Source organism: Pseudoflavonifractor intestinihominis (assembly GCF_040096055.1).
GTDB classification, from domain to species: Bacteria; Bacillota; Clostridia; order Oscillospirales; family Oscillospiraceae; genus Pseudoflavonifractor; species Pseudoflavonifractor intestinihominis.
In genome coordinates this window covers 57,672-113,296 of the sequence record NZ_JBBMFK010000005.1, presented here as the reverse complement: position 1 = coordinate 113,296, position 55,625 = coordinate 57,672, and the positions used below count along the sequence as shown (strand labels likewise).

Genomic DNA, 55,625 nt, shown 5'->3' with positions numbered 1-55,625 from the left:
TCATATCTATTCATTGAAACTGATTGGTCTTCCGAAATCGTGTCTTGCTGGCTCTAATCTCTCTGTCAAGAAAACCTTAACGATGTCAGTCTTTGGACCTGAAAAGGAGGATATCACAGATGAAAAAGCGTTTTCCCCCCATTATATCCATGCTTCTTGTGCTTGTATCCCTGCTGGCGCTGCTGTCCGGCTACGGGCAGGCCTTGTGATGAGTGCGGCAAGGATTTTTTCGGCACCGCCTACTACGGCTTCTCCGGGACAGAGACCTACTGTGAGGACTGTGCCAAGGATTACTGGATGCCCCTTCCCTACCAGAACTACAAAAAATACCGCAAAAGAGGCCGCTCCATGGCAGCAACGCCATGTAAAGCCCCTATTGAAGCCACAAACCGGCCCGGTACCCTGATTTCAGGGCACCGGGCCGGTTTTGCTGTCTGTACTCAGATCCGCTTCCACTCCACGCCATTGGGGGTGTCCTTGATCTCCACGCCCATGGCCTTGAGCTGATCCCGGATGGCGTCGGCCTGGGCCCAGTTCTTCTCCTTCTTGGCCTGGGCGCGCTGGGCGATGAGGGCCTCGATCTCCTCGGCGCCCTCCGCGGGGGCGGCCTCCTTCTCCTTCAGGGCGGCGGCCCGGCCCAGCAGGTCCAGACCCAGCACCTTGTCAAAGTCGGCGATGATGGCCCGCTTGGTGGCGTCGTTCACGTCGGCCTTGAGGGCGTCGTACACGGCGGTGACGCCCAGAGAGGTGTTCAGGTCGTTGCCCACAGCCTCGATGAAGGCGGCTCTGGCGGCGTCCACGGCGGCCTGGTCCACGTCGCCCTCCTCGCCCAGGGCGGCCACGCGGCTCACCAGCTTGTCGTAGGCGGCCTTGGCGTTGTCCAGGTTTTCCCAGGTGAACACCAGGCCCTTGCGGTAGTGGGACTGAAGGCAGAACAGCCGGTAGACCAGGGGGTCGTAGCCCTTCTCCTCCAGCAGGGAGACGGTGAGGAACTCGCCCTTGGACTTGCTCATCTTGCCGGTGCTGGTGTTCAGGTGGTGGACGTGCATCCAGTATTTGCACCAGGGGTGGCCCAGGTAGGCCTCGGACTGGGCGATCTCGTTGGTGTGGTGGGGGAAGGCGTTGTCAATGCCGCCGCAGTGGATGTCCAGGTACTCCCCCAGGTACTTCATGGAGATGCAGGAGCACTCGATGTGCCAGCCGGGGTAGCCCACGCCCCAGGGGGAGTCCCACTTGAGGGCCTGGTCCTCGAACTTGCTCTTGGTAAACCACAGGACGAAATCGGCCTTGTTGCGCTTGTTCTGGTCCTCCTCCACGCTGTCCCGGACGCCCACAGCCAGGTTCTCCTCGTCGTGGTCGTTGAACACGTAGTAGCGCTTGAGCTTGGAGGTATCGAAGTACACGTTGCCCCCGGCCAGGTAGGCGTAGCCGGTGTCCAGCAGCTTGGTGATGACCTTGATATAGCTGTCGATCATGCCGGTGGCGGGCTGGACCACGTCGGGGTACTTGATGTTCAACTTCTTGCAGTCGGCGAAGAAGGCGTCGGTGTAGAACTTGGCGATCTCCATGACGGTCTTGTGCTCCCGCTGGGCGCCCTTGACCATCTTGTCCTCGCCGGTGTCGGCGTCGGAGGCCAGGTGGCCCACGTCGGTGATGTTCATGACCCGCTTCACGTCGTAGCCGTCATAGCGGAGGAACTTCTCCAGCACATCCTCCATGATATAGGAGCGCAGATTGCCGATGTGGGCGAAGTGGTACACCGTGGGGCCGCAGGTGTACATGGACACCTTGCCGGGCACGTGGGGGACGAACTCCTCCTTGGTGTGGGAGAGGGAATTGTAGAGCTTCATATTCTGATATCTCCTTGTTTTTATAGATTAAAGGTTTCCGTTTTTGGCCTGCTGGTCGATGAACTGCTCCAGCCACTCCAGCCGGGAGGACAGGGCCTGGAGCTCCTTCTGCACCGGGTCGGTGACGTGGATCTGGTCCACCTTGGAGGCGTAGTCCACCCGCTCGCCGGCAATGCGCACCACCCGGGCGGGCACGCCCACGGCGGTGGCGTCGGGTGGGATCTCGGTGAGCACCACGGCGTTGGCCGCGATGCGGGAGTTGTCCCCCACCTTGAAGGGGCCCAGCACCTTGGCCCCGGCCGACACCATCACATTGTTGCCCAGGGTGGGGTGGCGCTTGCCGTGGTCCTTGCCGGTGCCGCCCAGGGTGACGCCGTGGTAGATGAGGCAGTCGTCCCCGATCTCGGCGGTCTCGCCGATGACGATGCCCATGCCGTGGTCAATGACCAGCCTGCGGCCGATCTTGGCTCCGGGGTGGATCTCGATGCCGGTCCAGCACCGGCTCCACTGGGACACGCACCGGGCCAGGAAGAAGAGCCTGTGCCGGTAGAACCAGTGGGCGATGCGGTGGTAGATGACGGCGTGCACGCCGGGGTAGAGCAGAAAGATCTCCAGGCGGCTGCGGGCCGCCGGGTCACGGGCCTGATAGGCCCGCAGGGTCTCGCCAAGTCTGGTCATGGAATGCCTCCTGTCCGTCCGCCTGCGGGGCGGGTGATAAAAGAAAAACGCCTCCTGTGCCAAAAGGCACAAGAGGCGATCAAAAACCGCGGTTCCACTCTCGTTTCTCACTCAAAGGCCGGTGACGGGGCCAGCCGGAGGGCATCTGCATCCCTCTCGCTCCCGGACGCACTTCGCGCGGGGTTCCCGCGGGACCGCTCTCAGCCGGTGACGGTCCCTCTCTGGCCGGTAAGGCCTGCGCTACTCTTTCCGTTCCTCGCGATATTCATTTGGGCGGATACTCCGCCGGTACAGTTCATTATACTATCACGGGGCCTTCGGTGTGTCAAGGGCGGCGTGTCCCCTTAAATCAGGATGTATTTGAGCACAAAGAGGGCGGCCAGCACGTACATGGCGGGGCTGATCCGGCGGCGGTCCTTCCGGCCGACGGCAGCGTGGATGACCATATAGGAGATGACGCCCAGGGCGATGCCCTCGGAGATGGAGTACAGGAAGGGGATGGCCAGGAAACAGAGGAATGCGGGGATGGCGTCGGCCAGGTCGGTGAAGTCCACCTTGAGGAGGGAGCCCACCATCATGAAGCCCACCACGATGAGGGCGGGGGCGGTGGCGAAGGAGGGCACCGCCAGGAACAGGGGGGACAGGAACAGGGCCACCCCGAACAGTCCGCCGGTGACCAGGGCGGTCAGGCCGGTGCGGCCGCCCTCGGCCACGCCCGCGGCGCTCTCGGCGAAGGTGGTGACGGTGGAGGTGCCCAGCACAGCGCCGGCAGTGGTGCCGATGGCGTCGGCCAGCAGGGCGCCCCGCAGCCGGGGCAGGCGGCCGTTCTCGTCCAGCATGTCCGCCTTGGAGGCGATGCCGATGAGGCCGCCCATGGTGTCGAACACGTCCACAAAGAGCAGGGCGAACACCACCACCGCAAACTCAGGGGTCAGCAGGGCGCTGAAGTCCATCTGTCCCAGGGTGGGCATGACGCTGGGCACGGCGATGCCGCCGGAGAAGTCGGGCAGTACGCTGCCCAGCACCGACGGGTCGTACAGCCCGGTGAGCTGGCACAGGATGCCCAGCACCCAGGTGGCCAGGATCCCCCACAGGATATTGCCCTTCACGCCCCGGACCACCAGGATGCCGGTGATGAGCACCCCCACCATGGCCAGCACCACGGTGATGCCCACGGTGGAGAACTCCGCCCGGTTATCGGCGAAGCTGTACATCTATCTCCACCAGGGTGGAGCTGTCCACCACCAGCTTGCAGTTCTGCATGCCGATAAAGGCGATAAACAGCCCGATGCCCGCCGATACGGCGTGCTTAAGGGCCATGAGGATGGCGTTGAACACCGCCTCCCGCACCCGGGTCAAGGAGAGGACAATGAAGATCACGCCCTCCACGAATACGGCGGCCAGGGCCATCTGCCAGCTGTACCCCATCTTGAGCACCACGGTGTAGGCGAAGTAGGCGTTAAGGCCCATGCCCGCCGACAGGGCGAAGGGGTAGTTGGACAGAAAGGCCATGCAGATGGTGGCCACCATGGAGGCCAGACAGGTGGCGGTGAATACCGCGCCCTTGTCCATGCCCGCGTCCCCCAGGATCAGGGGATTGACGGCCAGAATGTAGGCCATGGTCACAAAGGTGGTCAGGCCTGCCACCACCTCGGTCTTTACGTTGGTATTCTGTTCCCGGAGATGGAATATCCGCTCCAAAGCGCCTCCCTGTGTCTGCTGCATCTCCCTCTTCTCCTCTCTGCTTTCAAACGGTTCTTTTGTCAACCGGCGGCCCGTGGGCCGCAATTGATATTAGTATAACAGCTTGGAAATGGTTGTCAAGCCATCCATTCCGCCCCGTTTTTTTGCCCTTCAGATCTCCTCCGCCCCGTTGTCAACCTGGAGTTGACAGATTTCCAGCTTGTATCGCTTGAGGAACCCCCCTCTTTTTGGTACACTGAAATCGGAAAGAAGGCCGCCGCCCCTGGCATGGGGGACGGCGGACGCGATATTGGAGGAGGTTCGCTATGGAACTGAACGAACGGATCGCCGCGGCCCGGCGGGCGGCAGGTATGTCCCAGGAGCAGCTGGGGGAGGCCCTCGGGGTGTCCCGCCAAGCGGTGAGCAAGTGGGAGAGCGGCCAGACCAAACCCGACCTGGACACTGTGAGCAAAATGTGCGAAATCTTTCACCTGTCCGCCGACTATCTGCTGCTGGGCAAGGAGGAGAATAAACCCGACGGCTCCGCACCACAGGCCCAATCCCAGCCTCAGGCGCCGGCGGGCGGCTACTCCCTGATCCTGCTGGACACCAACCCCAGCCCCTGGGAGACCCGCCGTATCCTGCGCAACAGCGGCATGTCGGAGGAGGACGTGGACCGGATGGTACCCCTTCTGCCCGTGGCGCTGGCCTCCGGCCTGACGCTGGAGGAGGCCTACCGCCGGGCCAAGGACTTTGAGACCTGCGGCCTGGTGAAGGTCATCCGGGACGAGAGCGCCCAGAGCCAGGAGGCCATGCTCCGTGCGGACCCTATCGAGGCCCCGGAGGAGAAGCGGGGCGGACTGGGGTTCGGCGGCACGGTGCTGGCCGTCATGCTGGGTGTCATTCTGGCCCTGCTGCTCATGATGATTTTCTGAGGACCAACGCCCTCCCCTTTGCCATCATCGTTCTCACAGCCGCCCTCTACTGGCTCAGCCGCCTGGTGCTCACCGGCCTGCCCGGGGCAGAGGGGCGCTTCTTCGCCTGGTACTTCCATGATATCCTGGCCGGGGGCATGATCCTCGCCCTGGTGAACCTGCTGCTGTCCGCCGGACGGCTGCCGCCTCTCACCAGAGTACTGCCCGCCGCCGCCTTTCTGCTCTTGTGCGGCCTGTTCTGGGAGTACGTCTCTCCCCTTCTGATTTCCGGTTCCGTGTCCGACCCCCTGGACCTGCTGGCCTATCTGGCGGGCGGACTGGCCGTTTTGCCTCTTCTCCGCCTGACCAAGGCGCAGCGCCGCCCCTGACTCCGTCCTGTTGCAGAAAGCCCCCGGCCGCTCAGATTGAGCGGCCGGGGGCTTTGGTGCATCACATGTTCTTCCAGTCCATAACGTCCCGGTTCTTGATAAAGTACTCCACGCCGGAGTAGAGGGTGGTAAGGACGATGATGGCCATGACCACCGTATCCACCACCACGTTGGGGAACACGAACATGACGCAGATGCCCACCATGGTGGAGGCGGTCTTGATCTTGCCGGACCAGGCGGCGGCGATCACCCGGCCCCGCTCCACGGCGATGAGCCGCAGGGCGGTGACGGCGAACTCCCGGGCGATGACGATCAGCAGGGCCCAGGCGGGGAAACGGCCGGTCTCCACGAACCACAGCATGGCGGCCATGACCAGCAGCTTGTCGGCCAGGGGGTCCATGAATTTGCCGAAATCGGTGACCTGGTTGTAGTGGCGGGCAATGTACCCGTCCACGAAGTCGGTGATGCTGGCCAGGATAAAGATGGCCAGGGCCACATACTGGCTGTACGGGAAGCCCAGATAGAGCACCACCAGGAACAGCGGGATCATGACCACCCGGCTGAGGGTGAGCTTGTTGGCCGTATTCATCCCTTACGCCTCCTCAATCTCGCCCATCAGGTCGCCGTCCTCGGTGCCGGTGATGCGCACGTTGACAAAGGTGCCGGCGGGCACCAGCCCGGCGGCGGTGAAGAACACCTTGCCGTCCACGTCGGGGGAGTCGGCGTAGGAGCGACCGGCGTAGCAGCCCATGTCCGGGTCAAAGCCCTCACAGAGTACCTCCAGGGTCTCGCCCAGGCGGCTCTCGTTGAAGTCGTCCATCACCTGGGACTGGAGGTCCACCAGCAGCTCCACCCGGCGGGCGGCGGTGTCCGGGTCCACCTGGTCGGGCATGACGGCGGCGGGGGTGCCCTCCTCCGGGGAGAACTGGAAGATGCCCGCCCGCTCGATGCGGGCCTCCCGCAGGAAGTCGCACAGCTCCTCAAACTCGGCCTCTCCCTCGCCGGGCAGGCCGGCGATGAGGGATGTGCGCAGCACCAGGCCGGGGATGCGGTCCCGCAGCTTGTCCAGCAGGGCCAGGATCTCGGCCTTGGTGCCCCGGCGGTTCATGGCCCGGAGCAGCTTGTCGTTGATGTGCTGGAGGGGGATGTCGATGTACTTGAGGATCTTGGGCTCGCTGGCAATGACCTCGATCAGGTCGTCGTCCAGCTCGTCGGGGTACAGGTAGTGCAGCCGCACCCAGTGGAAGGGCAGCTTGCACAGCTCCCTGAGCAGCTCGCCCAGCATCCGCTTCTTGTACAGGTCGGTGCCGTAGCGGGTGATGTCCTGGGCGATGACGATGAGCTCCTTCACACCCCGGTCGGCCAGCCCCTTGGCCTCGGCGAGCAGGGACTCCATGGTCCGGCTGCGGTAGCGGCCCCGGAGGTAGGGGATGATGCAGTAGGAGCAGCGGTTGTCGCAGCCCTCTGCGATCTTCAGGTAGGCGGTGTAGGCGGGGGTGGACACCATCCGGGCGCCGTCCTCGATGGTGTGATCGATGTCGCCGAAGAAGGTGGGCTGGTCCCCCTCCATGACGGACTCCACGGCGGGGACGATGTCGGTGTAGCTGCCGGTACCCAGCACGCCGTCCACCTCGGGCATCTCCTCCATCAGCTCGTCCTTGTACCGCTGGGACAGGCAGCCCGTCACCAGCAGCTTGCCCAGGGTCCCCTTGCTCTTGAGCTGGGAGAGCTCCAGGATGTTGTCAATGGCCTCGCTCTTGGCCGAGTCGATAAATCCGCAGGTATTGAGGACGGCCACGTCGGCCCCCTCGGGGTTGGCCACCACCTCATAGCCCGCGTCCCGGCACAGAGCCATCATCTGCTCGGTATTCACCAGATTCTTGGCGCAGCCAAGGGAAACAAACGCAACTTTATACTGATTCACAGCGTGTAACTCCTTCATCTGAACGTGAAGTACAGGATATCACGAAACGTACAAAATGAAAAGGGGAAAATGCCCCATTTCCGGTTTTCCCTTGAAATTCTCTCTGTTCTCAGATACTCTCGTCCTCGAAGGTCTCACCGTACCGGCTCAGGGCGGCGCGGATGTCCTCCCAGCGGTAGCCCCGGCGGGCCAGGGCGGCGGACAGCTTGCCCAGCGTCTCCTTGTCGGCGGTGCGGCCCATGAGCTTGCGGCGGATAAAGGCGTCCATGGCGTCCGTGGGGTCCTGGACCTCCTCCAGGGCCTGGTCCCAGTACTCCCGGGGCACTCCCCGCCTCCACAGCTCGTCCCGCAGCTTCCGCTCCCCGTAGCCCTTGGCGGCGTAGTGCCGGGCCACGGTGCGGGCGTACTCGGCGTCGTTGAGGTAGCCCAGCTCCTCCAGCCGGTCAGCGGCCTCCTCGGCCAGCTCCTCAGGGATGGGCTCCTTTTCCTTGTCCCGTGGGCGGGCGGTGAGCTTGTCCACCAGCTCCTTCCGGGACATGGGCCGCCCGGACAGGAGCCGCAGGGCCTTTTCCTTCGCTTCGCCCCGGCGGACGGCCTCCTCCAGCCGCCCCCGCAGTTCTTGGGTCAGCTCCATGCCGGAGTACAGCCCGAAGCAGGCCACCTCGTTCTCGGTCACCCGCAGGATGGTCCCGTCCTCTAAGTGGCACAGCCATCGGCCCTGGATACGCTGTGAGGGCAGGAGCTTAGCTATCCGCATCCTCAAAATCCTCAGCGGACACGTCCACGGCCCGGCCGGCGGCGCGGGCGGCGGCCTTGGCCTGGCTGGGCATCAGCTTGTAGGAGTCCCGGCGGATATCGGCCTCCAGCTTGTCGGCCACCTCCGGGTTGTCCCGCAGGAACTGCTTGGCCGCGTCCCGGCCCTGGCCCAGGCGCATGTCGCCCATGGCGAACCAGGAGCCGCTCTTCTGCACCAGGTCCAGCTTGACGCCCAGGTCGATGAGCTCGCCCACCTTGGAGATGCCCTCGCCGTACATGATGTCGAACTCTGCCTCCCGGAAGGGGGGCGCCACCTTGTTCTTCACCACCTTGGCCCGGGTGCGGTTGCCGATGACCTCGGAGCCGCTCTTGAGGGCCTCGGTGCGGCGCACGTCGATGCGCACGGAGGAGTAGAACTTCAGGGCGCGGCCGCCGGTGGTGACCTCCGGGTTGCCGTACACCACGCCCACCTTCTCGCGCAGCTGGTTGATGAAGATGACGATGCAGTTGGTCTTGGCGATGGAGCCGGCCAGCTTGCGCAGGGCCTGGCTCATGAGGCGGGCCAGCAGGCCCACGTGGGAGTCGCCCATGTCGCCCTCGATCTCGGCCCGGGGGGTCAGTGCGGCCACCGAGTCCACCACCACCACGTCGATGGCGCCGGAGCGGACCAGGGCCTCGCAGATCTCCAGGCCCTGCTCGCCGGTGTCGGGCTGAGAGATGAGCATGGAGTCGATATCCACCCCCAGGGCGCGGGCATAGGTGGGGTCCAGGGCGTGCTCGGCGTCGATGAAGGCCACCTCGCCGCCCCGCTTCTGGGCCTCGGCGGCCACATGGAGGGCAAGGGTGGTCTTACCGGAGGACTCCGGCCCGTAGATCTCAATGATGCGGCCCTTGGGCAGGCCGCCGATGCCCAGAGCCAGGTCCAGGGACAGGGAGCCGGTGGGGATGGCCTCCACCACGATGCTGGCGTTGTCCCCCAGGCGCATGATGGAGCCCTTGCCGTAGGCCCGCTCGATCTGGGCCATGGCGGTCTCCAGCGCTTTCTTCTTATCGGCGGCAGGCGCCGCGCTCTCCACAGCGGATTTCTTCTTATCTGCCATGTTGCGTATCATCCTTTCAGCGGGCGGCCCTCCGCCCTGGTGTTGTTATTGATTGGCCGTCCCCTTCACCACGCGCCAGATGCCGCCGGTGTCCTGGAAGGTCTCGATGTCCTCATAGCCGCAGCGGGCCAGGATCTGCTCCACGTCGGAGGCCTGGCCGATGCCCACCTCAAAGAGGAGCACTCCCCCCAGCCGGAGGGCCGTGCGCCACTTCTCCGCAATGTCCCGGTAGAAGTCCAGGCCGTCGTCGCCGCCGTCCAGGGCCAGGTGGGGCTCGTAGTCCCGGACGGAGGTGTCCAGGCCGTCAATGTCCCCGGTGGGGATGTAGGGCGGGTTGCAGGCGATGACATCAAAATCCCACAGCATGGCGGGGGGCGCCTGCCGCGCGTCGGTCTGGACGCAGGTCACCCGGGCGTTGAGGTCGTTGCGCCGGATGTTCTGGCGGCAGATCTTCAGCGCCTCTTCCGACACATCGGCCAGTACCACCCGGCACAGGGGGGCATTGGCGGCCACTGCCAGGCCCACGCAGCCGCTGCCGGCACACAGATCCAGCACTCTGGCCCCCTCCCCCGCGGCACGGGCGGCCAGGATGGCCTGCTCGGCCAGCACCTCGGTGTCCGCCCGGGGGATGAGCACGTCCCGGGAGATGTCCAGGGGCAGGCCGTAGAACTCCCACTCACCGATGAGATAGGCCACCGGCTCCCCCGCCAGGCGGCGGGCCATCAGGTCGGCCACCTTTGCCTCCACCTCGTCGGAGGCGTAGAGGGACATGTCCCGGAAAAACTGCTCCCTGTTCTTGCCCGCCGCGAAGCAGACCAGCTCCCTGGCCTCCAGCTGGGCGGCCTCCACACCGGCCGCCTTCAGCTTCTGCCGGGCGTCCAGATAGAGATTGTTATAGGTCGTCGCCACACACACTCACACACCTGTCTGCTTTTTCTCTCTTTCTTTGCGCCGCTTCGAAGGCCTTCCCCCTCTGGGTGAAGGTGCCCCAGTGCGCCCACTGGGGCGGATGAGGGGACGGCTCAGCGCTTCTTGTCACGCCTCGCCTGTTCGCGACGGGCGGCTTCCCTGCGTCTCGGACTTGAAACAGGCCCGCTTCGCTGCCCTTCGGTTTCGCGCCCTCGCTCCGGTCCATCCGCCCTGCTCACGACGACTCAGCGCTTCTCCCTGTCACGCTTCCCACCCTCCGCGACGGCGCATAAGCCGTACGACTGCGGCAAAACCCATCCGGGGCTGTGCCCCTCCTTGGTCTTTTGCCTCCGCTCCCGTCTTATCCGCCTGCTCCCGGGTGCTCAGCGCTTCCTTTTACCAAGCATCCTTCCCCTTCTCGCTGGGCAGCACCAGGGTCAGGGAACGGATGCCCACCTCGATCATGGAGTCGTCCGGCTCAAAGGTGGTGAAGTTCTGCATCCACAGCCCCGGGGCCCGGACGGCCCGGCAGAGGATATTGTCGTGGGCGCCCACAAAGCGGTTGATCTCATAGGTAATGCCCACCACGATGGGCAGCATCAGCAGGTGCAGGCCCATGCGGGCAAAGGTGTTGGTCACCTCGATGAAGGAGAACACCACGCTGGACACCAGGATCGCCACCACGATGACCACAAAGAGGAAGCTGGTACCGCAGCGGGGATGGTGGCGGGGCTGGGCCCGCACGTTCTCCACCGTCAGGGGCAGTCCCTTCTCGTAGCAGAAGATGGTCTTGTGCTCGGCGCCGTGGTAGGAGAATACCCGGCGGATGTCCTTCATGCGGGAGCAGAGGATCAGGTATCCCACAAAGATGACCACCCGGACCACGCCCTCCAGCAGGTTGCGCAGCCACATGGGCATGCCGCCGGCCAGGGCGGCGCCGGCGCCTACCAGAGCGGTGGGCAGCAGGATGAACAGGCCCACGGAGAAGGCCATGCCCAGGATGACCGCCAGGGTGACAAAGAAGCTGGCGGCCTTCTCGCTGCCCAGGTGCTCTTCCAGCCACAGCTCGAACTTGGAGGGCTCCTCCGGCTCCTCCTCGTCCTCGGGGAAGAAGGAGGCGGAGTACATGAGGGCCTTCACGCCGTTGGCCATGGAGGAGCCGAAGCTGAAAATGCCCCGGATAAAGGGCAGGCCCAGAATGGGGTACTTGTCCTTGATGAGGACCCGGTCGTCCACCTTCTCCTCCAGCCCGCCGTCGGGCTTGCGCACCACGACGGCCTTTTTCTCCGGGCCCATCATCATGATGCCCTCGATGAGCGCCTGCCCGCCGATCATGGTCTTGAAGGGGGTGGCGCAGGATTTCTCTCTGTTTGACATGAGGTCGTGTTTCTCCTTTTGTTGCCTTTTGTATTTTATCAGACCTGCGGCCCGATTGCAAGAAAAATTAGAACTTATGTTCCAATCGGCAGATGGATGGTGACGATACAGCCGCCGCCCTCGGCGTTGCCGATGTCCAGGGTACCGTTGTGGCGGGTGATGATCTCGTCGCACACCGCCAGGCCGATGCCGCTGCCTCTGGCCTTGGAGGAGCCCTTGTAGAACTTGTACTTCACGTGGGGCAGCTCCTCCTCGGGGATGCCGGGGCCGTAGTCCCGGATGGTGATGATGACCTGGTCCTCCTCCCGGTGGATGGCGGTGTCGATGCGCTTGCCGCTGCCGCCGTGCTTGGCGGCGTTGTCGAAGAGGTTGGAGAACACCTGCCGCAGCCGCTCCGGGTCGGCCTCGATGGTGGGGAACTCCTCCTCGGTGTCCTCGTAGTTGAGGATGATGCCCTCCTTGCGGAAGAACTCCTTGTAGGTGTACACCGCGTCCTCCAGCTCGGCCTTGATGTCCACCGGCTCGATGGACAGGGTGAACCGACCGTCCTCAATGCGGGAGAACTCCAGCAGCTCCTCCACCATGTTGGTGAGCCTGCGGGCCTCGGAGACGATGATGCTCATGCCCTTGCGCACGTCCTCGGCGTCCCGCACCTCGCCGTTCTGGATGGTCTCGGCCCAGCCGTTGATGGCGGTAAGGGGGGTGCGCAGCTCGTGGGAGACCGAGGCGATGAACTCGCTCTTGAGCTTCTCCGACTGCTTGATCTTCAGGGACATGTCGTTGATGGTGTCGGTCAGGTCGCCGATCTCGTCGTCGAACTTCTTCTCGATCTGGATGCCGTAGCTGCCGGCGGCGATGCGCTTGGCGGTCTCGGTGATGCTGGCCACCGGCTCCACGATGGAGCGGACAAAGTACAGGTTGGAGAAGTAGACCAGGGCCAGGATCAGGGCGCCGATGAGCAGGGCGATGATGACGATCATGGTCATCTGGCGGTCCACCAGCCGCAGGGACGTGACCATCCGGGCCACGGCCACCACCGACCCGTTGATGACCAGGGGACTGGACACGGCCATGATGTGCTCGCCGGTCTGGGGGTCGTTGCCGGTCCAGGAGACGGTGTCCACGGTCTCAATGGCGCCGGAGATGTCGGGGGTGTCCGGCTTGGTGCCGGCGGTGAGGCCGTACCGGTCGTCGTTGCCGTAGCTGGAGACCTGGACGGTGCCGTTGGCGGCGTCGATGAACTGGACCTGGATGCCGTCCTGGTCGGAGAAGCGGTTGGACACATAGTCCTGGGCGTACTGGAGGTACTCGGTCTCCGTGCGGGCGGTGCTCTGGCTGACGGCGCTCTCCGCCTTGCCCTTGAGCTCGGAGCTCATGCTGGAGTAGTAGTAGCCCGCCAGGGCCACCGAGAAGGCGGTCACTGCCAGCAGGACGATAAGCAGCACCACGCTGATGGAGTTGACCATCCACCGCTTGCGGATGCCTTTGAATTTGTTGGATTTCATGTGTGGCTGTTCCCCCCGGATGTTCTCTCTCAGAAGCCCCATTTATATCCGTAGCCCCACACGGTGGTGATGTAGGTGGGGTTCTGGGGGTTGTCCTCGATCTTGATGCGCAGGCGGCGGATATTCACGTCCACGATCTTCAGTTCGCCGAAGTAGTCCCTGCCCCAGACGGTGTCCAGGATCTCTTCCCGGGAGAGGGCCTGGCCGGGCTTCTCCATGAAGAGCTTGATGATGGAGTACTCCACCGGGGTCAGCTTGACCCGCTGGCCGTTTTTCTCCAGGGTCTGGTTGCGGGTGTTGAGCAGGAAGGGGGGCTGGGAGATCTCCCCGCTGCTCTCCTTTTCGCCGCCGCCGGTGCGGCGGTAGAGGGCGTCGATGCGGGCGGTCAGCTCCGCCGGGGAGAAGGGCTTGGTCACATAGTCGTCGGCGCCGGTCATCAGGCCGGTTACCTTGTCCATCTCCTGGGTGCGGGCGGTGAGCATGATGATGCCGATCTGGCTGTCGCTGGCCCGGATACGGCGGCAGACCTCAAAGCCGTCCATGTCGGGCAGCATGATGTCCAGCAGAGCCACCTTGATGTCCGGGTTGCGGCGCAGCTGGGCCAGGGCCTCCTCGCCGGTCTCGGCCTCGATGGCCTCGTAGCCCGCCCGCTTGAGATTGATGACCACAAAGCTGCGGATGTTGGCTTCATCCTCCAGCACAAGTACCTTTTTCATGTTCTGCCTCCTTTTGTCCGGTGTTACCAGTCCGTTGTGCTCTGCTTGAACAGCTGCTGCACGCCCGCCTCGTCCAGGCCGCAGTCCCAGACGTCGGTCCTGAGCTCGGCGGAGTAGATGGTGTTCTCGTCGGCGGTGAGGGTGAACCGCTCCCCCATGCGGGAGCGGGTATACCGGTTGGGCCCGGTCAGCTTGTAGATGGTGAGGAAGGTCTCCGGCTCCTCCCCCTCCCCGGTCCACAGGGCAAAGGCGGTGGCCTTCTCGCCGATGGTGGAGTACTGGCTGACGGTGATCTTGTTCTCCCACCAGTCGGGAAGGATAAAGTACCAGCCGTCGTCAAAGTTGTGGTAGGTGGTGAACACCGGCGTGCCCGCCCCGTTCATGTCGTACTGGACCCAGGTGTACAGGGTCTCCGCCGTGGTGGCCCCACCGCTGGAGATGAGGGGCACGGGCATGGGGATCTCCAGGAAGTTGTCGTCGTTGATGTCGGTGGGCATGGCGTCGTCCTTGGCGCGGCGGGTGGAGTTGCTCACACCCACGCCGCTGCCCGCCTCGCTGCTCTCCAGGGTGATGTTCTGCAGGGCGCCGTCCCGCCAGGCAAAGATGTCGGTGACCACGCCCTCCCCCTGGTAGGAGGTGATGAACAGCCCCGGGGCGGTGGTGTTGCCCTCGGCGTCCCCCCGGAGGTAGCCGGTCTGGACGCCGTCGGTCACGATGCCCGTGACCCCCTGGGACAGCATAGGGCTGGACCGGAGCACCAGGTCGTTCTCCTCGGCGTCGTAGAACTCCACCCGGCTCTTGCCCTCAATGGTGTCCAGGCGCACCACGGCGATCTCTTTCCGGTTGTCCATGTCCAGGTCCTGGAGCTCAAAGCTGGTGTATCCGGTGCGGAGCATCTCGGTGGCCTGGTAGCGCTCGATGGAGTAGACCGACAGGACATAGGCGTTGCCGCTCACCAGCCAGCTCACCACCAGCTCCTTGCCCTGGCTGCCGCTCAGGTCCTCATAGCTGATGGAGTTGATGGCGGAGCCCTCCCCCTCGATGACGGTGCCCAGCTCGTAGCCGTCGTCGGTGAGGCGGAAGATGTAGATCTTCAGGGGCTTGTCGTCGTTGGCGGCGCTGACCCGGAAAAAGGCCAGGGCCTCCATGACGCCGTCCCCGTCCAGGTCCTGGAGCTGGACGGGCTGGTTGTTGGCGCCCATGATGGGGGCGGCGTACTCGGCGCCGGTACCGGTGGTGACCTCCTCGATCTTCTCCTGGAGGTTCTGGTACTCCTCAGGCAGCTTGGGCAGGGTGAACAGCTCGTCCACCGAGCGGAAGCAGCCGGTGAGGGTGCCCAACAGCAGGGCCGCGGCGACAAACAGCAGGCATGTTTTCTTCATCTCAAAACCCTCCGGGGGCAGAATGTGGCGGTGTTGGGGGCCGGAGGAAGTCCTCCGGCCCGTGCTGCGTATTCAGAGAATATTATATCACATTTCCCTGTTGTTTGGTATGGTAATTTGCAAATTTTATGTCTCCCACGCCCACGGTTGACTTTTCCCCGCCCCGTAGGATACAATGAATCAAAGGAGGCATGCCCTATGACCGATCGAGAACTGGTAGAACTGGCCTTTACCATGCTGGAGCGCTCCTACGTGCCCTACTCCGGCTTTCCCGTGGGCGCGGCGCTGGAGTGTGCCGACGGCACGGTGTTCACCGGCTGCAACGTGGAAAATGCGGCCTACGGCTCCACCATCTGCGCCGAGCGCACCGCCCTTGTGAAGGCGGTGAGCGAGGGCCACCGGGACGACTGGAGGCGCATCGCGGTGGTGGGCAATTCGGCGGACTACTGCTGGCCCTGCGGCTCCTGCCGGCAGATGCTCTATGAGTTTGCCCCCGACCTGACGGTGCTGGTGGCCCGTGGAGACCACGAATTTGTCACCCTGTCCCTGAAGGACCTGCTGCCCTATGGCTTCGGCCCCAAGTCCCTGGACATTGAGAAGTAAAAACAGCGCAGACAGCCCGGCAGACCATCTGGTCCGCCGGGCTGTCTCTGTTTTATTCTGTTTCAGGCCAGCTTTTTCTCCTCTTCCGGCTGATCCGGGGCGGTCTGCTGGGCGGGCGGAGCCAGGGGGAGCACCACGGTCATGCGGGTGCCGATGCCCTCCCGGCTGGTCACCTCGAACCAGCCGCCGTGGCGGTCCACGATCCACTTGGCGATGGCCAGGCCCAGGCCGGTGCCGCCGGTCTGGCGGGCCCGGGACTGGTCGGTGCGGTAGAACCGCTCGAAGATGTGGGGCAGGCTGGCCGCGTCGATGCCCTGGCCCTCGTCCTGGACGGTGAGTCGGGCGGCGCCGTCCCGCTTCTCCACCCCCAGGCGAATCTTGCCGCCGGCAGGGGTATATTTGATGGAGTTGTCCACCAGAATGCGCATGGCCTGCTTGATGAGGCCCACGTCGGCGTTTATGGTCACGCTCTCCTCCCACCGGGCGGAGAACTGGTGGGTCTGATCGATCATCTCGGTCTCCCGCAGCACCTCGGCGGCCACGGCAGTCAGGTCGAAGTTCTCAAACTCCACGTGCATGGACTCGTTGTCCCCCCGGGCCAGGAAGAGCAGCTGCTCCACCAGCTCCTTCATGGAGGCAGCCTCGGCGCTGATGGCGTCGATGGCCTCCTGGCGGGTGGCGGGGTCGTCCTTGCCCCAGCGGTTGAGCATGTTGGCGTACCCCTGGATGACGGCGATGGGGGTGCGCAGCTCATGGCTGGCGTCGGAGACAAAGCGCATCTGGGAGCGGTAGGCCTCGTTGATCCGGTCCAGCATGGCGTTGATGGCCTCGGCCAGGGTCTTCAGCTCCTTCTGCTGGCCGGTCACCGAGATGCGGGTATCCAGGTGGGTGGCGTTGATCTGGTCCAGCTTGCCCGCCAGGGCCTGGAGTTCCTCGGGGGACATGCCGGAGACCGTGTTGAGCCGGGCGGCTGCGGCGGCCAGGTCCTGGATGGGCCGCAGGGTCTTTTTGATGGTCCCGGCGTTTTTGAACAGATTGGAGATCAGACTCAGCAGCTGGAACACCAGCAGCACCCGGGACACCACGGAGAAGAAGGTCATGGGGCTCTGGAGATCCAGGGTGATGGTGTAGGGCTCCTCTCCCGGCATGGCCACAGTGTAGCTGGTGGTGCCGCCGGTGCGGAAGTGAATCAGAAAGAAAAAGTTTATGTCGCCCGGGTTGAAGTACCGCACGCCCTGGGCGGTGTCGTCCGGAGCGGGCAGCCACTCAGGCAGGCGAAAGCCCGCGCCGTCGGCGCTGCCCGCGGTGACAATGTAGTTGCCCGCGTTCATCCACTCGGTGGCCTCCGCCGTGGGCACGCCCCGCTCCTCCACCAGGCCGTTGATGTGGGCGGCCTGCTGTTCCGCCCAGACGAACATGCCCCCGCAGAACAGCAGGGAGATGAGCAGGTTCATGCCCACATAGATGCCCAGCAGGCGGAAGAAGAGCCTGGTGTTGAGCCGCAGGACAATGGAGGACTTTACCTCTCCCGCCGTCCTGTTGACTTGTTTTCGTGCCATACCGCATTCCCCATTCCGCGCAAGCCGTTGCCGTCCCTTACTCGTTCTCCTCCCGGATCACATAGCCCACGCCACGGACGGTGTGGATGAGCTTGATGCCGAAGGCCTCGTCGATCTTGGCCCGGAGGAACCGGATGTACACGTCCACCGCGTTGGTCTCCCCCACGAAGTCAAAGCCCCACACATTGTCCAGCAGGGATTCACGGGAGATGACCTTCTCCTTGTTCTCCAGCAGGTAGCGCAGCAGGTCAAACTCCCGGCGGGTCAGCTCCACCGGGGTGCCCTTGACGGTGACCCCGTGGCGCTCCGGGTCCATGGTCAGGGGTCCGGCGGTGAGCACGGTCCCCTCCTGCCGGGCGGGCCGCTTTCGCAGGGCGGCCCGGATGCGGGCCAGCAGCTCCTCGATCTCAAAGGGCTTGGTGATGTAGTCGTCGGCCCCCGAGTCCAGCCCGGACACCTTGTCCACCACCGCGTCCCGGGCGGTGACCATAATGACGGGCACCTGGCTCTCCCGCCGCAGGCGGCGGAGCACCTCCATGCCCGACATGGACGGGAGCATGATGTCCAGCAGGATCAGGTCAAAGTGACCGCTGAGGGCCTTCTCCAGGCCCTCCCGGCCGTCAAAGGCCTTCTCCACCTCGTAGCCCTCGTAGCGCAGCTCCAGCTCCACCACACGGGCCAGCTTCTCCTCGTCCTCCACCAGCAGAATCCTGTCCGCCATACCCCTTTGCCTCCCAACAGGCGGCCTCTGCGCCGCCCTTACTTCTTTCCGCCGCCGGAGAGCCACCGGTCCAGCTCCTCCAGCTTTTTGTCCACGGCCCCCAGGGCCTTGTCGGCGGCGTCCATGGCCTTGTCGGCCACTTCGGCCTTCTGGGCGGCCTCCGCCGCCTTCTTCACGGCCTTCTCCGCGGCCTGGGCGGCCTTTTCCGCCGCTCTGACCGCCTTCTCGCCGGCGGCCTCGGCCTTTTTGTGCCGCTCCTGACTCTGCGCCTTCTCCTGCCGGTCCGCCTCCCCGGCGCGGGGAGCGGCCTTTTCCTTCTTCCCGTCGGCAAACTCCCGGCGCACCTGGTCCACCATGCCGTCCACCGTGTTGGACACGTTGTCCATCACGCCGTTGACATCGTCCCTGCCCAGGTCCGGCCCGGCAAAGCGGTACCGGCAGCCCAGGAACAATCCGACGATCAGCAGAGGCATGGAGATCCAGAATGCCAGGATGATCAGCAGCGCCAGGATGAGCACCGGCATGGAGGTCATCATCTCCCCCCGGCGCCACACCTCGAACTGGTTCTCCACGGCGTGGCGGAGCAGGTTTTTCCCCGCCTCCCACACCTCGGCGGCACCGTCCCGCCAGTCGCTGCGCTTCTTCCCGCCGCTCTGCCCGCTCTCCGGGCTGAGCACCAGCCGGGCGGCCTCCGCGGCCTTCTCCCCCGGCTTGGTGGTAAAGGTGGCGCCGGCGGTGCGGCTGCGCCCCGTCCGCTCCAGCAGGATGATGGCGTCCAGCAGATTGCCGTCGGTCCGCTCCAGGGCGTCCCGGCACGCCTCATAGGTGGCCCCCGACTTCTCCCGGAGGCGCTCCACCTGTTCCATTGTCACCGCCATGGACGCTCCCCCATTTCCTGTTATCTGGCAACAGTATACCCCCGCAAGGGGGCGGAGACCATTTACCGATCCTTAAAAGTCAATTAAAATGCCGTCTCTCACAGCCGGGCCACGCCGGTGTCCCGGGCGGCCTGGGCCACGGCCTTGGCCACGGCGGGGGTGACTCTGGGGTCAAAGCCCTCGGGCACGATGTGGGTCAGGGACAGGTCGTCCCCCACCAGGTCGGCCAGGGCCCGGGCGGCGGCCAGCTTCATCTCGTCGTTGATGTCCCTGGCCCGCACGTCCAGGGCGCCCCGGAACACGCCGGGGAAGGCCATCATGTTGTTGATCTGGTTGGGGAAGTCGCTCCGGCCAGTGCCCACCACGGCGGCGCCGGCGGCCAGGGCCACGTCGGGCATGATCTCGGGCACCGGGTTGGCCATGGCGAAGAGGATGGGGTCCTTGGCCATGGTGCGCACCATGTCGCCGGTGACCAGGTTGGGGGCGGACACGCCCACGAACAGGTCGGCGCCCACCAGGGCCTCGGCCAGACCGCCCCGGACAGTGGGCTGGCTCATATCGGCCAGCTCGGCCAGATAGGGGTCGTCGGCCAGGTCGGGACGGCCCGGGTACACCACGCCGTGGATGTCGCAGAGGACGGCGTGGCGCAGGCCCATCTTCCACAGCAGCTTGAACACGGCGGTGCCCGCCGCGCCCGCGCCGGAGAACACGGCATGGATGTCCCCAATCTTCTTTCCGGTGAGCTTGAGGGCGTTGGTGAGGGCGGCCGCCACCACGATGGCGGTGCCGTGCTGGTCGTCGTGGAAAATGGGGATGTCGCAGCACTCCTTCAGCCGCTTCTCGATCTCAAAGCACCGGGGGGCCGAGATGTCCTCCAGGTTGACGCCGCCGAAGGAGCCGGCCAGGAGGCGGATGGTGTTGACGATGTCGTCCACATTCTTGCTGCGGATGCACAGGGGGATGGCGTCCACGTTGCCGAAGGCCTTGAGCAGCAGGCACTTGCCCTCCATGACGGGCATGCCGGCCTCGGGGCCGATGTCGCCCAGGCCCAGCACGGCGGTGCCGTCGGTGACCACGGTGACCGTGTTCCACCGGCCGGTGAGCTCAAAGCTCTTCTCCGGGTCCTTGTGGATCTCCAGACAGGGGGCGGCCACGCCGGGGGTGTAGGCCAGGGAGAGGGCCTCCCGGCTGTCCACCGCCACCTTGGGCGTCACGCTCAGCTTGCCTTTCCACTCATAGTGCAGGCGCAGGGACTCTTTTGCATAATCCATAATACATTGGGCCTCTTTTCGCATGATTTTCCGGCGTCGCTCCGCCGTTTTTCCGCTGATCGCGGTTTTCATATTTTGTTATTATACTATGCCCGTCAAAATGGCGCAAGGGCGGCCGTTCCTTTCCACTTTACCTGTACGGAGCGGATGTGGTATAATAGTAGTGTATCGACTTATTTTCCCCCACCTGTTTTCCGGGAGGTGTGCCAACTGTGAACTGGAAAAAGTGCCTGCTCTCTCTGCTGTGCGCCGCCGCCATTGTGCTGGGCATCACCCTGTCCGGCGCCCAGGCGGCTGAGGGCAAGATCACCATTCTGTGCCTCAACGACCAGGTGATCACCCCCATCAGCTCCACCAATATGCCCCTCAAGGTGGGCGGCACCTACTATCTCCCCTATACGGTGTTTGACCCCGCCGTAGTGGACGTGGACCTGGGAGTCAAGTACTCCCTGCGGGACAATGTCCTGACCCTCTATACCAAGCAGGTGCTGCTGAAATACGACCTGAACGCCGGCACCTGTGAGGACCGGGACGGCAACACCGGATACACCCGGGCCGTTGTCCGGGGCAGCATGATCTATGTCTCCATGCCCAGTGTGTGCTCCTATTTCGGCATCCAGTTCTACCAGGAGGCCACCGTCTACGGCCAGGTCATCCGCCTGACCACCTCCAGCGCGGTGCTCTCCGACCGGGCCTTCATGGACTCCGCCCTGTCCACCTCCATTGCCGACGCCTACAAGAAATACTGGCAGGCCCGGGAGAGCCTGGTCCCCTCTCCCTCCCCCTCCCAGTCGGCCTCCCCGTCTCCGTCGGTCCCCGTGGCCTCCCCCTCCCCGTCGCCCACCAGCACCGGCAGTGACGACAGGCGGTATGTGACGGTGGCGCTGGCCTTCCGCCACACCGACGGTACCGGGCTGGCCGATATTCTGGACACCCTGGCCCAAAACAACCTGTCCGCCCTCTTTCTCCTGCCGCCGGACGCCATAGGGGACAACGCCGCCCTCATCCGCCGCATGGTGGGCGCGGGGCACAGCGTGGGGCTGTCGGTGGCCGGGGGCCCTGCCGCCGACGCCGTCCAGCTGCTGTCCGAAGGCAACCGGCTGCTGGAGCTGGCCGCCCACATGAACACCCGCACCGTACTGGTGGAGAACGGGGACGACGACACCATCGAAGCCCTGGAGGCCGACGGCTGGTCGGCCTGGGTGGGCAACGTCTCCCTGCCCGAGTCCTCCTCGGTCTCCTACTGCGCGTCCTCCGTGCTCCGCAGCGTGGACGCCAAGCGCTCCCTGGCCTACATAACTCTGGACGACGACGCCCGCTCGGCCCAGGTGCTGGACATCATCCTGCCCACCCTGCTGGAGGACGGGTATACCTTCCGCCTGGCCGTGGGCCAGGCCCTGGACTGGTGAGGAGGGCTGCTGCATGAGAACGGTTGTGATGAATCACCGTCCCGCCGGGCCGGACGAGGTCCCGGAGGGCCGCCGGGCCAGGCTGCTGCGGCACCTGCTGGGCCGGATGCTGGAGCTGGAGGAGGACGGGCTGCGGGTGCTCGGCCCCTCCGACCCCTTCGCCCTCCGGGCGCCGCTGGTGGCGGTGGACTTCACCGGCCGGGACAACCGTGAGATGGCCCGCCGCCTGGATCAGGAGTATCACATCATGGTGGACTGTACAGACCCGGCTAACCCTCACGGCGGCCTGCTCCGCCTCTGTCCCGCCCCCGGCGTCACCTTTGAGGATGTGGACTATGTCCAGGGCGCGGTGTACCGGCTGCTGCTTGAGCCGCGCTGATTTTCCACCCCGGAGCCAGGCTCCGGGGTGTTTTTTATGTTTTCTTAAGGACCCTGTCCACAATTCCGTGGTACACTGTGGAAAAGGATGTGAGGTTATGGGATATACCGTGTTCCTGGCTGAGGACGACCTGCGCCTGCGTGAGGAGCTCTCGGCACTGCTGGGGCGGTACGGCTACCGCTGCCTGTTCCCGGCGGGATTTGAAGATCTGGCGGAACAGATCCTGTCCAGCGGGGCCCAGCTGGTGCTGCTGGACCTGGGCCTGCCCCGGTACGACGGGTACCACGTCTGCCGGGACCTGCGCGCCCGCAGCGCCCAGCTGCCGATTATGGTGGTCACCAGCCGCTCCGACGAGCTGGACGAGCTGATGAGCATGAACCTGGGTGCCGACGACTTTATCACCAAACCCTTCAACCCCCAGATCCTCCTGGCCCGGATGGCCCGGTTGCTCCAGCGGGCCTATCCCTCCGGCGGCGGGGCGTCGGTGCTGTCGGCGGGAGGTGTGTCCCTGGACCTGGGCAGCGGCACGGTGCGCTTTGGGGAGAAGGAAGCCCGCCTCACCCGCAACGAGGTGCTGCTCCTGCGGCAGCTGCTCCGCCAGCCGGGGCAGATTGTCAGCCGGGACGCCCTGATGAACGCCCTGTGGCAGTCCAACCAGTTTGTGGACGACAACACCCTCACCGTCAACGTGGCCCGGCTGCGCCGCACCCTGGAGGAGCTGGGCCTGAAGGGCGTGCTCATCACCCGCCGGGGCCAGGGATACCAGCTGCTGCTGTCCTGACCGGCTCCATTCCGCTGAAAGGGAGGTCACGCCATGACCCTATCCGCCCTGCTGAAAGAAAAGCTGCCTCATCTGCTGGGGCTTGTGTTTTCCCTGCTCTTCACGGCGGCCCTGCTGTCCCTGCTGCGGGTACCCCCCTCGGCCACCCTTTTCCTCTGTCTGGTGATCGCCCTGTGTGTCCTCCTTCCCCTGGGCGGCGAGATCGCCCGCAAGCTCCGGTTCTATCAGGACATGGCGGGCAGGCTGGACGCCCTGGACGAGAAGTACCTTCTCTCCGAGGTGATGGTGGAGCCCGACTTTCCCGAGGGGGAATTTCTCTTCTCCGCCGCCCGGGCCATGGGCGCCTCCATGGCGGAGAAGGTGGGGGACGCCCGGCGGGACATGGGGGAGTACCGGGAGTACATTGAGACCTGGATTCACGAGGTCAAGACCCCCATTGCCGCCGCCCGGCTGTGCCTGGAGAACCACCCCGGCCCCCTGGCCGACAGCGTGGAGGACTCCCTGTTCCAGATCGAGGGCTATGTGGAACAGGCCCTGTTCTACGCCCGCAGCGGCGCGGTGGACCGGGACTACGCCGTCCGCGCCCTGCCCCTGAATCAGGCTGTCTCCGCTGCCCTGCGGCGGTACGCCCGCCCCCTCATCGAGGCCGGGTTCCGGGTGGAGCTGGGGGAGCTGGACGCGGTGGTCTGCTCCGATGGGAAGTGGGTAGAATTCATCCTGGGCCAGCTCATCTCCAACGCCCTCAAGTACCGCTCCTCCGCGCCCAAGCTCACCTTCTCCCAGGAGGTAAAGCGGGACGGGGTGGTCCTCACCCTCCGGGACAACGGCCCCGGCATCCCGCCGGAGGACCTGCCCCGGGTGTTTGACAAGGGCTTCACCGGCGCCAACGGCCGGAGGCTGTCCACCCGCTCCACCGGCCTGGGGCTGTACCTGTGCAAAAAGCTGTGCGCCCGGCTGGGGCTGGGCCTGTCCCTCTCCTGCCCGCCCGGCGGCGGCACCCTGGCCGCCCTCACCTTCCCCCTGGGCCGCTTCCATCTGGCGGAGGGCCAACCTTACAAAACTGTCACCTCCCCGTAAGGTCCGCCCATGGTCCCGCCGGAGGGATTGGGGTAAACTGGTCCCATAAGGAGGGATTCCGCCATGGAACCGATTCTCACTGTCACCCATCTTCAAAAATATTACGGCGCCCGCAGCTCGGTGACCCGGGCCATCGACGACCTGAGCTTTTCCGTCCAGCCGGGGGAGTTCGTGGGCATCATGGGCGCGTCGGGCAGCGGCAAGACCACCCTGCTCAACTGCATTGCCACCATCGACCGGCCCACCGCCGGACATATCACGGTGGACGGCGCGGACATCACCGCCATGAAGAACAAGGCCCTGTCCAAATTCCGCCGGGAGCGGCTGGGCTTTGTCTTTCAGGACTGCAACCTGCTGGACACCCTCACCGCCTTCGAGAACATCGCCCTGGCCCTCACCATCCTCAAGACTCCGGCAAAGGAGATTGAGCCCCGGGTGAAGGAGACGGCCCGGCTGCTGGAGATTGAGGACTGCCTGTCCCGGTACCCCTACCAGCTCTCGGGCGGCCAGCGGCAGCGGGTGGCGGCGGCCCGGGCCATCATCACCCGTCCGGCCCTGGTGCTGGCCGACGAGCCCACCGGCGCCCTGGACTCCAAGGCCTCCCGGCTGCTGCTGGACCGGTTCGAGGCCCTGAACCGGGAGCGGCAGGCCACCATCCTCATGGTCACCCACGACGCCTTTACCGCCAGCTACTGCCACCGCATTCTCTTCATCAAGGACGGCCGTCCCTTTACCGAGCTCATCCGGGGGGAGGACAGCCGGAAGGACTTCTTCACCCGCATCATCCAGGTTGTGACCCTGCTGGGAGGTGACGACCGGGATGTTCTCTAAGCTGGCCCTGAAGAACGTGACCCGCAGCCTGCGGGACTACTCGGTGTACTTCCTCACCCTCACCTTCGGCGTGTGCATCTTCTACGTGTTCAACTCCATGGACGCCCAGTACGTCATGGAGGCCCTCAAGGGCGGGAACAACATCGCCCGCACTATCATCCAGCTCATCGACGTCATCTCGGTGTTTGTGTCGGTGGTGCTGGCCTTTCTCATTCTCTATGCCAACAGCTTTATGGTCCGCCGCCGGAAGAAGGAGCTGGGCACCTACCTGCTGCTGGGCATGGGTACGGGGGCCATCTCCGGCCTGCTCTTTCTGGAGACCCTGCTCATCGGCCTGCTGTCCCTGGGCGTTGGCCTGGCTCTGGGGGTATTCCTGTCCCAGTTCATCTCGGTGTTCACCGCCAGCCTCTTTGCCATCAGCGTCCCCGAGTTCCACTTCGTCTTCTCTCCCAGAGCCGTAGGCAAGACGGTGCTCTATTTCGGCGTCATCTTCCTGGTGGTCATGTGCTTCAACTCCCTGTCCGTGTCCCGGTGCAAGCTGCTGGACCTGATGCAGGCGGGCAAGCGGAACCAGGAGCTGAAGGTGAAGCACCTGGGGGTGTCGGCAGTCCTCTTTGTGGTGGGCGCTGTGCTGCTGGGCATCGCCTACGCCATGCTCCTCTACCGGGGCATCCTGCGGGTGGACACCCTGTTCTTTGTCATGCTGGCCCTGGGCACGGCGGGCACCCTGCTGTTCTTCCTGTCCCTGTCCGGCTTCCTGCTGCGGGTGTGCCAGGCCAACAAGAAGCTCTACTACAAGGGCCTGAATATGTTCATTCTGCGGCAGTTCAACTCCCGCATCAACAGCACCTATGTGTCCATGACGGTCATCTGTCTCATGCTCCTGCTGGCCATCGGCATCACCGCCTGCTCCATCGGCCTGAACAACACCATCTCCCAGCTCACCAGCACCCAGGCCCCCTATGACGTCTCCCTGTCCGCCAACCGCTATGACGCAGAGACCGGGGAGCCGCTGCCCGTGGACATTCCCGCCTCCCTGAAGGAGGCGGGCTTTGACCCGGCGGTCCAGCTGTCCCAGAGCGCCGAGGTGGAGCTGTGGCAGGGGCAGCTCTACGCGCCCGAGTGGGACGAATATCTGATGGAGCATGTGCTCCCCCTGTCCAGCTACAACGGCCTCCGCTCCCTGGAGGGGCTGGAGCCCATCACGCTGGAGCCCTCCACATACCTCTGGGTGGTGGGGGATGAGGATGAATGGATGACCCGGCTGCTTGCGGACAGTCCCTCTCTGGTGGCCAATCACCACACCCTGACAGCCGGAGCGGACCCCATCTATGCCGTTCTGTCCATCGGCTACTCCGCCGGTGTGGAGAACTATTTCATTGTCCCCGATGCGGTGCTGGAGGGTGCGGGCGACTGGGACACCAGTAAAATGTACCACAACGTCACCTATTACTGCGCCAATTACCGCACCGACGTGCCCAAGGAGGAGACCGAGGCCCTGCTCCAGAGCGTGATCTCCGATTATTACCGCTCCGTGCTGGGGCAGGACGCGGGCAGCACCAGCTTCAACACTAAGCTGAATATCTACATGGAGACCATGGGCACCAAGATTCTGGTCCTTTTCCTGGGCATCTACCTGGGCATCATCTTCCTGCTGACCTCGGCGGCCGTGCTGGCCCTCCAGCAGCTGAGCCAGGCGGCGGACAACCAGGAGCGGTATGCGGTGCTCACCCGTCTGGGCGTGGAGGAAAAGATGCGGGACCGTTCGGTGTACGTCCAGGTGTTTCTGGCCTTCTTCCTGCCCCTGTTCCTGGCGGTCATCCACGCGGTGGTGGGCATGACGGCGGCCAACAAGGCCATCTTGGCGGTTGGCAAGCTGGACGCCGTGGCCTCCAGCGCCGTCACCGCCGCATTTATCCTGGTGGTGTACGGTGCCTACTTCCTGGCCACCTGCTGGGGCAGCCGCCGGATCGTCCGTGGCCGGTGAAGCCAAAAGCGCGGAGAAAATCCGGAAATTTTCATCGTCCTCTTGCAATCCCGGGGCAAATATGCTATGATTAGTGCTACGTTTAGACGGTGCATGGTCAGAGTGCGCCCTTTTGTGAAAATACAGCGCCCCTTCGGGGTCGAAAGGAACGATGAAAGCAATGAGCATTCCCAAGATTATTGTGACGGTTATTCAGCTCCTCTCCGGTCTGTTCCTCATCGCTGTGGTTCTGCTCCAGTCCGGCAAGAGCGCCGGCCTCAGCGGCGCCATCGCCGGCGGCATGGACACCTTCATGGCCAAGAACAAGGCCAAGACCTGGGACGCCAAGCTGGCCAAGTGGACCAAGTGGGTCGCCATCCTGTTCATGGTGCTCACCCTTGTCCTGAGCCTGATCAAGTAAGATTACTGCAAAAGACCGGCGCTGCCTCATAAGGCGGCGCCGGTTTTCTGTTCTTAGCTGCAAAAAAGAGCTGAGGCCCGCGGCCTCAGCTCTTTTTCTCTTTTCTCTGAGCGGTTCCGGCTCACTCCGGCAGGCCGGAGAGCAGCTGCACGTCCCCGTCCTTTCCCGACAGGTCCCCCTCCACGGCGTATGGAATGTTCTGCTCTTTAAGCAGCTCCAGGAACGCCTGGGCTTCCTCGCCGGAGACACACATGGCATCCACACCGGCCACGTCGGGGAAGAGTTTCTCCCATCCCTCCGGCAGCCGGTCGTAGTACACCTTTCCTGCGGGTTGGGGCTGGACGGAGTCTATCCCCGCGCCTTCCATCAGCATCGCCTCGTCGGGCACGGCGCCGTCGGCGCTCTTCTCCGCCGCGCTCTCGCCGGACTGCGCCCCGTCACCGGCCGCGCTCCGGCTCTGTGCGCCCTCTGTTCCAGCCTCTCCGCCGTTCTCCGGCTGGACGGAGTAGACCGCCGCGCTCTGAACCGGCGTGTTCTCCGGCATGCCCGCCGTGTCGCCGTCATGGCCGAAGCGCATGGCCACTGCGCTCATGAACACCACGGCCATCACAGCCGCCATAGCGCCCCAAGTACGCCATGTTTTCCGCCCGGAACGCTTCTTTCGAACCTCGTCCAGGGAGATGGGCGCGTTTTCCGCCCTGATCTGAGCCATGACCCGCTCTTTCAGCTCCGGGGGCGGCGCCTGGTACAGCCCCGGCATGGCGTCGTGGAGCTCCGTCAGGTCGGCGGCCAGCGCCCGGCACTCCGGGCACTGGGCCAGATGCTCCTCCAGCCCGGCCTCCTCTTCCGGGGTCAGCGCCCCGTCCAGCCGGGCGCTGAGCAGCTCCAGCGCCTGATCGCAGGTATACATGGTGGTTCACCTCCCTAACTCGCATACACGAAGCCGCTTTGCTCCGGGGGGCGAATTTCTTTCTTCACGTTATGGACGACGGCGCGCCGGAAAAGTTCCCGTCCTTCACCAAAATTTTGCGCAGAGCCAGTCTGGCCCTGGCGATGCGGGACTTGACCGTCCCTTCCTCCAGCTCCAGCGCCGCGCCGATCTCGGCGTAGCTCATGCCGTTGATCTCCCGCATGACCAGCACCTGCCGGTGCTCCTCGGAGAGGGACATGAGCCCCCGTCGGATATCTTCCCGCAGCTCCCGCCGCTCCAGCTCCCCCTGGGGGGACTGTCGGTGGTCGGGCAGCTCGGCCTGGCGGCCCTCCTCCTCGTCGTCCAGGGACACGGTCATGGAGATGTCCCTGCGCCGCTTCTCCCGGCGGAGAAAGTCGATGCAGGCGTTGGAGGCCAGGCGGTAGAGCCAGGTGGAGAAGGAGCTGTCCCCCTGGAACTTGTCCAGCCCCCGCCAGGCATTGAGAAAGGCCTCCTGGGACAGGTCCAGCGCGTCCTCAGGAGAGCCCGTCATCCGCAGGGTCAGGTTGTAGATGCGGCCCTGGTTGGCCTCCACCAGGACCCCAAAGGCCTCCTGGTCTCCCTTCTTGGCCCGGGCCACCAGCTCCCGCTCGTTTTCCACTCCCTCTCACCTGCCTTTTTCTAATTCCGTTTTGTTATTTCAGGTCCCGTTTAATACCCGCTGTAATGTGATAGATGTCCTCCAGGGTATTGATGTGGCTGATCTGCTCCTTGTAGTACCCGGCGAAGGCCACGCCCTTCAGATACCAGGCGTACTGCTTTCTGGCCTCCAGGCAGGCGATGTGCTCCCCCTTGTGGGCGGCGGCCAGCTCAAACTGCCGCACCGCCGTGTCCACCCGCTCCGCCAGGGGCGGCAGGGGCGGGATCTCCTCCCCCTCCAGAGCGGCTTTGGCCTGCTGAAACACCCAGGGGTTTCCGAAGCAGCCCCGGCCGATCATGGCCATGTCCGCGCCGGTGTACCGCAGGATGCGCACCGCGGCCTGGGCGTCGAACACGTCGCCGTTGGCGATGACCGGGATGGACACCGCCTGCTTTACCTCCCGGATATAGTCCCAGTTGGCGGTGCCGGCGTACATCTGGGTGCGGGTGCGGCCGTGGACCGCCACAGCGGACACGCCGGCGGCCTCCATGGCCTTTGCAAACTCCACGCAGTTGATGGAGCCCTTGTCCCAGCCCAGGCGGAACTTGACGGTGACTGGCCGGTCGCCCGCCCCGCGCACCACCGCCTCGGCCACCCGGACCGCCTTGTCCACATCCCGCATCAGGCCGGAGCCGTCGCCCGAGTTGGCCACCTTGGGCACGGGGCAGCCCATGTTGACGTCGATGATGTCCGCGCCGGACACCTCCCCGGCGATGGCGGCGGCCTCCTCCATGCACTTCTCGTCGCTGCCGAAGATCTGGGCGGCGGCGGGGTGCTCCCCATCCCCCAGCTCCAGCAGAGGGACGGACTTCCTGTCCTGGTAGCACAGGGCCTTGGCGCTGACCATCTCGGTGACGGTGTACCCGGCGCCCAGCTCCCGGCAGATGGTGCGGAAGGCCAGATCGGTGACGCCGGCCATGGGCGCCAGGCACAATTTTGAATTTATTGTAACATTTTTAATTTTCACTGCAAACCTCAGTTGACAAAAGGATTACCGCCATTGTATCATAAAGCCACCCCGGCGACAAGCGGCAAGGTATCCCTGGCCGGGCGACGAATTTTGAAAGTAAAGGAGCGATATCCCATGGGCAAGTACGTCTGCGATATCTGCGGTTATATCTACGATCCCGAGGTCGGCGATCCCGACAACGGCGTGGCCCCCGGCACCGCCTGGGAGGATGTGCCCGAGGATTGGGTCTGCCCCCTGTGCCAGGTGGGTAAGGACAGCTTTTCTCCCATGTAATGTTCCGCGCATAAACAGCGCGCCCCGCAGAGCGGGGCGCGCTGTTTTCCTGTTTATTGCCTTTTCCACTTTCCTTTTGGGAAAAACCATGCTACAATACCTTCGACCGGTTCCCAAAACCCGGTCCAACCGGAACAGAGATAGCCGTCCGGGGGCGTATGCGCCATGCCTCCGGGGTAGGGACCTGTTCCACTGTGCGCGGCGCGCGCATTCTAAAGATAAAATTGGAGGTATTGTTTTCTATGATCGTTTCCAACCGCAAATTCACCGTCAGGGAGCTGACCCTGGCCGCTGTGGTGGCGGCCGTGTACTTCGTGCTGTGCTACTTCGGCAACATCTTTCAGCTCACCTTCGGGCCCGTCCAGGTGCGGCTGGGGGAGGCGCTCACCGTGCTGCCCTTCCTCTTCCCCGCCACTGCGCCCGGGGTTGCGCTGGGCTGTCTGCTGACCAACGTCCTCTCCCCCTACGGCCCCATCGACATGATCGTGGGCACGCTGGCCACCGCCATTGCCGCCTGGCTGACCATGAAGATGCCCCGGTGGTACCTGGCCGCCCTGCCCCCCATCGTGATGAACGCCCTGCTGCTGCCCCCCATGTGGGCCTGGGCGGAGGCGGGCGCTGTCAACGGCGCCTTCTGGGCCTCCTACTGGTTCAACATGTGGACCTTTGTGGTGGGCGAGGCCGTGGCCTGCTATGTGCTGGGCACCGTGCTGCTGAAGGCCCTGCCCAAGGTCAAGTTCTTCCGTCCCATGATCCCCGCCGCACATATGGCACACCTGTAAACCGCGGGCGGTCCTCCGCCCGCACGAGCTGGAGGTTTTCGCTATGAAGGTCCGTAAAGCTGTCATTCCCGCCGCCGGCCTGGGCACCCGCATGCTCCCCGCCACCAAAACGGTGCCCAAGGAGATGCTGCCCATGGTGGACAAGCCGGTGATCCAGTACATCATTGAGGAGGCCGTGGCCGCCGGTATTGAGGACATCCTGATCGTCACCAACCGGGCCAAGTCGGCCATGGACGACTACTTCGACTACTACCCCGAGCTGGAGACCCGGCTGAACCAGGCCGGCAAGGAGAAGGAGCTGGCGGAGGTGCGGCGGGCCGCCGACCTGGCCAACATCTTCTACGTCCGGCAGAAGGAGACCAAGGGTCTGGGACACGCCATCTCCCGGGCCCGCCGCTTTGTGGGGGACGAGCCCTTTGCCGTGCTCCTGGGCGATGACATCATGCGGGCCCGCAAGCCGGTGATGAAGCAGCTCATTGAGGCGGCGGAGAAGTACAACGCCTCCTGCGTGGGCGTGCAGAAGGTGGCCACCGAGGCCATCAGCAAGTACTCCTCGGTGAAGATCCAGCCCCTGGAGGACCGGATCTTCTCCGTATCCGACATGAACGAGAAGCCCGCGCCCACGGAGATGTTCTCCAACTACGCCATCCTGGGCCGGTACGTCCTCACCCCCGACATCTTCGACATTCTGGAGCACCAGGCCCCGGGCTACGGCGGCGAGATCCAGCTGACCGACGGCCTGCGCACCCTGTGCCGCCAGAGCCGGATGGTGGCGGTGGACTTTGAGGGCCGCCGTTACGACACGGGCAACCTGAAGGGCTTCCTGGAGGCCACCATCGACTTCGCTCTGGACCACCCTGAGACCGGCGCATGGCTCAGGGGCTTCATCAAGGAGAAGGCGGAGCTGCTCTGAAGCTGATTTTATAAGAAATCCGCCCCTGCCGCTTGGCAGGGGCGGATTTTTGCTGTTTCGGGTTTAGTCGTGGTCCACTTCCCAGTCCAGGATGACGCCGGTGACGGCGTTGATGTCGCACTCGTACTCGGTGCGGCCGTCCCGCAGTTCCAGCTCATAGACCCAGCGGCCGTCGTCCTTGTCCAGCTCGCACTTGACCACCGTGGCGGTGGAGGGGGCCTTGGCCTTGGCGATGGCCTTGGCCTCCTCGGCGGTGATCACGTCGGGATTGGCGCTGCTGCCCGTGCTGCCGGTGGCGGTTCCGCTGTTGTGGGCGCCGCCCAGATAGTAGTCGTCCAGCTCCCAGTCACGGCTGAGGATGGAGCCGGTGAGGGCGTCGATGTCATAGTCATACTCCTTGCTGCCGCTGTAGAACTCCACCTCGTACTCCACCCGGCCGTCGTCCCGGTCCAGCTTGGCCTTGAGGAACACGGCGTCGGCGGCGTTGACGCCCGCGTCAGCCAGGGCGATACTCTTGGCCTTGTCCGCACCGATGTAGCTGCCGGAGTTGGGGTCGGAGGCGGCCACCCGGTCAGCGGTGGTGAGGACGGCGGTGTAGGTGGCGGAGTCGTACTCCACCTGAAGGCCGGCGGCCTCACAGATGGCCCGGACGGGGGCGTAGGTGGTACCGTTATAGGAGAAGAGGTCCACAGCCTTACCGTTGGCGTCCTTGGGGGAGAAGACCGCGCCGTTGATGGTCACGCGGATGTTGTCGTCCACGGTGATGTTGCGGCTGGCGGCAAAGGCGGACACGCCCAGGCCCAGCACGAGAGCGGTGGTGAGGATACCGGCGCCGAAACCACTGAAGAAATTCTTTTTCATACTCGATACTTCCTTTCTTTACCCGTTTGAGAATTTGTTATGGTGTGTGGGCGGAGCGCCCTCCCCCGGGAGAGGTCCGCCCCTTGTGTGCCCTTCTGCACCATTAACGGACGGGGCGGAGGTTTTATTGCACGGCGGCAAAAATTTTTTCAAAAAATTTTTCCCGGCAAAAAACCGGGCCGGGGAAGCTCCCCGGCCCGGTGTCCTGAATCGCTCTGCTGACGCTGCGGTCTCTCCGCGTGTTATTCTGAAATACAGGCCTGAAAAACCGCCAGAAGCTCCTCCCCGCCAGAGAGAATCCGGTAACGTGCCCCGTTGGGCTTATAGAGATATCCCCTCTGGTCAAAGGTAAGCTTGCCGTATTCCTCCCTGTTTGCCGCGTCGTCCCGGAAGAGCAGCAGCTCATAGTTGGGCACGGGAATCCACCCGGCAAAGTGGGAAAAATCAGGGCTGTACCAGACCACCATGCCCTCCAGCGCGGCGCGCGCCCTGTCCGCCTGCTCCTCCGTCAGATCAGCATCCTGAAATCGGTTGTCGGCGTCCTCTGATGTGTACAAGAGCCCCATATGGTTGACCTCATCCAGGGGACCGGACAGCAGCAGGGACACGGGGCGGGGCAGAAACAGGAAGAGAAGCACCACGACTGCGGCCCCTATGACGCAGTTACGGATAAGTCGTTTTGTTTTCATGGCTTCATACCAATACATTCATACTAGATTCATTGTCTTGGGGTACCAGTACAGTATACGATTCAAGCACAATACTTCCGCTTTCATCAAAGTCTTCAAGTTGTCTAAGGCAAGATTCTTCTATATACCCATATCCCTTTTCCTGCAAATCCAGCGACGTAACGAAATCCTTTGCGGCTTCAATATTACTCTCGTCCGGCACACTGCAAGGTGCGATTCCAGCCGCGCTTCCCCCTTGTTCCTGCCCATCATCAAATTGTATCGTGTATTCTGTGTAAAGTGCAGGGTTATACTGAGCTGTTTGGTCTTCTGGACCGTTCAAATTTGGGCGTTCCGCCGCTGCCGATGCACCGCTTACCATGAGGCTGGAGAGCATTACAATTGCAAGAATAAAATTGGTAGCTTTTCGTGTAGTGCATTTCATTTTTTCCTCCTTTACCGCATGTCATCTTCTCGCCTTAAGTAAGCAAATGCTATTTTATAGCATCATCATTGCTATCACCTCCTAAATGGATAATATAATAATATTATTTGTTTTAATTTTACCATATTCACTGTTTATTTCTCAAAAATTTTAATTTTATATTTTAATAAATTTTAGACTTTTCCCATTGACAATTATTGAATTTCTTATATAATAGTATAGCTTGTTTGTATTCAATACAGACAACTCATCCTTGCCCTCATCCGAGATATGAGGGCCATACGTCCATAAGGAGGTGCACAAAACATGGCAAAGCTCAGCGCGAACTACGAGGCCGTCTACATTCTGGACGCCGATCTGGGCGAGGAGGCTACCGCCGCCCTCGTGGCCAAGTTCAAGAACCTGGTGGAGTCCAACGGCACTCTGACCGAGGTCGACGAGTGGGGCAAGCGCCGTCTGGCCTATCCCATCAACGACAAGAACGACGGCTACTACGTCCTCATGACCTTTACTTCCGCCCCCAGCTTCCCCCTGGAGCTGGATCGTATCTTCCGCATTACCGACGGCGTTGTCCGCTCCCTGATCGTCTGCAAGGACGAGTAAGGAGGAAGATATGCTTAACCGCATTATTCTCATGGGCCGTCTGACCCGTGATCCCGAGCTGCGGCACACCCAGACGGGGACCCCTGTGGCCTCCTTCTCCCTGGCCGTGGACCGGGACTTCAAGGACAAGCAGACCGGCGAGAAGGCCACCGATTTCATCGACGTCGTGGCCTGGCGGCAGACGGCCGAGTTCGTCTCCCGCTTCTTCACCAAGGGCCGCATGGCCGTGGTGGAGGGCCGGCTGCAGATCCGCGACTGGACCGACAAGGAGGGCGGCAAGCGCCGCTCCGCCGAGGTGGTCGCGGACAATGTCTACTTCGGCGACTCCAAGCGGGACGCTGAGGCCGGCGGCTATTCCGCCCCCGCCTACGGCGCGCCCGGCGGCTATGCGCCGCCTCCCGCCCCCGCCCCGTCCACGGGCTACGCCGCGCCCGCCGGCCCTGCCGGCAACGAGTTCGGCGACCTGGCCGACGACGACGGCGAGCTGCCCTTCTAAAGGGGCAGCCCACACACAACATTCCGGGCCGCATCCGCGTGCCCTATGACATCAAGGGGTCATCGCCCCACGAAACGGAGGTTTTGCTACCATGGCTATGGATAGAGAGCGTCCCCGCGGCCGGAAGCGCCGCAAGGTTTGCACCTTCTGTGTGGACAAGGTCGAGCACATCGATTACAAGGACGCGGTGAAGCTGCGCCGCTTCCTCTCTGAGCGTTCCAAGATCCTGCCCCGCCGTACCACCGGCACCTGTGCCATGCATCAGCGTCAGCTGACCGAGGCCATCAAGCGGGCCCGTCAGATCGCTCTGCTGCCCTACGTGACCGACTAATTCCGTCACACCGGCGGGACGCATTCCGAATGGAATGCGTCCCGCTTTCTTTTTTCCGCCCCGGTCGTGTTTCCACATTTTCCGCCCCTCCGGTGGAAACCCGCCCCGCTCCGCTCTTGCGGCAGATGGCCCGGGGCGGTATAATATGGCCTGTCAGATCAACCGAAAGGGAGTTTGTTTCATGGTTACACTTGCGCAGCGCATTGAGGAGCTCCGCACCGCCAAGGGCCTGAGCCGCCCGGCAGCGGCCGCCGCTCTGGGCTTCCCCAAGGGCGCCTTTGAGAAATTTGAGACCGGCCGCCAGACCCCCACCAAGGAGCAGCAGGAGAAGATGGCCAATTACTTCGGTGTGTCCCTGTTCTACCTGCGGGGCGAGAGCAGCGATCCCACCCGCCAGGAGGACTGGATGAGCGGCGCCGTGCCCCAGGACGAGCCGGTCCACGTCCCCACCCCTGCCCCCCGGAAAGCCCAGCCCTCCGCCCAGCCCCAGGGCACGGTGATGGACTCGGTGCTCTCCAGCAAGCAGGTCCAGGACCTGCTCCGCTCCATCGTGCTGGACACCCTCCGGTCCCCCGAGGGCCAGGAGCTCATCGCCAAGGCGGTCCACCGGGAGCTGCTGAAGCAGAAGTAACACGCTCAGGAGAAAACGGGAGCGCCCGCGCATCTGCGCGGGCGCTCCTGTTTGCTTTTTCCTGCGCGGCCCTCAGCCCCGCTTCTTGCCGCCCTTGCCCGGCTTGTGGCGGGGCGGGCGGCTGCGGCGCTGGCCGCCGCTCCGGTGTTCGTTGCTCCGGTGCTCGCCGCTCCTGCGGGCCGCAGAGCGGGGACCGGGCCGCCGGGGATTCTGGCGGGGCGTCTCGGTGCGCTGGGGCGCGGCCTGGGGCTCCACGCCGTCCAGATGGAAGGTGATCTGTCCGCTGCCCGGGTCGGCGGCGGCGCACACCACGTCCAGAGCCATGCCGAAGGAGTACACCTTGCCGGTGTGCTCCCCCCGGAGGGCCATGTGCTGGTCGTCCAGGTGGTAGTGGTCCCGGGGCAGGGCCTCGGCGGGGATCAGGCCCTCCACGCCGGAGGGCAGCATGACGAACAGGCCGAACTTGGTCACGCCGGACACGGTGCCCGACAGCTGCTCCCCCACGTGGGAGAGCATATACTCGGCCATATAGAGCTTCTCGATCTCCCGCTCGGCGTTCTGGGCCGCCACCTCCCGCTGGGAGGACTGGTCCGCCGCCCGGGCGGCCACTGCGGCCATCCGCTTCTCCCAGGGCATGGTCCTGCCCACGTTGGCCGGGTCGGCCTCGTCAGCAAGCACCTGGGTGAGCACCCGGTGGACCATCAGGTCGGGGTAACGGCGGATAGGGCTGGTGAAGTGGCAGTAGTACTTGGCCGCCAGGCCGAAGTGGCCCAGGTTCTGCACGTCGTAACGTGCCTTCATCAGGGAGCGGAGCACCATGGTGCTGATGATGGGGGCCTCCGGCTTGCCTTTGACGTCCTCCAGGATCTTCTGGATGGCAAAGCTGTCCGCCTCCTGGAAGGTGTAGCCGAAGGGGGCCAACATGGTCTTGAGCCCCTCGGCCTTATCCTGAGAGGGCTTCTCATGGACCCGGTAGACCGCAGGCTTGTGCCGGTCAAAGAGGTGCTTGGCCACGCACTCGTTGGCGGCGAGCATAAAGGACTCGATGAGTGCCTCGCTCTCCCCCTGCCTGCGCACCCTGATGTCCACCGGCCTGCCCGTCTCGTCGCAGATGATATAGCTCTCGCTGGTCTCCAGGTCCAGACTGCCCCGCAGCTTGCGGCGCTTCTCCAGCACCTTGGCCAGGACTGCCATATCCTTCAGCATGGGCAGGATGTCGGCGTACCGCTTTTCCAGCTCCTGGTCCTCTCCGGCCAGCAGCTTGTTGCAGTCCTCATAGGTCATCCGCTCGGTGGAGCGGATGACGCTCTTGCAGATATGGTGGTCCTCCTCCTGGCCGTCGGCGGCCAGGGTCATGAAGCAGGAGATGGTCAGCCGGTCCACCCCCGGGTTCAGGGAGCAGATGCCGTTGGACAGCTCCACCGGCAGCATGGGGATGACCTTGTCGGCAAAGTACACCGAGGTGCCCCGCTCCCAGGCCTCCAGGTCCAGCGGGGACTTCTCCTGCACATAGTGGCTCACGTCGGCGATGTGGACCCCCAACACCCACCGGCCCTTGTCGTCCCGCTCCAGGCTCACCGCGTCGTCCAGGTCCTTGGAGGAGGCGCCGTCAATGGTGATGATGATCTTGTCCCGCAGGTCGGCGCGGCCCGCCAGGGCGGACTGCTCCACCTCCCGCGGGGCTTTGGCCGCCGCGTCCAGCACGGCGGGCGGGAACTCAGGGTCGATCTCGTAGTGGTAGAGGATGGCGGCGGTGGAGGACTGCCGGGTGCCCGCAGGGCCGAAGGTCTCCCGCAGGGCGCCCATGGGGGGCGTCTTGGCGGTGCCGTACCCCAGCATCTCCACGGCGGCCTTCTCCCCCACCCGGAGCCCCTTGGTCTTACCGGAGATCTTGATGGGCCCGGGCAGCTTGTCCGAGTCTGGCCTGAGCCACAGCTCCCGGCCCAGCTTCTCCACCGCGCCGGTGACGAACCTGTTGGCCCGCTCCACCACCCGGACCACAGAGGCGGTGCGCCGCCCCTCCTCCCAGGGCGTCTCCGGGTCGGGCGCGGCCTGGATCTTGTCCCCGTCCCAGGCGCCGCCGGTGGCCCTGGGCGGGATGAAATAGTCGTCCTCCCGGCTCTTCCCGTCCTCAGGCACCAGGAAGCCGAAGCCCCGGCTGGTGCCCTGGAACACGCCGGTGATGATCTGTTCCGTTTTATTCTTAGCCATACTTTCTCGCTTTCTCCATTTTCATCTGTTCATCTGTGATCTTCCACAGGTTATAGTATCCCACATTTCCCGCTCTGTCCACCCGAATTTCCGCCAAAAATGCCGCCTTCCCGCTCCGCTTTGTCAAAATAATAACTTTCTGTCCCGGGCGGGCCCATGGTTCGGGCGCCGTTCTATATTCTTTCTAAAAATATAAGTTGTCAGTCCGCATCCTTTGGTGTATAATGACTAATATCTCAGACCGCCCGGCGTCCGGCCGGCCTGGAGTGACCCTAAAAGTAAGGAGTGGAAACAACGTATGAGCTATTCCGCGCAAAACATTCGTAATATCTGCCTGCTGGGGCACGGCGGAAACGGAAAGACCTCCCTGGCAGAGAGTATGCTGTATCTGACCGGCGGCACCGCCCGACTGGGCAAGGTCCCCGATGGCAATACCGTGTGCGACTATGATCCCGAGGAGACCAAGCGCCAGATTTCCATCTCCCTGGCCGTGGCCCCGGTGGAATATGACGGCTGCAAGATCAACGTTCTGGACACCCCCGGTTACTTTGATTTCTCCGGCGAGGTCATCGAGGCCATGCAGGCCGCCGACGCCGCCATCATCGTCTGCTCCGCCAAGGGCGGCATGAGCGTGGGCGCTGAGAAGGCCTGGAAGCTCTGCGAGAGCCGCAAGATGCCCCGTCTGCTCTACATCTCCAAGACCGACGAGGACAACGCCGACTACAACGCCGCCTTCGCCACCCTGCGCGAGCGGTTCGGCAAGAACATCGCCCCCCTGGTGGCCCCCATCTGGGACGCGGACAAGAAGGTCATCGGCATCATCGACGTGCTCCACAAGCGGGCCTTTGAGTTCGTCAAGGGCTCCCGCCAGGAGATCGAGGTGCCCGAGGACAAGAAGCCTGTGCTGGACGAGCTGTACGACGCCCTGAAGGAGTCTGTGGCCGAGACCAGCGAGGAGTTCATGGACAAGTATTTCTCCGGCGAGGACTTCACCTACGCCGAGATGATCCAGGGCCTGCGCCAGGGCGTGAAGGACCTGTCCCTGTTCCCGGTGCTCTGCGGCAGCGCCATGTCCGGCCTGGGCACCCGTATGCTGCTGGACACCATTGTGGAGCTGCTGCCCAACCCCCTGGAGGGCAAGGCCCTTGTGGCCGAGAACGCCGAGGGCGAGCTGGATGAGTTCGTCTCCTCTCCCGGCGCTCTGCCCACCGCCTTTGTGTTCAAGACCACCTCTGACCAGTACGGCAAGTACTCCTATGTCAAGGTGCTCTCTGGCTCCATCAAGCCCGACATGCCCATGGTCAACGCCCGCACCGGCGCCACCGAGAAGCTGGGCCGCCTGTACGTGATGACCGGCAAGAAGGCCGACGAGGTCAAGGAGCTCCAGTGCGGCGACATCGGCGCCATCGGCAAGATGGACAAGCTGAAGACCGGCGACACCCTGTGCGACGCCCGCAAGGTGGTCAAGCTGGAGCCCATCCCCTTCCCCGAGCCCTGCTACTCCGTGGCCATCGCCCCCAAGACCAAGGGCCAGGAGGACAAGGTGGCCGCCGGCCTGACCCGTATGAACGAGGAAGACCTGACCTTCACCTGGGTCAACAACGCCGAGACCCACCAGATGGTGGTCTCCGGCACCGGCGACATGCAGATGGACGTGATCCTCTCCCGGCTGAAGAGCCGCTTCGGCGTGGACGCCACCCTGTCCGAACCCCGCGTGCCCTACCGCGAGAAGATCCGCAAGAAGGTGGAGGTCCAGGGCCGCCACAAGAAGCAGTCCGGCGGCCACGGCCAGTTCGGCGACGTCAAGATCCGCTTCGAGCCCGGCGAGAGCGAGGATCTGGAGTTCTGCGAGGAGGTCTTCGGCGGCGCGGTGCCCAAGAACTACTTCCCCGCCGTGGAGAAGGGCCTGCGCGAGGCCGTGCAGCACGGCGTGCTGGCCGGCTACCCGGTGGTCAACCTGAAGGCCACCCTGTTCGACGGCTCCTATCACCCTGTTGACTCCTCCGAAATGGCCTTCAAGACCGCCGCTCAGCTGGCCTACAAGGCCGGTCTGCCCGAGGCCAACCCCGTCCTGCTGGAGCCCATCGGCGAGCTGAAGGTCACCATTCCCGACAGCTACATGGGCGACATCATCGGCGACCTGAACAAGCGCCGGGGCCGCGTGATGGGCATGAACCCCGACCACGAGGGCAACCAGGTGGTAGAGGCCGAGGTGCCCATGGCCGAGATGAGCCGCTATGCCATCGACCTGCGGTCCATGACCCAGGGCCGCGGCTCCTTCACCTTCCACTTTGTCCGCTATGAGGACGCGCCTCCCGCCGTCCAGGAGAAGGCCATCGCCGCTGCCAAGGCCATGCAGGCCGAGGAGGGCTGATTTCCCTCATGCCTCCACGCTTCGCCGCCGGTGCGGCGTCCCAAGCGTTTTGCCGTCAGGCAAAACCTTGATGCCGGGCGGATTCACTCCGCCCGTGCAGATAAAAGCGGGGGTCCCCAAAAAGCCCCGGCTTTTTGGGGCGGGAAGGCCCTCACCGCCGCCAAGGCCATGCAGGCCGAGGAGGGCTGAACCCACAATCAAAACGGTCCCGGAGCTGTGCTCCGGGACCGTTTTTTGTCGTCTTTTGTGTTAGTCAAAGGCGCCCGCCATAACCATCCGGCCCAGCTCCGCCAGGTAGATGCGCATCATCTCGTTCTGATCGGACATCTCGTCCCAGATGGGTTCCGGCTGCTCCCCTTCGCCGCTGATCAGCCAATCCGCCAGCTCCTCCAGGGGACCGCACAGCCGCCGGATGGAGGCGGCATACCCCTCTCCGTCCGCGGCCGCTATGATCTCCGTCACCTGGAAAGTTCCATCCTCATCGTAACGTCCCCGGAAGGCGGTGGGACTGCCTCCGCCGCCCCATCCATCGCAGCTGCCATCCAGCTGAACGGTGTAGTAAAACCGCTCGTTGACGCTGCACACCAGCACCGTATCCCCGTCCTCCTCATAGCTGTCCCAGATGGTGAAGGAGGGAATCATCACATCGTTGGGACGGGAGCGCACGGGAATCTGCTCCGGGTCGGCATACTGGGCCTGCAGGGCGTCAAAGAGAACCGCTGCATCACCGGTGAGGCCCATCTGCTCCGCCGTGGGCAGGGGCAGGTCGGGCTCGGGGTTGTTCTCCAGGCCGCTCCATGTGATGGTGGCCGCCACCTGTTCCCCAAGCTCCGTCTCCTCCGTGGGCCACAGCAGGCGGAGACGCCGCTCCCCATCCAGGGGAATGTACCAGCCGGTGCACACAATCGCATCCGAATCCTCAGAATCAGAGGCCGTCCCATCTTCAATGGGCTTTCCGTCGGCGTCCAGATTCTCTATCCGGACCATCTTACCGCCAAGGACCGCCGCCTCCCTGGGTACTTCATTTTCCGCCAGGAGGACCAGGGAGCAGCCCTCCATGCCCAGAGCCACCGAGGTGATCCCTCTCTCAATATCGCCGCTGTACTCCTCCGGCACGGCCAGCTGGTAGTCCACCTGCCAGCCCCGTCTGTACAGCCTGCCGCTCACCTGCGACCAGTCCTCGGGCAGCTCCGCTGCGGCGGTCTCCGTGGGCTGGGGGCTGTTATCCGGGTTTTCGCTCTGAGCAGGGTGGGATGCGTCCGCCGGTGCTCCAAAGGTACAGGCGGAGGCCATAAGCACCACCGCGGCCAGCACCGCGGCCAGTGCGGTCGGTCTCCGCCGGTCCGGGCGGACCACCCCTGCCTGAAACAGCGCTGTCAGTCGTTTCATGGGCATCTCCTTTCTCCCATTTGCCCGGGCCGTCGGGCCAGCCCGTCCACGCTCTGCGGCTTCATCTCCATCTTCACCATATCCTGCCCCCGCCGGGTTGTCAAGTTTTTCTTCCCTTTCCCCCGCCGCCGGGGTATACTGTGATAAAACCCGACAGAGGAAGTGACTCTGATATGACAGCGATTCGTCTCGCCCGCCCTGAGGATATGGACGCCGTGTGGGCGCTGGTGCAGCGGGCGGTCGCCCACATGCGCTCCCTGGGCAACCCCCAGTGGGGAGAGGACTACCCCACCCGTGCCCATTACGCCGCCGACCAGGCCCGCGGAGAGCTGTATGTGGCAGTGGATGAGGCCGGAACCATCCTGGGGGCGGTGTGCCTCAACCAGGAGCAGGCCCCCGAGTACGCCCCCCTGCCCTGGGCCGTACCCGGCCCGGCCATGGTGCTCCACCGTCTGGCGGTGGACCCGGCCGCCCAGCGCCGGGGCGTGGGCCGGAGCTTCTTTCAGTTTGCAGAGGCCATGGCCCGCCGTCTGGGGCTGCCCGTCTTTCATCTCGACACCTACGCCCGCAATGACCGGATGCAGGCCCTGATCCGCAGCCAGGGCTTCACCCAGGTGGGCCAGGTCCACTTCGACCGGGAGGGCCGCCCCGACGGCTTTCCCTGCTTTGAAAAGGTGCTCTGAGCCGTCCCCTGACGGAGTTCCCTGTGGCCGTCCTTGCTTTTTTGGTGAAAATCACATATAATAAATAAAATCTATTCTCAGGCGTATCCCGCCCAGGAGGTTGCATCTATGAAAAAGCTGCTCATTGTGGTGGACTATCAGAAGGACTTTGTGGACGGCTCCCTGGGCTTTGCCGGCGCGGAGCTGCTGGACGCCCCCATTGCGGCCAAGATCGCCGCCTACCGCGCCGCCGGGGACGACGTGGCCTTCACCTTTGACACCCACACCCCCGATTATCTCTCCACCCAGGAGGGCCGCAAGCTGCCCCTGGCCCACTGCATCCGCGGCAGCGAGGGCTGGGCGCTGTACGGCGCGACGGCCAGGGCCGCCTGTGAGGGCGACCGCCGCTTTGAAAAGCCCACCTTCCCCTCCCTGGCCCTGGGCGAGTGGCTGAAGGGACAGGACTACGGGCAGATCGAGCTGGTGGGGCTGGTGTCCAATATCTGCGTGCTGTCCAATGCCGTCATCGCCAAGGCCGCCCTGCCCGAGGCGGAAATTGTGGTGGACGCCTCCTGTACCGCCTCTGCCGACCCCGTCCTCCATCAGAAGTGTCTGGACGTGCTGGAGGGGCTCCAGGTGACCGTGGCCAACCGGACGTAATGCGCTGTGCGCTGAAAGGCTGATCAATCATGAAAAAGAATCCTATGAACTACACCCTGCTGTGCGACTTCTACGAGCTCACCATGGCAAACGGCTATTTCCAGACCGGTATGTCCAGCCAGATCTGCTACTTTGACGTGTTTTTCCGCACCGTCCCTGACGGAGGCGGCTTTGCCATCGCCGCCGGTCTGGAGCAGGTCATCGAGTATATTGAGAACCTGCGCTTTGACGAGGAGGACATCGCATTTCTCCGGAGCAAGAACACCTTCCGCGAGGACTTTCTGTCCTACCTGAGGGACTTCCGGTTCACCGGCGACATCTGGGCCGTGCCCGAGGGCACCCCCATCTTCCCCGGCGAGCCCTTCATGACCGTGCGGGCCCCCGCCATTGAGGCCCAGTTCATCGAGACCTACCTGCTCCTCACGTTGAACCACCAGTCCCTCATCGCCACCAAGGCCAACCGCATCGTCCGGGCTGCCGGCGGGCGTCCGGTGAGCGAGTTCGGCTCCCGCCGGGCCCAGGGCAGCGACGGCGCCGTGCTGGGCGCCCGGGCGGCCTATATCGCCGGCTGCGCGGGCACCGCCTGCACCCTGGCCGACCAGATGTACGGCTCTCCCGCCGGCGGCACCATGGCCCACTCCTGGATCCAGATGTTCCCCGACGAGTACACCGCCTTCAAGACCTACTGCCAGCTCTATCCCCACTCGGCCACCCTGCTGGTGGACACCTACAACGTGCTCAAGTCGGGCGTGCCCAACGCCATCCGGGCCTTCAAGGAGGTGCTGCTGCCCCAGGGCATCACCAAGTGCGCCATCCGGCTGGACAGCGGCGATCTGACCTACCTGTCCCGGAAGGCACGGAAGATGCTGGATGCCGCCGGGCTCACCGAGTGCTCCATCGTGGCCTCCAACTCCCTGGACGAGTATATCATCCGGGACCTGCTGCTCCAGGGGGCCAAGATCGACTCCTTCGGCGTGGGCGAGCGGCTCATCACCTCCAAGAGCGAGCCGGTGTTCGGCGGCGTGTACAAGCTGGCGGCTGTGGAGGACCAGGCGGGCAACATCATCCCCAAGATCAAGATCTCCGAGAACCCCTCCAAGATCACCAATCCCCACTTCAAGAAGGTGTACCGCATCTTTGAAAACGAGACGGGCAAGGCCATGGCCGACCTGATCTGCGTCCACGACGAGGTCATCGACCCCACCCAGCCTCTGGAGCTCTTCGACCCGGAGGCCACCTGGAAGCGGAAGACCGTCACCGACTTCACCGCGGTAGAGCTGCTGGTGCCCATCTTCCAGGAGGGCAGGCTGGTGTACCAGTCCCCCTCCATCACCGAGATGCGGGCCTACTGCGCCGCCCAGATCGACCTCCAGTGGGACGAGGTCAAGCGGTTTGAGAACCCCCACAACTACTATGTGGACCTGTCTCAGAAGCTGTGGGACATCAAGCATGAGCTGCTCAAAGAGGCGGGCCATATCTGAGACACACAAAAACCGGCTGTCCCCGTGGGGAACAGCCGGTTTCTTTTTATGTCAGTTGAACTTGTAGATCTTCCGGGCCATGCGGTACAGTCCCACGGACAGCTTCCGGCCCTGATAGCCGGGGATATTGCCCACAAAGGACACCGCCCGGTACTTGAGCTTGTGGTAGAGCCGGGCGTCCACCGACCGGAGGTACTCCCACAGCTCGGTCTTCTTGCCCAGCGCCTCGGGAGAGCCGTCGATGATGAGGAAGATGGAGGAGATGGTCATCATCATGGCCAGGTAGTTGCGCATGTACCGGCCCAGCTTGGGCTGGACGGTGAGCACCCGGCGCAGGTCGTGGGCGTCGATCATCAGGCGGGTGACCCGGACCTGCTGGTCCACACGGCCCACCATCACCTTCTCGTTGACGCTCTGGTCCGCCCGGCCGATGAAGTACCGGTACAGGTCCAGGTCCATGTAGTACATGGTCTTGACGTAGGGCAGGGGCTGGTAGACAAAGATATTGTCCACATAGAAGGTGTGCTTGGGCAGCTCCAGGCCGCACTTGCGCAGCAGCTTGGTGCGGTAGATGACCGAGTGCATCAGCAGGTACTGGGAGGCCCGGAACCGGCCGATGTCGTTCCAGGTGAAGATCCGGTTCCTGGGGAACACGTTGGTGTAGCCCATCACCTTGCGGGTGTTGTCCTCCACGTGCTCGTAGACATAGTTGGCGATGACCATGTCCACAGGCCGCTCCATCTTGGCAAACTCCCGCAGCTTATTGAGCACCTTGTGGAGGGCGTCCACGTCCAGCCAGTCGTCGGAGTCCACCACCTTGTAGTAGATGCCGGAGGCGTTGCGGATGCCCTGGTTCACGCCCTCGCCGTGGCCGCCGTTCTCCTGGTGGATGACCCGGACAATGTCGGGGTACTGCTCGGCGTACCGGTCGCAGATGGCGGGGGTGTCGTCCTTGGTGGAGCCGTCGTCCACCAGGATGATCTCGATGTCATCGCCCCCCTCCAGGAGGGTCTGGATGCAGTGGTCCATGTAGGCCGCCGAGTTGTAGCACGGCACGGCAAAGGTAATAATCTTATCCATTTTTCTCTCACCCTTCTGTTTGCCGGGCCCTCAGCCCAGCAGACGGTCCGCCAGCTCCAGGGCCCGGACCACAATGGCGTCCATATTGTAGTACTTGTACTCCGCCAGCCGGCCCAGCAGGTGGAAGTCGGGCAGGGCGTCGGCCAGGGCCCGGTACTTGGCGTACAGGGCGTTGTTGGCCTCATTGATGATGGCGTAATAGGGGGTCTCCTCCGCCGCGCCGGTGTAGGCGCGGGAGTACTCCTTGACAATGGTGGTCCGGTCGGGCAGATCCTGGCCGGAGAAATACTTGAACTCGGTGATGCGGGTGTAGTCCTCGCTGACGGTGTAGTTCACCGTGCCCCGGGGCTGGAACCACTCCACCGGGTGGGTCTCGAACTTGAAGTCCAGGGTGCGGTAGGGCAGGCGGCCGAAGCAGCAGCCGAACAGCTCGTCCACCGCGCCGGTGTACACCACCGCGCCCGTAAATGGCTCGCCGTCCAGGGAGAGGCCGGAGACGTCCAGGCTCAGGCGGTCGGAGGCGTCCACCCCCAGCTCCACGGTGATGTTGGGGTGGTCCAGCATGTGGTCAAAGACAGGGGTGTAGCCCTCGGCGGGGATGCCCTGCCAGGTATCCTGGAAATACCGGTCGTCCCGGGACAGGAACACGGGCACCCGGGCGGTGGTGTTGGGGTCGATCTCCTCCGGCGTCTGTCCCCACTGCTTCATGGTATAGTGGACAAACACGTTCTCATATACATAATCCGCCAGGGCCTTGATCTCCGGGTCGTCGCTTCTGCGCAGCTCCAGAATGGTGACCTTTTTCTCCGCGCCGTAGGTCTCCACCAGCTTTTTCTCCAGCCGGGCGGCCTTCTCGGGGCCGTAGGCCAGCTCCAGGGAGGTCAGGTTGAAGGGCACGGGCATCATGGTGCCGTGGACATTGGCCACCACCCGGTGCTGATAGTCACGCCAGGCGGTGAAGCGGGAGAGGTAGTCATAGGCCCGCTGGCTGTTGGTGTGGAAAATGTGGGGGCCGTACTGGTGGATGAGCACGCCGGCGTCGTCCAGCCGGTCGTAGGCGTTGCCGCCCACGTGGCTGCGCCGCTCCAGCACCAGCACGTTTTTCCCGCCCCGCTCGGCCAGCTCCCGGGCGGTCACCGCTCCGGCGAAGCCGGCGCCGATGACCAGGCAGTCGTACTTCTGACTCATGGAATGAACACCTCGCAGCATGATCTTTCCTCCATCTTACCAGATTTTGTGGATAAAATGAACGGAAAAAGTATTAAGAAAGCCTTAAATTGCCGAAATATTTCAGCGGTCGGAGCCGCCGAACCGGTCGAAGCGGCCGTCGGTGGGGCCGTTGGTGTTGCCCAGGAAGGTATCGTTGTAGTGGTCGATGGCCCGCTGGATGACCTTGATGGCCGCCTCACGGCCGTTCACGTCGCCGGCCACCGTATCCTTGCCCTCCAGCTGCTTATAGACCGAGAAGAAATGGGCCATCTCGTCAAAGACGTGGGCGGGCAGGGCGCTGATGTCCCGGTAGCCGTTGTAGGCCGGGTCGGAGAAGGGGATGGCGATGATCTTCTCGTCGTTCTTGCCGTCGTCCAGCATGGAGATATAGCCGATGGGGTACACCCGCACCAGGGTCAGGGGGTCCATGGACTCGGAGCAGAGGACCAGCACGTCCAGGGGGTCGCCGTCGTCGCCGTAGGTCCGGGGGATAAAGCCGTAGTTGGCGGGGTAGTGGGTGGAGGTGTGGAGCACCCGGTCCAGGATGATGAGGCCGGTCTCCTTGTCCAGCTCGTACTTCTTCTTGCTGCCCTGAGGGATCTCAATGACGGCCACAAAATCCTCGGGGGTGATGCGCTTGGGGCTGATATCGTGCCAGATATTTGACATGCAGCAGGCTCCTTCTTTACTCAAACGTTTTTCACGCGCCCTGTCCGGCGCATGGTCTGTATCGCTGTATCTTTTTTATTATATCTGATTCTTCCCCGCTTTACAACGCGGTTTTCCCATCTTTTGGCCTGTTAGACCCCTTTTTCCGCCCCGGGGAACAGGCGGAGGAAGGGCTTGGGCACCGGCGCAGTCACAGTCAGGGGCGCTCCGGTGCGGGGGTCGGTGATGGTGAGCCGCACGGCGTGTAGGGCCAGCCGGTCCATGGGGCCGGCGCCGGCGCCGTACTTTCTGTCCCCCGCCACGGGACAGCCCAGGTCGGCCATGTGGACCCGGATCTGGTTCTTCCGGCCCGTGTCCAGTGCCACCCGCACCAGGGCGTACTCCCCCGCCCGGGAGAGGACCTTGTAGCGGGTGATGGCCTCCTTGCCGCCGCTGCCAGGACCGGCGGAGTAGACCACCCGGGTGGAGGTCTCCCTCAGCCAGGAGCGGACCACGCCCTCCTGCCGCTCAGGCGCGCCCACGGTCACCGCCAGATAGATCCGCTCCTTTACCAGCTTGTCCCAGTCCTCCTGGAGGGAGCGCTTCATCTCCTCATTCCGGGCGAAGAGCACCGCGCCCGAGGTGTCCCGGTCCAGCCGGTGGACCACAAAGAGCTTCTTCTCTCGGCTGCCGTCCCGCAGGGTGTCGGCCAACATCCGATAGGCCGTGCGCTGCCGCTCCCCCTCGTGGCCCACGGTGAGGAGCCCGGCGGGCTTGTCGATGGCGATCAGGTCCTTGTCCTGATAGAGGATGGGGAATGGGGCCTTGGCCCGCTCCTCCCCGCCCTGGGGCAGGATGGTCACCACCTCCCCCGGCTCCAGGGGCCAGTCGAAGCGGGTGACGATCTTCCCGTCCACCGCCACCTGCCGCCCGGACAGCAGGTGCTTCACCGCGTTGCGGGACTTCCCCTTCACCCGCTCCAGCAGGAACTCCAGCAGATAGCCCTTCTCCGTCACAGGGTAGCGCCGCTCCCCCGCCGTGCTTTTTCCCATGGTTCTCCCTCCGTCCTGTGGTGCTTCTCAGTCGAGCATGGAACATTTTATCACAGCCCCGCCCCGATGGCTACCCCGGACAGGACAGGAAACCGTCTGTTTTTTCTTGACAGGCCGGGGCGGAAAATGTTAGAATGGACGAACATAAGGGAGTAGTCGGCGCGGCGTGCGCGGCGGAGCCAACATACTGGGGCCTGGGGCCTCTGGTTCAGCCTGAAATGACGAGACTTATCTGCCAGGGGGTGGATAGGTCTCTTTTTGTTTGCCTGTTTTTGGAAAAATGCGCTGTTTTCTCCCGCTCCGGCCCTCAGGCCGGGCCAAATCCCCCGACCGGAGGTTTTTTATTATGGGTCTTCTGGAACTGTTCATCATCGCCGTGGGGCTGTCCATGGACGCCTTCGCCGTCTCCATCTGCAAGGGCCTGTCGGTGGGCAGGGTCCGCCTGGGCCATATGCTCACCGCCGGGCTGTGGTTCGGCGGCTTTCAGGCCCTGATGCCCTTCCTGGGCTGGCTGCTGGGCTCCCAGTTCGAGGCCCTCATCACCAGCGTGGACCACTGGATCGCCTTTGTGCTGCTGGCCTTTATCGGCGGCAACATGGTCAAGGAGTCCCGCGGCGACGAGGAGCGGCAGGACGGCTCCTTCTCCCCCGCCGCCATGCTGCCCCTGGCTCTGGCCACCAGCATCGACGCCCTGGCCGTGGGCGTCACCTTTGCCTTCCTGCGGGTGGACATCGGCCCCGCCGTGGCCTTTATCGGCGTGATCACCTTCCTGTTCTCCGCCGCCGGCGTCAAGATTGGCAGCGTGTTCGGCGCCAGGTACCGCTCGGGCGCCGAGCTCTTCGGCGGGTGCGTGCTCATCCTCATGGGCGTGAAGATCCTGCTGGAGCATCTTGGCATCCTGGGCTGAGGGCTTGACATTCTCCCACCGCCTGTGTTATCCTCTCTTACGACAATTTTTGATTCGTGCCGGCATTTACCACCGGGTAAATGCAGTCTGTGCCTGTATATATTCCGTAGGTCTTAGAAGGAATATATCCAGGCACTTTTTTGCTCTGCGGGGTCCGGCAGCCCCATCTTTGAAAAGCGAGGGATCAACCTATGGACGAGCATAATCTGAACAGCACCTTTGCCCGCTACATGTCCCTGAACATTCTGGGCATGGTGGGCATGTCGGGCTATATCCTGGCGGACACCTTTTTCGTGGCCATCCGTCTGGGGTCGGACGGCCTGGCAGCCCTGAACCTGGCCATCTCGGTGTTTGGCTTTATCAACGGCCTGGGTATGATGCTGGGCATCGGCGGCGCCACCCGGTACGCCATCTGCAAGGCCCGGGAGGACGACAGGGAGGCCAACGCCTCCTTCACCCTGTCCCTGATTGCCGGCATCGGGGCCGGCGTGGTGCTGGTGGTCTTCGGACTGCTGTTTTCCCAGCCTCTGGCCAGGCTGCTGGGCGCGGAGGAGCGGATCCTGCCCATGTGCGCGGTGTACCTGCGCACCGCCTTTCTCTTCGCCCCCTTCTTTATTCTCAACCACATTCTGGTGGCCTTTGTCCGCAACGACGGCAGCCCCAAGCTGGCCATGGCGGCCATGCTGGTGGGCAGCCTGTCCAACATCGTGCTGGACTACCTGTTCCTCTACCCCCTGAACATGGGCATCTTCGGTGCCGCCCTGGCCACCGGCACCGCCCCCATCATCGGCATCGCCATCTCCCTCTTCGGCCATATCCTGCCCGGACGCAGCCGGTTCAAGGCCGCGCCCACCGGGCTGTCCCTGCGGAAGATGGCCGCCGTGGCCGGACTGGGCATCGCCGCCTTTATCAACGAGTTCTCCTCCGGCATCACCCTGGTGGTGTTCAACCTGCTGGTGATGCACGCGGCGGGCACTGTAGGCGTGGCGGCCTACGGCGTGGTGGCCAATCTGGCCCTGGTGGTACTGTCCATCTTCACCGGCATCTCCCAGGGCAGCCAGCCCCTCCTCAGCCACGCCTACGGCATGCAGGACCTGGACGTAGTACGGCGGGTGTACCGCAAAGCCCTGGCGCTGGCCTCTGTTCTGGGGCTTGCGGCGCTGGGCGCCGCCCTGCTCTTCCCCGGGCAGCTGGTGGCCCTCTTCAACAGCGAGGGCAACGCCGCGCTCCAGGCCATCGCCGAGCCGGGACTGAAGCTGTACTTTGTGGGCTTCCTGTTCGTGGGCTTCAACTTTGTCACCGCCGCCCTGCTGGGCGCCACCGAGCAGGCGGGCGCCTCCTTCCGGGTGTCCTTTTTCCGGGGCTGCCTGGGCATTGTGCCTGCCGCCTGCCTCTTTGCCTCCCTCTTCGGCATGACCGGCATCTGGCTCTCCTTCCCGGCCGTGGAGCTGGTGACCCTCTTCCTCAGCGTCCGGCTGGGCCGACGGGCCCTGGCCGGCGTGGCCCTCCCCGGCGGCGAGGCCATGGCCATCTGATTCCAGGCAGATAAAAAATCCCCTCCGGATCGCTCCGGAGGGGATTTTCCGTTTCCGTTTTGGGGACCAGCTTACTTGTGGTCGACGGAGTACATGTGCTTGATGAGCTCCAGCACCTTGTTGGAGTAGCCCACCTCGTTGTCGTACCAGGACACGACCTTCACGAAGGTGTCGGTCAGGGCGATGCCGGCCTTGGCGTCGAAGATGGAGGTGCGGGTGTCGCCCAGGAAGTCGGAGGAGACAACATCCTCGTCGGTGTAGCCCAGAACGCCCTTCAGCTCGCCCTCGGAGGCGGCCTTCATGGCGGCGCAGATCTCCTCGTAGGTGGCGGGCTTGGCCAGGTTGACGGTCAGGTCAACGACGGACACGTCCAGGGTGGGAACACGCATGGACATACCGGTCAGCTTGCCGTTGAGCTCGGGGATGACCTTGCCCACGGCCTTGGCGGCGCCGGTGGAGGAGGGGATGATGTTGCCGGAAGCAGCACGGCCGCCGCGCCAATCCTTCATGGACACGCCGTCAACGGTCTTCTGGGTGGCGGTGGTGGAGTGAACGGTGGTCATCAGGCCATCGGTGATGCCGAAGTTATCGTTCAGGACCTTGGCGATGGGGGCCAGGCAGTTGGTGGTGCAGGAGGCGTTGGACACGAAGTTCATGTCGGTGGTGTACTTGTCCAGGTTCACGCCGCAGACGAACATGGGGGTGCTGTCCTTGGAGGGGGCGGACATGACGACCTTCTTGGCGCCGGCCTTCAGGTGGGCCTCAGCCTTCTCCTGGGTCAGGAACAGACCGGTGGACTCCACGACGTACTCGGCCTCCAGCTTGCCCCAGGGAATGTTGGCGGGGTCACGCTCGGCGAAGACAGGGATGCACTTGCCGTTGACCACGATGCCCTGCTCGTTGCTGCTCACCTCGCCGGCGAACTGGCCGTGCATGGTGTCGAACTTCAGCATGTAAGCCAGGTAGTCGGCGGGGCACAGATCGTTGATGCCCACGATCTCGATCTCGGGATGATTCAGACTAGCGCGGAAGACCATACGGCCGATGCGGCCAAAGCCATTGATGCCGACTTTAATGCTCATTTCAATTCTCTCCTTTTAAAATGTTCGAGGTATCCTCGTGCGCCCCCTATTATAGCCTATCTTGTTGCGTTTTTAAAGAGTTTTTTTGAAATTTCCCAAAAAATTTGCTTTTTTTATTCAAGTTATAGCAAGTGTGCCCACAAAAGCGCTTAAGTCCGGCATAAGCGTCCGCCGGCCCGGCTTTGTACCGGTGTTCCGCCAGCTTCTTCCGTGTTTATCCGCTCCAAGCGGAATCTATTCCTGTTTTTCCCTCTCTTCAACCGGCCGCCGGGGGCAAAACGCGGCCCTTAGTCCGCTTTTCTCCTCATTCGACCCTTTTCGACAAATCCACTTGTTGCCCGGGCCAGATTTTGGTATACTGAAAAAAACGCGGTTCCACCCGGAACTGCATAAGCTATAACGCAGCATGAGATATTGAATGGAGGTGAGCGCAGCCTATGGACAACACGCCGTTCTCTCCCTTTTCCCTGGAGCACGTGCCCTTTCCCGCCCTGATCGTCCGTGAGGGAAAAACCGCTGTCTGCAACAGCGCGGCGGCGGAACTGCTGGGTCTGGACCCTGCCGGCGGGCCGGCGCCTGAGTTCCTCTCCGGCTTTTCTTCCGACTCCGGCCCCACTGTGGGCACCTGCGCCGCCAACGGCCGGACCTGGCGGTTCTCCCTGTCCCCCCAGGGGGACGGGTTGCTGGCGGTCCTTCTGCCTGAGGATCCGGTAAGTTCCCCCTTTCCCGGCACCGCCGCCCTGCTGGAGCAGATGCGGCAGAATATCGGCAATCTGACTGCCGCCGCTCAGCTGATTACGCCCGCTCTGCAGGAGCTGGGGCCCAAATATGAGCAGTACCTGGCCATCATGCACCAGAGCTTTTACCGGATGCTGCGCCTGATGAACAACGCCGAGACCGCCGGCGCCCTGGCGGAGGGACGGCTGACCCTGTCCGCCGCTCCCCTGGACCTGGCCGGTCTGTGCCGGGAGCTGTGCCGGAAGGTGTCCGGCCTGGCGGAGGCCGCAGGGGTATCCTTCCGCTTTGACGACCGTTGCGGCTCTCTGCTCACCACCGGGGACAGCGTGCTCATCCAGCGGATGCTGCTGTGCCTCATCTCCAACGCCCTGCAGGCCGCCGGCAGCGGCGGCAGGGCGGGCCTGCGGCTGACGGAGACCGGCGGCCGTGCCCTTCTCACCGTGTGGGACAGCGGCCCGGGTCTGGGCAGCCGCTCCAATGCCGGCGGCGCAGGCGCGGGCCTGCCCATCGCCCGGCAGATCGCCGCCCTCCACGGCGGCGCACTGATGCTGGAGAGCAGGACCGGCGAAGGCCTGCGGGCCACGGTATCCCTCCCTGTCAGCCGGCCGGAGCAGCCCCCTCTTCTCCGCACGCCCCGACAGGCCGCCGACCTCACCGGCGGCTTCTCACCGGTGCTGATCGAGCTGTCCGCCGTGCTGCCTTGGCAGGTCTTCCGGCAGGATGGGCTGGAATAATTTCTTTTTTGTCTGTCAAACACTTGACAATCTCTTGCGTGTGCCATACAATACGAAAAAGGTAACACGCTATATATTTGGAGGATTTCATGGGCAGAGAGAGCGACGTAGGATTTCTGATCAAGCTGATCTACGACGCCCACGGAAAGGTACTCTATCAGCGTTTCCGGTCCGAGGGGATCACCCCGGCCCAGGCGGAGGTACTCCGCTTTGTCATGGCCCAGGGCGGCGCCCGGACCACGCTGCGGGACGTGGAGGCCTTTCTGGGTGTGTCCCACCCCACAGTGGTGGGCCTTGTAAGCCGTCTGGTGGAAAAGGGACTGCTGATCAGCGTGCCCGACCCGGAGGACAAGCGGGCCCGGAACCTCTACCCTCTCCCTCCCGCCGACGCAAAGGACGAGGCCCTCAACGCCATCGAGGACAGCGAGGAGCTGCTGACCCGCGGCCTCTCACCGGAGGAGCGGGCCGAGCTGGTGCGGATGCTGAAGGTGGTCCGGGATAATCTGCAAAAGGAGCTGGGCGAATAGCCCTTCTTCTTTTTCCCATATATATAGCATGTTACTTATTTGCCAACGGCACATAGAGGAGGAATCTGTCATGAAAAGAAGCATCTCTCTGTTCCTCGCGCTGGCGCTGCCGTTCTCCCTGGCTTCCTGCTCGTCCCAGGAACCTGAGACCAGCCCCTCCGGCTCCCAGGCTCAGACCGCGTCCTACACCGGCACTGCCCGGGGCTACGGCGGGGACATCAGCGTCACCATCGAGGTGGCGGACGGGGTCATCACCGCCTGCACCATCGACGCCCCCGACGAGACCCCTGATATCGGCGGCGCCCAGATCGACCACTTCCAGACCGCCATCGTGGAGAACCAGGGCCAGGTGGACGCGGTGTCCGGCGCCACCGGCACCTCCAACGGCGTCATCGCCGCCCTCCAGGACGCCATGCGCCAGGCCGGGCTGCTGGACACCGCTGAGTACCAGATGACCTCCGGCACCTACACCGGCCAGTCCCACGGCTTCTCCTGCATCGACTTTGTCACCGTGGACGTGACGGTGGACGAGAGCAGCATCGTCTCCCTGTCCCTCCAGGACAACTTTGTGGACGACCAGGACTCCTATGAGAACCGTTACCTGTGCACTGGGGCCTTTGAGGAGCTGGAGCCCCAGATCCTGGAGCTGCAGAGCATCGGCGTGGATGCCGTCACCGGCGCCACCGGCTCCTCCAACGGCATCAAGAACGCCATCCGCTCGGCTCTGGAGCAGGCCTTTGACGCCTCCGGCTACTCCGATGACGAGATCAACACCGCCATCAACGCCATGTTCATGACCCCCTCCTCCAAGACTGAGGACGTGGAGGAGCTGAGCTGCGACGTAGTGGTGGTGGGCGCCGGCGCCGCCGGTGCGGTGGCCTCCCTGGCCGCCCTGGACAGCGGCGCATCCGTGCTCAACATCGAAAAGACTTTCCGCTGGGGCGGACAGTCCATGATGACCGGCGGCCCCAAGGCCTACAGCCCGGACACCACCGCCGACCAGGCCCAGGCCATCCTGGACACCTATGAGCAGACCATTGCCAACCACCGCCACGGCGAGGAGGACTCCCAGTGGAATGACCCGGACTATGTCGCCGCCCACGCCGACGAATTCACCCCCGTCAACGCCGAGGCCTACAAGGCCGTGGTGCCCGCCTCCGGTCTGGGCATCCAAAAAATCATGGAGTACGGCATGGCCTTTGTCCAGTCCTCCATGTCTATGGTGATGGAGAACGTTACAGAGGGCGGTCCTATGGCTTTGCCCACCACGCCTGAAGAGCCCGACCTGTTCACGCCAGACGATGTCTACTCTTTCGGCACCGACGGCGAGGGCACCAGCGTTTCCTACTATGAGGCGGAGAAGTACTACGATACCGTGTACGACAACTTCATCTCCAACGGCGGCCAGGCCCTGCTGTCCACCACGGTCACCAACCTGACCTACGACGACGACGGCAACATCACCGGCGTGGAGGCCCACGGCGACGACGGCACCACCTACTATGTCACCGCCAAGGCGGTTGTGCTGGCCACCGGCGGCTACGGCGGCAGCGACGAGCTGATGGACGAGTGGGCCGGCGGCGGCGACGACTGGCTCTACTACGGCTGGCAGGGCAATGACGGCGACGGCATCCTTATGGCCCTGGACGCCGGCGCGGCTCCCTACAATCTGGA

General features: G+C 63.8%; 54 protein-coding genes and 2 pseudogenes (2 of these 56 cut by a window edge). 27 read left to right on the top strand and 29 right to left on the bottom strand.

All coding sequences use genetic code 11. The features are described from left to right. On the top strand, window positions 1–57 hold the 3' end of the coding sequence (locus WMO64_RS04795) for a hypothetical protein (RefSeq protein ID WP_349231187.1). 1,599 nt of this gene lie to the left of the window's left edge; the window shows 57 of its 1,656 coding nt (coding positions 1,600–1,656); the start codon falls outside the window, past its left edge; the stop codon is at window positions 55–57. A gap of 383 nt (window positions 58–440) precedes the next feature. Here WMO64_RS04795 and cysS read toward each other — a convergent pair whose 3' ends face one another. The 3 genes and pseudogenes from cysS to WMO64_RS04780 form a co-directional block, all read right to left on the bottom strand. Further along, a complete protein-coding gene (gene cysS / locus WMO64_RS04790) occupies window positions 441–1,850 on the bottom strand; it encodes a cysteine--tRNA ligase (RefSeq protein WP_349231186.1) in 1,410 nt (469 codons plus the stop codon). Between the two features lie 27 nt (window positions 1,851–1,877). Then, on the bottom strand, window positions 1,878–2,528 hold the full coding sequence (gene epsC, locus WMO64_RS04785) for a serine O-acetyltransferase EpsC (protein WP_349231185.1): 651 nt from the start codon (window positions 2,526–2,528) through the stop codon (window positions 1,878–1,880). Between the two features lie 344 nt (window positions 2,529–2,872). Continuing rightward, window positions 2,873–4,253 (bottom strand): annotated as a pseudogene (locus WMO64_RS04780) (NCS2 family permease). A gap of 284 nt (window positions 4,254–4,537) precedes the next feature. On the opposite strand from WMO64_RS04780, the gene WMO64_RS04775 reads away from it, so the two are divergent. Then, on the top strand, window positions 4,538–5,146 hold the full coding sequence (locus WMO64_RS04775) for a helix-turn-helix domain-containing protein (RefSeq protein WP_349231184.1): 609 nt from the start codon (window positions 4,538–4,540) through the stop codon (window positions 5,144–5,146). A 65-nt stretch (window positions 5,147–5,211) separates the two neighbouring features. Beyond that, the gene (locus WMO64_RS04770) at window positions 5,212–5,514 is read left to right on the top strand and encodes a hypothetical protein (RefSeq protein WP_349231183.1); all 303 of its coding nucleotides are present in this window, start codon (window positions 5,212–5,214) and stop codon (window positions 5,512–5,514) included. A gap of 61 nt (window positions 5,515–5,575) precedes the next feature. Here the strand turns inward: WMO64_RS04770 and pgsA are convergent, their stop codons facing one another. The 9 genes from pgsA to WMO64_RS04725 all read right to left on the bottom strand — a co-directional run bounded on the left by pgsA (window position 5,576) and on the right by WMO64_RS04725 (window position 15,183). Further along, complete coding sequence (gene pgsA / locus WMO64_RS04765) at window positions 5,576–6,103, bottom strand: CDP-diacylglycerol--glycerol-3-phosphate 3-phosphatidyltransferase (RefSeq protein ID WP_349231182.1); 528 nt, start codon at window positions 6,101–6,103, stop codon at window positions 5,576–5,578. A 3-nt stretch (window positions 6,104–6,106) separates the two neighbouring features. After that, window positions 6,107–7,456 (bottom strand): 30S ribosomal protein S12 methylthiotransferase RimO, encoded by a 1,350-nt coding sequence (gene rimO / locus WMO64_RS04760; RefSeq protein ID WP_349231181.1) that lies wholly within the window; start codon window positions 7,454–7,456, stop codon window positions 6,107–6,109. A gap of 91 nt (window positions 7,457–7,547) precedes the next feature. Beyond that, window positions 7,548–8,195, bottom strand: a complete 648-nt coding sequence (locus WMO64_RS04755; protein ID WP_349231180.1) for a regulatory protein RecX — start codon at window positions 8,193–8,195, stop codon at window positions 7,548–7,550. Then, window positions 8,182–9,294, bottom strand: coding sequence for a recombinase RecA (recA, locus tag WMO64_RS04750; RefSeq protein WP_294516582.1), 1,113 nt, complete (start codon window positions 9,292–9,294; stop codon window positions 8,182–8,184). Before recA ends, WMO64_RS04755 begins: the two co-directional genes overlap by 14 nt. 45 nt (window positions 9,295–9,339) lie before the next feature. Continuing rightward, window positions 9,340–10,203: a peptide chain release factor N(5)-glutamine methyltransferase gene (gene prmC / locus WMO64_RS04745; RefSeq protein WP_349231179.1), complete on the bottom strand. Its 864-nt coding sequence runs from the start codon at window positions 10,201–10,203 to the stop codon at window positions 9,340–9,342. A 396-nt stretch (window positions 10,204–10,599) separates the two neighbouring features. Then, entirely contained in the window at window positions 10,600–11,580 is a 981-nt protein-coding gene (locus WMO64_RS04740) for a DUF1385 domain-containing protein (RefSeq protein ID WP_349231178.1), read from the bottom strand. 74 nt (window positions 11,581–11,654) lie between these two features. Further along, window positions 11,655–13,085, bottom strand: coding sequence for a sensor histidine kinase (locus WMO64_RS04735; RefSeq protein ID WP_349231177.1), 1,431 nt, complete (start codon window positions 13,083–13,085; stop codon window positions 11,655–11,657). Window positions 13,086–13,114: 29 nt separating this feature from the next. Continuing rightward, window positions 13,115–13,801: a response regulator transcription factor gene (locus WMO64_RS04730; protein ID WP_294516594.1), complete on the bottom strand. Its 687-nt coding sequence runs from the start codon at window positions 13,799–13,801 to the stop codon at window positions 13,115–13,117. A 23-nt stretch (window positions 13,802–13,824) separates the two neighbouring features. Beyond that, window positions 13,825–15,183: a hypothetical protein gene (locus WMO64_RS04725; RefSeq protein WP_349231176.1), complete on the bottom strand. Its 1,359-nt coding sequence runs from the start codon at window positions 15,181–15,183 to the stop codon at window positions 13,825–13,827. A gap of 198 nt (window positions 15,184–15,381) precedes the next feature. On the opposite strand from WMO64_RS04725, the gene cdd reads away from it, so the two are divergent. After that, window positions 15,382–15,786 carry a cytidine deaminase gene (gene cdd / locus WMO64_RS04720; protein WP_294516598.1) on the top strand — a complete coding sequence of 135 codons (405 nt, stop codon included), beginning with the start codon at window positions 15,382–15,384 and terminating at the stop codon, window positions 15,784–15,786. 62 nt (window positions 15,787–15,848) lie between these two features. On the opposite strand, the gene WMO64_RS04715 is transcribed toward cdd, so the two are convergent. From WMO64_RS04715 to WMO64_RS04700, 4 genes are all read right to left on the bottom strand, one after another. Continuing rightward, window positions 15,849–17,345, bottom strand: coding sequence for a sensor histidine kinase (locus tag WMO64_RS04715; RefSeq protein ID WP_349231175.1), 1,497 nt, complete (start codon window positions 17,343–17,345; stop codon window positions 15,849–15,851). Window positions 17,346–17,382: 37 nt separating this feature from the next. Then, window positions 17,383–18,066 (bottom strand): response regulator transcription factor, encoded by a 684-nt coding sequence (locus WMO64_RS04710; RefSeq protein WP_294516602.1) that lies wholly within the window; start codon window positions 18,064–18,066, stop codon window positions 17,383–17,385. A gap of 38 nt (window positions 18,067–18,104) precedes the next feature. Further along, window positions 18,105–18,944 (bottom strand): UBA domain-containing protein, encoded by an 840-nt coding sequence (locus WMO64_RS04705; RefSeq protein ID WP_349231174.1) that lies wholly within the window; start codon window positions 18,942–18,944, stop codon window positions 18,105–18,107. Between the two features lie 98 nt (window positions 18,945–19,042). Then, complete coding sequence (locus WMO64_RS04700; RefSeq protein WP_349231173.1) at window positions 19,043–20,215, bottom strand: NAD(P)-dependent malic enzyme; 1,173 nt, start codon at window positions 20,213–20,215, stop codon at window positions 19,043–19,045. Window positions 20,216–20,427: 212 nt separating this feature from the next. Between WMO64_RS04700 and WMO64_RS04695 the strand changes: the two genes are divergently transcribed. The 7 genes from WMO64_RS04695 to secG all read left to right on the top strand — a co-directional run bounded on the left by WMO64_RS04695 (window position 20,428) and on the right by secG (window position 27,079). After that, window positions 20,428–21,624, top strand: coding sequence for a hypothetical protein (locus tag WMO64_RS04695; protein ID WP_349231172.1), 1,197 nt, complete (start codon window positions 20,428–20,430; stop codon window positions 21,622–21,624). A 13-nt stretch (window positions 21,625–21,637) separates the two neighbouring features. Continuing rightward, window positions 21,638–22,003: a hypothetical protein gene (locus WMO64_RS04690; protein WP_349231171.1), complete on the top strand. Its 366-nt coding sequence runs from the start codon at window positions 21,638–21,640 to the stop codon at window positions 22,001–22,003. A 97-nt stretch (window positions 22,004–22,100) separates the two neighbouring features. Continuing rightward, window positions 22,101–22,784, top strand: a complete 684-nt coding sequence (locus WMO64_RS04685) for a response regulator transcription factor (protein ID WP_349231170.1) — start codon at window positions 22,101–22,103, stop codon at window positions 22,782–22,784. A gap of 33 nt (window positions 22,785–22,817) precedes the next feature. Continuing rightward, window positions 22,818–23,861, top strand: coding sequence for a sensor histidine kinase (locus WMO64_RS04680; RefSeq protein ID WP_294516615.1), 1,044 nt, complete (start codon window positions 22,818–22,820; stop codon window positions 23,859–23,861). A gap of 63 nt (window positions 23,862–23,924) precedes the next feature. Further along, entirely contained in the window at window positions 23,925–24,692 is a 768-nt protein-coding gene (locus WMO64_RS04675) for an ABC transporter ATP-binding protein (protein WP_294516617.1), read from the top strand. Then, the gene (locus WMO64_RS04670) at window positions 24,682–26,679 is read left to right on the top strand and encodes an FtsX-like permease family protein (RefSeq protein WP_349231169.1); all 1,998 of its coding nucleotides are present in this window, start codon (window positions 24,682–24,684) and stop codon (window positions 26,677–26,679) included. The genes WMO64_RS04675 and WMO64_RS04670 overlap by 11 nt, the downstream gene beginning before the upstream one ends. A 160-nt stretch (window positions 26,680–26,839) precedes the next feature. Next, on the top strand, window positions 26,840–27,079 hold the full coding sequence (gene secG / locus WMO64_RS04665; RefSeq protein ID WP_353963958.1) for a preprotein translocase subunit SecG: 240 nt from the start codon (window positions 26,840–26,842) through the stop codon (window positions 27,077–27,079). A 121-nt stretch (window positions 27,080–27,200) separates the two neighbouring features. Here secG and WMO64_RS04660 read toward each other — a convergent pair whose 3' ends face one another. From WMO64_RS04660 to dusB, 3 genes are all read right to left on the bottom strand, one after another. Continuing rightward, on the bottom strand, window positions 27,201–27,989 hold the full coding sequence (locus tag WMO64_RS04660) for an anti-sigma factor (RefSeq protein ID WP_349231168.1): 789 nt from the start codon (window positions 27,987–27,989) through the stop codon (window positions 27,201–27,203). 64 nt (window positions 27,990–28,053) lie between these two features. Further along, complete coding sequence (locus WMO64_RS04655) at window positions 28,054–28,650, bottom strand: RNA polymerase sigma factor (protein WP_349231167.1); 597 nt, start codon at window positions 28,648–28,650, stop codon at window positions 28,054–28,056. A gap of 34 nt (window positions 28,651–28,684) precedes the next feature. After that, complete coding sequence (dusB, locus tag WMO64_RS04650) at window positions 28,685–29,656, bottom strand: tRNA dihydrouridine synthase DusB (RefSeq protein WP_294516629.1); 972 nt, start codon at window positions 29,654–29,656, stop codon at window positions 28,685–28,687. Between the two features lie 117 nt (window positions 29,657–29,773). On the opposite strand from dusB, the gene rd reads away from it, so the two are divergent. From rd to galU, 3 genes are all read left to right on the top strand, one after another. Further along, window positions 29,774–29,932 carry a rubredoxin gene (gene rd, locus WMO64_RS04645; protein WP_294516632.1) on the top strand — a complete coding sequence of 53 codons (159 nt, stop codon included), beginning with the start codon at window positions 29,774–29,776 and terminating at the stop codon, window positions 29,930–29,932. Between the two features lie 242 nt (window positions 29,933–30,174). Next, window positions 30,175–30,714, top strand: coding sequence for a QueT transporter family protein (locus WMO64_RS04640; RefSeq protein ID WP_294516634.1), 540 nt, complete (start codon window positions 30,175–30,177; stop codon window positions 30,712–30,714). Between the two features lie 43 nt (window positions 30,715–30,757). Next, entirely contained in the window at window positions 30,758–31,627 is an 870-nt protein-coding gene (galU, locus tag WMO64_RS04635; protein ID WP_294516636.1) for a UTP--glucose-1-phosphate uridylyltransferase GalU, read from the top strand. 63 nt (window positions 31,628–31,690) lie between these two features. Here galU and WMO64_RS04630 read toward each other — a convergent pair whose 3' ends face one another. The 3 genes from WMO64_RS04630 to WMO64_RS04620 form a co-directional block, all read right to left on the bottom strand. Next, window positions 31,691–32,488: a PepSY domain-containing protein gene (locus tag WMO64_RS04630; RefSeq protein WP_349231166.1), complete on the bottom strand. Its 798-nt coding sequence runs from the start codon at window positions 32,486–32,488 to the stop codon at window positions 31,691–31,693. Between the two features lie 242 nt (window positions 32,489–32,730). Further along, on the bottom strand, window positions 32,731–33,177 hold the full coding sequence (locus WMO64_RS04625; protein ID WP_349231165.1) for a hypothetical protein: 447 nt from the start codon (window positions 33,175–33,177) through the stop codon (window positions 32,731–32,733). A gap of 4 nt (window positions 33,178–33,181) precedes the next feature. Further along, on the bottom strand, window positions 33,182–33,601 hold the full coding sequence (locus WMO64_RS04620) for a hypothetical protein (protein WP_294516643.1): 420 nt from the start codon (window positions 33,599–33,601) through the stop codon (window positions 33,182–33,184). 306 nt (window positions 33,602–33,907) lie between these two features. Here WMO64_RS04620 and rpsF point away from each other — a divergent pair, with 306 nt between their 5' ends. The 4 genes from rpsF (at window position 33,908) to WMO64_RS04600 (ending at window position 35,662) form a co-directional block, all read left to right on the top strand. Beyond that, window positions 33,908–34,204, top strand: a complete 297-nt coding sequence (rpsF, locus tag WMO64_RS04615; protein WP_294516645.1) for a 30S ribosomal protein S6 — start codon at window positions 33,908–33,910, stop codon at window positions 34,202–34,204. A gap of 10 nt (window positions 34,205–34,214) precedes the next feature. Then, complete coding sequence (locus WMO64_RS04610; RefSeq protein ID WP_294516647.1) at window positions 34,215–34,700, top strand: single-stranded DNA-binding protein; 486 nt, start codon at window positions 34,215–34,217, stop codon at window positions 34,698–34,700. A 91-nt stretch (window positions 34,701–34,791) separates the two neighbouring features. Next, complete coding sequence (gene rpsR / locus WMO64_RS04605) at window positions 34,792–35,031, top strand: 30S ribosomal protein S18 (RefSeq protein WP_006572919.1); 240 nt, start codon at window positions 34,792–34,794, stop codon at window positions 35,029–35,031. 181 nt (window positions 35,032–35,212) lie between these two features. Further along, window positions 35,213–35,662 (top strand): helix-turn-helix domain-containing protein, encoded by a 450-nt coding sequence (locus tag WMO64_RS04600; RefSeq protein ID WP_294516652.1) that lies wholly within the window; start codon window positions 35,213–35,215, stop codon window positions 35,660–35,662. A 72-nt stretch (window positions 35,663–35,734) separates the two neighbouring features. Here WMO64_RS04600 and rnr read toward each other — a convergent pair. After that, window positions 35,735–37,876, bottom strand: a pseudogene (rnr, locus tag WMO64_RS04595) (ribonuclease R); the annotation flags it as partial. Window positions 37,877–38,171: 295 nt separating this feature from the next. On the opposite strand from rnr, the gene WMO64_RS04590 reads away from it, so the two are divergent. Continuing rightward, window positions 38,172–40,247 carry an elongation factor G gene (locus tag WMO64_RS04590; protein WP_294516655.1) on the top strand — a complete coding sequence of 692 codons (2,076 nt, stop codon included), beginning with the start codon at window positions 38,172–38,174 and terminating at the stop codon, window positions 40,245–40,247. A gap of 249 nt (window positions 40,248–40,496) precedes the next feature. Here WMO64_RS04590 and WMO64_RS04585 read toward each other — a convergent pair whose 3' ends face one another. Beyond that, window positions 40,497–41,636, bottom strand: a complete 1,140-nt coding sequence (locus tag WMO64_RS04585) for a hypothetical protein (protein WP_349231164.1) — start codon at window positions 41,634–41,636, stop codon at window positions 40,497–40,499. Between the two features lie 173 nt (window positions 41,637–41,809). Between WMO64_RS04585 and WMO64_RS04580 the strand changes: the two genes are divergently transcribed. From WMO64_RS04580 to WMO64_RS04570, 3 genes are all read left to right on the top strand, one after another. Continuing rightward, window positions 41,810–42,319, top strand: coding sequence for a GNAT family N-acetyltransferase (locus WMO64_RS04580; protein WP_294516659.1), 510 nt, complete (start codon window positions 41,810–41,812; stop codon window positions 42,317–42,319). 108 nt (window positions 42,320–42,427) lie between these two features. Further along, entirely contained in the window at window positions 42,428–42,958 is a 531-nt protein-coding gene (locus tag WMO64_RS04575; protein ID WP_349231163.1) for a cysteine hydrolase family protein, read from the top strand. A 29-nt stretch (window positions 42,959–42,987) separates the two neighbouring features. Beyond that, on the top strand, window positions 42,988–44,439 hold the full coding sequence (locus WMO64_RS04570) for a nicotinate phosphoribosyltransferase (RefSeq protein WP_349231162.1): 1,452 nt from the start codon (window positions 42,988–42,990) through the stop codon (window positions 44,437–44,439). Window positions 44,440–44,490: 51 nt separating this feature from the next. On the opposite strand, the gene WMO64_RS04565 is transcribed toward WMO64_RS04570, so the two are convergent. The 4 genes from WMO64_RS04565 to WMO64_RS04550 all read right to left on the bottom strand — a co-directional run bounded on the left by WMO64_RS04565 (window position 44,491) and on the right by WMO64_RS04550 (window position 48,428). Beyond that, complete coding sequence (locus WMO64_RS04565) at window positions 44,491–45,519, bottom strand: glycosyltransferase family 2 protein (protein WP_294521877.1); 1,029 nt, start codon at window positions 45,517–45,519, stop codon at window positions 44,491–44,493. Between the two features lie 30 nt (window positions 45,520–45,549). Continuing rightward, window positions 45,550–46,707, bottom strand: a complete 1,158-nt coding sequence (gene glf / locus WMO64_RS04560) for a UDP-galactopyranose mutase (protein WP_349231215.1) — start codon at window positions 46,705–46,707, stop codon at window positions 45,550–45,552. A gap of 102 nt (window positions 46,708–46,809) precedes the next feature. After that, on the bottom strand, window positions 46,810–47,397 hold the full coding sequence (locus WMO64_RS04555; protein WP_294521879.1) for an inorganic diphosphatase: 588 nt from the start codon (window positions 47,395–47,397) through the stop codon (window positions 46,810–46,812). Window positions 47,398–47,528: 131 nt separating this feature from the next. Further along, the gene (locus WMO64_RS04550; RefSeq protein WP_349231161.1) at window positions 47,529–48,428 is read right to left on the bottom strand and encodes an RluA family pseudouridine synthase; all 900 of its coding nucleotides are present in this window, start codon (window positions 48,426–48,428) and stop codon (window positions 47,529–47,531) included. Window positions 48,429–48,774: 346 nt separating this feature from the next. Between WMO64_RS04550 and WMO64_RS04545 the strand changes: the two genes are divergently transcribed. Together WMO64_RS04545 and WMO64_RS04540 are read left to right on the top strand one after the other, a co-directional pair. Further along, window positions 48,775–49,335: a manganese efflux pump MntP gene (locus WMO64_RS04545; RefSeq protein ID WP_349231160.1), complete on the top strand. Its 561-nt coding sequence runs from the start codon at window positions 48,775–48,777 to the stop codon at window positions 49,333–49,335. Between the two features lie 191 nt (window positions 49,336–49,526). Continuing rightward, entirely contained in the window at window positions 49,527–50,870 is a 1,344-nt protein-coding gene (locus WMO64_RS04540) for an MATE family efflux transporter (RefSeq protein ID WP_349231159.1), read from the top strand. Window positions 50,871–50,941: 71 nt separating this feature from the next. Here the strand turns inward: WMO64_RS04540 and gap are convergent, their stop codons facing one another. After that, entirely contained in the window at window positions 50,942–51,952 is a 1,011-nt protein-coding gene (gene gap / locus WMO64_RS04535) for a type I glyceraldehyde-3-phosphate dehydrogenase (RefSeq protein ID WP_294521888.1), read from the bottom strand. 437 nt (window positions 51,953–52,389) lie between these two features. On the opposite strand from gap, the gene WMO64_RS04530 reads away from it, so the two are divergent. The 3 genes from WMO64_RS04530 to WMO64_RS04520 form a co-directional block, all read left to right on the top strand. Continuing rightward, on the top strand, window positions 52,390–53,424 hold the full coding sequence (locus WMO64_RS04530; protein ID WP_349231158.1) for a sensor histidine kinase: 1,035 nt from the start codon (window positions 52,390–52,392) through the stop codon (window positions 53,422–53,424). Between the two features lie 89 nt (window positions 53,425–53,513). Next, window positions 53,514–53,951, top strand: coding sequence for a MarR family winged helix-turn-helix transcriptional regulator (locus WMO64_RS04525; protein ID WP_294521894.1), 438 nt, complete (start codon window positions 53,514–53,516; stop codon window positions 53,949–53,951). Between the two features lie 70 nt (window positions 53,952–54,021). Further along, window positions 54,022–55,625: the 5' portion of an FAD-binding protein gene (locus WMO64_RS04520; protein WP_349231157.1), read on the top strand. It continues 763 nt past the right edge of the window; the window shows 1,604 of its 2,367 coding nt (coding positions 1–1,604); it begins with the start codon at window positions 54,022–54,024; its stop codon lies beyond the right edge, outside the window.

Excerpts from the sequence above, each read along its gene's own strand:
- cysS (WP_349231186.1), bottom strand. The coding sequence starts at position 1,850 with ATGAAGCTCTACAATTCCCTCTCCCACACCAAGGAGGAGTTCGTCCCC.
- epsC (WP_349231185.1), bottom strand. The coding sequence starts at position 2,528 with ATGACCAGACTTGGCGAGACCCTGCGGGCCTATCAGGCCCGTGACCCG.
- WMO64_RS04775 (WP_349231184.1), top strand. The coding sequence starts at position 4,538 with ATGGAACTGAACGAACGGATCGCCGCGGCCCGGCGGGCGGCAGGTATG.
- pgsA (WP_349231182.1), bottom strand. The coding sequence starts at position 6,103 with ATGAATACGGCCAACAAGCTCACCCTCAGCCGGGTGGTCATGATCCCG.
- rimO (WP_349231181.1), bottom strand. The coding sequence starts at position 7,456 with ATGAAGGAGTTACACGCTGTGAATCAGTATAAAGTTGCGTTTGTTTCC.
- WMO64_RS04755 (WP_349231180.1), bottom strand. The coding sequence starts at position 8,195 with ATGCGGATAGCTAAGCTCCTGCCCTCACAGCGTATCCAGGGCCGATGG.
- recA (WP_294516582.1), bottom strand. The coding sequence starts at position 9,294 with ATGGCAGATAAGAAGAAATCCGCTGTGGAGAGCGCGGCGCCTGCCGCC.
- WMO64_RS04740 (WP_349231178.1), bottom strand. The coding sequence starts at position 11,580 with ATGTCAAACAGAGAGAAATCCTGCGCCACCCCCTTCAAGACCATGATC.
- WMO64_RS04735 (WP_349231177.1), bottom strand. The coding sequence starts at position 13,085 with ATGAAATCCAACAAATTCAAAGGCATCCGCAAGCGGTGGATGGTCAAC.
- WMO64_RS04730 (WP_294516594.1), bottom strand. The coding sequence starts at position 13,801 with ATGAAAAAGGTACTTGTGCTGGAGGATGAAGCCAACATCCGCAGCTTT.
- WMO64_RS04725 (WP_349231176.1), bottom strand. The coding sequence starts at position 15,183 with ATGAAGAAAACATGCCTGCTGTTTGTCGCCGCGGCCCTGCTGTTGGGC.
- cdd (WP_294516598.1), top strand. The coding sequence starts at position 15,382 with ATGACCGATCGAGAACTGGTAGAACTGGCCTTTACCATGCTGGAGCGC.
- WMO64_RS04715 (WP_349231175.1), bottom strand. The coding sequence starts at position 17,345 with ATGGCACGAAAACAAGTCAACAGGACGGCGGGAGAGGTAAAGTCCTCC.
- WMO64_RS04710 (WP_294516602.1), bottom strand. The coding sequence starts at position 18,066 with ATGGCGGACAGGATTCTGCTGGTGGAGGACGAGGAGAAGCTGGCCCGT.
- WMO64_RS04705 (WP_349231174.1), bottom strand. The coding sequence starts at position 18,944 with ATGGCGGTGACAATGGAACAGGTGGAGCGCCTCCGGGAGAAGTCGGGG.
- WMO64_RS04700 (WP_349231173.1), bottom strand. The coding sequence starts at position 20,215 with ATGGATTATGCAAAAGAGTCCCTGCGCCTGCACTATGAGTGGAAAGGC.
- WMO64_RS04690 (WP_349231171.1), top strand. The coding sequence starts at position 21,638 with ATGAGAACGGTTGTGATGAATCACCGTCCCGCCGGGCCGGACGAGGTC.
- WMO64_RS04685 (WP_349231170.1), top strand. The coding sequence starts at position 22,101 with ATGGGATATACCGTGTTCCTGGCTGAGGACGACCTGCGCCTGCGTGAG.
- WMO64_RS04680 (WP_294516615.1), top strand. The coding sequence starts at position 22,818 with ATGACCCTATCCGCCCTGCTGAAAGAAAAGCTGCCTCATCTGCTGGGG.
- WMO64_RS04675 (WP_294516617.1), top strand. The coding sequence starts at position 23,925 with ATGGAACCGATTCTCACTGTCACCCATCTTCAAAAATATTACGGCGCC.
- WMO64_RS04670 (WP_349231169.1), top strand. The coding sequence starts at position 24,682 with ATGTTCTCTAAGCTGGCCCTGAAGAACGTGACCCGCAGCCTGCGGGAC.
- secG (WP_353963958.1), top strand. The coding sequence starts at position 26,840 with ATGAGCATTCCCAAGATTATTGTGACGGTTATTCAGCTCCTCTCCGGT.
- WMO64_RS04660 (WP_349231168.1), bottom strand. The coding sequence starts at position 27,989 with ATGTATACCTGCGATCAGGCGCTGGAGCTGCTCAGCGCCCGGCTGGAC.
- rd (WP_294516632.1), top strand. The coding sequence starts at position 29,774 with ATGGGCAAGTACGTCTGCGATATCTGCGGTTATATCTACGATCCCGAG.
- WMO64_RS04640 (WP_294516634.1), top strand. The coding sequence starts at position 30,175 with ATGATCGTTTCCAACCGCAAATTCACCGTCAGGGAGCTGACCCTGGCC.
- galU (WP_294516636.1), top strand. The coding sequence starts at position 30,758 with ATGAAGGTCCGTAAAGCTGTCATTCCCGCCGCCGGCCTGGGCACCCGC.
- WMO64_RS04630 (WP_349231166.1), bottom strand. The coding sequence starts at position 32,488 with ATGAAAAAGAATTTCTTCAGTGGTTTCGGCGCCGGTATCCTCACCACC.
- WMO64_RS04625 (WP_349231165.1), bottom strand. The coding sequence starts at position 33,177 with ATGAAAACAAAACGACTTATCCGTAACTGCGTCATAGGGGCCGCAGTC.
- WMO64_RS04620 (WP_294516643.1), bottom strand. The coding sequence starts at position 33,601 with ATGAAATGCACTACACGAAAAGCTACCAATTTTATTCTTGCAATTGTA.
- rpsF (WP_294516645.1), top strand. The coding sequence starts at position 33,908 with ATGGCAAAGCTCAGCGCGAACTACGAGGCCGTCTACATTCTGGACGCC.
- WMO64_RS04610 (WP_294516647.1), top strand. The coding sequence starts at position 34,215 with ATGCTTAACCGCATTATTCTCATGGGCCGTCTGACCCGTGATCCCGAG.
- rpsR (WP_006572919.1), top strand. The coding sequence starts at position 34,792 with ATGGCTATGGATAGAGAGCGTCCCCGCGGCCGGAAGCGCCGCAAGGTT.
- WMO64_RS04600 (WP_294516652.1), top strand. The coding sequence starts at position 35,213 with ATGGTTACACTTGCGCAGCGCATTGAGGAGCTCCGCACCGCCAAGGGC.
- WMO64_RS04590 (WP_294516655.1), top strand. The coding sequence starts at position 38,172 with ATGAGCTATTCCGCGCAAAACATTCGTAATATCTGCCTGCTGGGGCAC.
- WMO64_RS04585 (WP_349231164.1), bottom strand. The coding sequence starts at position 41,636 with ATGAAACGACTGACAGCGCTGTTTCAGGCAGGGGTGGTCCGCCCGGAC.
- WMO64_RS04580 (WP_294516659.1), top strand. The coding sequence starts at position 41,810 with ATGACAGCGATTCGTCTCGCCCGCCCTGAGGATATGGACGCCGTGTGG.
- WMO64_RS04575 (WP_349231163.1), top strand. The coding sequence starts at position 42,428 with ATGAAAAAGCTGCTCATTGTGGTGGACTATCAGAAGGACTTTGTGGAC.
- WMO64_RS04570 (WP_349231162.1), top strand. The coding sequence starts at position 42,988 with ATGAAAAAGAATCCTATGAACTACACCCTGCTGTGCGACTTCTACGAG.
- WMO64_RS04565 (WP_294521877.1), bottom strand. The coding sequence starts at position 45,519 with ATGGATAAGATTATTACCTTTGCCGTGCCGTGCTACAACTCGGCGGCC.
- glf (WP_349231215.1), bottom strand. The coding sequence starts at position 46,707 with ATGAGTCAGAAGTACGACTGCCTGGTCATCGGCGCCGGCTTCGCCGGA.
- WMO64_RS04555 (WP_294521879.1), bottom strand. The coding sequence starts at position 47,397 with ATGTCAAATATCTGGCACGATATCAGCCCCAAGCGCATCACCCCCGAG.
- WMO64_RS04550 (WP_349231161.1), bottom strand. The coding sequence starts at position 48,428 with ATGGGAAAAAGCACGGCGGGGGAGCGGCGCTACCCTGTGACGGAGAAG.
- WMO64_RS04545 (WP_349231160.1), top strand. The coding sequence starts at position 48,775 with ATGGGTCTTCTGGAACTGTTCATCATCGCCGTGGGGCTGTCCATGGAC.
- WMO64_RS04540 (WP_349231159.1), top strand. The coding sequence starts at position 49,527 with ATGGACGAGCATAATCTGAACAGCACCTTTGCCCGCTACATGTCCCTG.
- gap (WP_294521888.1), bottom strand. The coding sequence starts at position 51,952 with ATGAGCATTAAAGTCGGCATCAATGGCTTTGGCCGCATCGGCCGTATG.
- WMO64_RS04530 (WP_349231158.1), top strand. The coding sequence starts at position 52,390 with ATGGACAACACGCCGTTCTCTCCCTTTTCCCTGGAGCACGTGCCCTTT.
- WMO64_RS04525 (WP_294521894.1), top strand. The coding sequence starts at position 53,514 with ATGGGCAGAGAGAGCGACGTAGGATTTCTGATCAAGCTGATCTACGAC.